Annotated in this window: 50 protein-coding genes (2 of these 50 only partly in view); 8 read left to right on the top strand and 42 right to left on the bottom strand. The window is 43.5% G+C overall.

Annotated elements, in window-relative coordinates:
• From SIO70_RS06555 to SIO70_RS06475, 17 genes are all read right to left on the bottom strand, one after another.
• Nucleotides 1-648, bottom strand: the 5' portion of a protein-coding gene (locus tag SIO70_RS06555; RefSeq protein ID WP_320580145.1) for a hypothetical protein. Its footprint begins 132 nt before the window's first position; 648 of the gene's 780 nt are visible here — the first part of the coding sequence; the start codon lies at nucleotides 646-648; the stop codon falls past the left edge of the window.
• Between the two features lie 11 nt (nucleotides 649-659).
• Complete coding sequence (locus SIO70_RS06550; protein ID WP_320580144.1) at nucleotides 660-1,652, bottom strand: glycosyltransferase family 2 protein; 993 nt, start codon at nucleotides 1,650-1,652, stop codon at nucleotides 660-662.
• Nucleotides 1,636-3,153 carry an oligosaccharide flippase family protein gene (locus SIO70_RS06545; RefSeq protein WP_320580143.1) on the bottom strand — a complete coding sequence of 506 codons (1,518 nt, stop codon included), beginning with the start codon at nucleotides 3,151-3,153 and terminating at the stop codon, nucleotides 1,636-1,638. The genes SIO70_RS06550 and SIO70_RS06545 overlap by 17 nt, the downstream gene beginning before the upstream one ends.
• 1 nt (nucleotide 3,154) lies before the next feature.
• Nucleotides 3,155-3,826, bottom strand: coding sequence for a hypothetical protein (locus SIO70_RS06540; RefSeq protein ID WP_320580142.1), 672 nt, complete (start codon nucleotides 3,824-3,826; stop codon nucleotides 3,155-3,157).
• The gene (locus SIO70_RS06535) at nucleotides 3,823-4,677 is read right to left on the bottom strand and encodes an NAD(P)-dependent oxidoreductase (RefSeq protein ID WP_320580141.1); all 855 of its coding nucleotides are present in this window, start codon (nucleotides 4,675-4,677) and stop codon (nucleotides 3,823-3,825) included. The genes SIO70_RS06540 and SIO70_RS06535 overlap by 4 nt, the downstream gene beginning before the upstream one ends.
• Nucleotide 4,678: 1 nt before the next feature.
• Nucleotides 4,679-5,905: a class I SAM-dependent methyltransferase gene (locus SIO70_RS06530; protein ID WP_320580140.1), complete on the bottom strand. Its 1,227-nt coding sequence runs from the start codon at nucleotides 5,903-5,905 to the stop codon at nucleotides 4,679-4,681.
• 48 nt (nucleotides 5,906-5,953) lie between these two features.
• The gene (gene rfbC, locus SIO70_RS06525) at nucleotides 5,954-6,481 is read right to left on the bottom strand and encodes a dTDP-4-dehydrorhamnose 3,5-epimerase (RefSeq protein WP_320580139.1); all 528 of its coding nucleotides are present in this window, start codon (nucleotides 6,479-6,481) and stop codon (nucleotides 5,954-5,956) included.
• On the bottom strand, nucleotides 6,478-7,566 hold the full coding sequence (rfbG, locus tag SIO70_RS06520) for a CDP-glucose 4,6-dehydratase (RefSeq protein ID WP_320580138.1): 1,089 nt from the start codon (nucleotides 7,564-7,566) through the stop codon (nucleotides 6,478-6,480). The genes rfbC and rfbG overlap by 4 nt, the downstream gene beginning before the upstream one ends.
• Nucleotides 7,551-8,324: a glucose-1-phosphate cytidylyltransferase gene (gene rfbF, locus SIO70_RS06515; protein WP_320580137.1), complete on the bottom strand. Its 774-nt coding sequence runs from the start codon at nucleotides 8,322-8,324 to the stop codon at nucleotides 7,551-7,553. Before rfbF ends, rfbG begins: the two co-directional genes overlap by 16 nt.
• Nucleotides 8,325-8,338: 14 nt before the next feature.
• Nucleotides 8,339-9,421, bottom strand: a complete 1,083-nt coding sequence (locus SIO70_RS06510; protein ID WP_320580136.1) for a lipopolysaccharide biosynthesis protein — start codon at nucleotides 9,419-9,421, stop codon at nucleotides 8,339-8,341.
• Nucleotides 9,422-9,454: 33 nt separating this feature from the next.
• The gene (locus SIO70_RS06505; protein WP_320580135.1) at nucleotides 9,455-11,959 is read right to left on the bottom strand and encodes an SLBB domain-containing protein; all 2,505 of its coding nucleotides are present in this window, start codon (nucleotides 11,957-11,959) and stop codon (nucleotides 9,455-9,457) included.
• A gap of 532 nt (nucleotides 11,960-12,491) precedes the next feature.
• The gene (locus SIO70_RS06500; protein WP_320580134.1) at nucleotides 12,492-13,685 is read right to left on the bottom strand and encodes a sterol desaturase family protein; all 1,194 of its coding nucleotides are present in this window, start codon (nucleotides 13,683-13,685) and stop codon (nucleotides 12,492-12,494) included.
• Nucleotides 13,686-13,914: 229 nt separating this feature from the next.
• Entirely contained in the window at nucleotides 13,915-14,982 is a 1,068-nt protein-coding gene (locus SIO70_RS06495; protein WP_320580133.1) for an AAA family ATPase, read from the bottom strand.
• 233 nt (nucleotides 14,983-15,215) lie between these two features.
• Nucleotides 15,216-15,845, bottom strand: coding sequence for a DinB family protein (locus SIO70_RS06490; RefSeq protein WP_320580132.1), 630 nt, complete (start codon nucleotides 15,843-15,845; stop codon nucleotides 15,216-15,218).
• Nucleotides 15,846-16,451: 606 nt separating this feature from the next.
• Nucleotides 16,452-17,534 (bottom strand): PA0069 family radical SAM protein, encoded by a 1,083-nt coding sequence (locus SIO70_RS06485; protein ID WP_320580131.1) that lies wholly within the window; start codon nucleotides 17,532-17,534, stop codon nucleotides 16,452-16,454.
• A gap of 46 nt (nucleotides 17,535-17,580) precedes the next feature.
• Nucleotides 17,581-19,362, bottom strand: a complete 1,782-nt coding sequence (locus SIO70_RS06480; RefSeq protein ID WP_320580130.1) for a MutS-related protein — start codon at nucleotides 19,360-19,362, stop codon at nucleotides 17,581-17,583.
• 91 nt (nucleotides 19,363-19,453) lie between these two features.
• On the bottom strand, nucleotides 19,454-20,884 hold the full coding sequence (locus SIO70_RS06475; protein ID WP_320580129.1) for a glycoside hydrolase family 125 protein: 1,431 nt from the start codon (nucleotides 20,882-20,884) through the stop codon (nucleotides 19,454-19,456).
• A 170-nt stretch (nucleotides 20,885-21,054) separates the two neighbouring features.
• Here SIO70_RS06475 and SIO70_RS06470 point away from each other — a divergent pair, with 170 nt between their 5' ends.
• From SIO70_RS06470 to SIO70_RS06455, 4 genes are all read left to right on the top strand, one after another.
• Entirely contained in the window at nucleotides 21,055-24,324 is a 3,270-nt protein-coding gene (locus SIO70_RS06470) for a methylmalonyl-CoA mutase family protein (RefSeq protein WP_320580128.1), read from the top strand.
• Entirely contained in the window at nucleotides 24,290-24,571 is a 282-nt protein-coding gene (locus tag SIO70_RS06465) for a hypothetical protein (RefSeq protein WP_320582087.1), read from the top strand. Before SIO70_RS06470 ends, SIO70_RS06465 begins: the two co-directional genes overlap by 35 nt.
• 341 nt (nucleotides 24,572-24,912) lie before the next feature.
• Nucleotides 24,913-27,030, top strand: coding sequence for an NAD-dependent DNA ligase LigA (gene ligA / locus SIO70_RS06460; protein WP_320580127.1), 2,118 nt, complete (start codon nucleotides 24,913-24,915; stop codon nucleotides 27,028-27,030).
• Nucleotides 27,027-27,464, top strand: a complete 438-nt coding sequence (locus SIO70_RS06455) for a nucleoside deaminase (RefSeq protein WP_320580126.1) — start codon at nucleotides 27,027-27,029, stop codon at nucleotides 27,462-27,464. Before ligA ends, SIO70_RS06455 begins: the two co-directional genes overlap by 4 nt.
• A gap of 103 nt (nucleotides 27,465-27,567) precedes the next feature.
• On the opposite strand, the gene SIO70_RS06450 is transcribed toward SIO70_RS06455, so the two are convergent.
• The 3 genes from SIO70_RS06450 to SIO70_RS06440 form a co-directional block, all read right to left on the bottom strand.
• Nucleotides 27,568-28,488 (bottom strand): SPFH domain-containing protein, encoded by a 921-nt coding sequence (locus SIO70_RS06450; RefSeq protein WP_320580125.1) that lies wholly within the window; start codon nucleotides 28,486-28,488, stop codon nucleotides 27,568-27,570.
• Between the two features lie 250 nt (nucleotides 28,489-28,738).
• Nucleotides 28,739-28,948, bottom strand: a complete 210-nt coding sequence (locus SIO70_RS06445; protein WP_146968204.1) for a hypothetical protein — start codon at nucleotides 28,946-28,948, stop codon at nucleotides 28,739-28,741.
• Nucleotides 28,949-29,127: 179 nt separating this feature from the next.
• A complete protein-coding gene (locus SIO70_RS06440; protein ID WP_320580124.1) occupies nucleotides 29,128-29,832 on the bottom strand; it encodes a LuxR C-terminal-related transcriptional regulator in 705 nt (234 codons plus the stop codon).
• A 302-nt stretch (nucleotides 29,833-30,134) separates the two neighbouring features.
• Between SIO70_RS06440 and SIO70_RS06435 the strand changes: the two genes are divergently transcribed.
• Nucleotides 30,135-30,740 carry a superoxide dismutase gene (locus SIO70_RS06435; protein WP_320580123.1) on the top strand — a complete coding sequence of 202 codons (606 nt, stop codon included), beginning with the start codon at nucleotides 30,135-30,137 and terminating at the stop codon, nucleotides 30,738-30,740.
• 150 nt (nucleotides 30,741-30,890) lie between these two features.
• On the opposite strand, the gene SIO70_RS06430 is transcribed toward SIO70_RS06435, so the two are convergent.
• The 21 genes from SIO70_RS06430 to SIO70_RS06330 all read right to left on the bottom strand — a co-directional run bounded on the left by SIO70_RS06430 (nucleotide 30,891) and on the right by SIO70_RS06330 (nucleotide 49,773).
• Nucleotides 30,891-31,664, bottom strand: coding sequence for a DUF1080 domain-containing protein (locus SIO70_RS06430; protein WP_320580122.1), 774 nt, complete (start codon nucleotides 31,662-31,664; stop codon nucleotides 30,891-30,893).
• A 66-nt stretch (nucleotides 31,665-31,730) separates the two neighbouring features.
• Complete coding sequence (locus SIO70_RS06425; RefSeq protein ID WP_320580121.1) at nucleotides 31,731-33,398, bottom strand: S41 family peptidase; 1,668 nt, start codon at nucleotides 33,396-33,398, stop codon at nucleotides 31,731-31,733.
• 192 nt (nucleotides 33,399-33,590) lie between these two features.
• Nucleotides 33,591-33,818 (bottom strand): membrane protein insertion efficiency factor YidD, encoded by a 228-nt coding sequence (gene yidD, locus SIO70_RS06420; protein ID WP_320580120.1) that lies wholly within the window; start codon nucleotides 33,816-33,818, stop codon nucleotides 33,591-33,593.
• On the bottom strand, nucleotides 33,815-34,165 hold the full coding sequence (locus SIO70_RS06415; RefSeq protein ID WP_320582058.1) for a ribonuclease P protein component: 351 nt from the start codon (nucleotides 34,163-34,165) through the stop codon (nucleotides 33,815-33,817). The genes yidD and SIO70_RS06415 overlap by 4 nt, the downstream gene beginning before the upstream one ends.
• A 155-nt stretch (nucleotides 34,166-34,320) precedes the next feature.
• Nucleotides 34,321-34,476 carry a 50S ribosomal protein L34 gene (rpmH, locus tag SIO70_RS06410; RefSeq protein WP_012788729.1) on the bottom strand — a complete coding sequence of 52 codons (156 nt, stop codon included), beginning with the start codon at nucleotides 34,474-34,476 and terminating at the stop codon, nucleotides 34,321-34,323.
• Between the two features lie 171 nt (nucleotides 34,477-34,647).
• Complete coding sequence (locus tag SIO70_RS06405; protein WP_320580119.1) at nucleotides 34,648-35,157, bottom strand: OmpH family outer membrane protein; 510 nt, start codon at nucleotides 35,155-35,157, stop codon at nucleotides 34,648-34,650.
• Nucleotides 35,158-35,258: 101 nt separating this feature from the next.
• Nucleotides 35,259-35,777 carry an OmpH family outer membrane protein gene (locus SIO70_RS06400; protein WP_320580118.1) on the bottom strand — a complete coding sequence of 173 codons (519 nt, stop codon included), beginning with the start codon at nucleotides 35,775-35,777 and terminating at the stop codon, nucleotides 35,259-35,261.
• Between the two features lie 141 nt (nucleotides 35,778-35,918).
• Complete coding sequence (locus SIO70_RS06395) at nucleotides 35,919-38,651, bottom strand: outer membrane protein assembly factor (RefSeq protein WP_320580117.1); 2,733 nt, start codon at nucleotides 38,649-38,651, stop codon at nucleotides 35,919-35,921.
• Nucleotides 38,632-39,393, bottom strand: coding sequence for an isoprenyl transferase (locus SIO70_RS06390; RefSeq protein ID WP_320580116.1), 762 nt, complete (start codon nucleotides 39,391-39,393; stop codon nucleotides 38,632-38,634). The genes SIO70_RS06395 and SIO70_RS06390 overlap by 20 nt, the downstream gene beginning before the upstream one ends.
• Nucleotides 39,394-39,624: 231 nt before the next feature.
• Nucleotides 39,625-40,488, bottom strand: coding sequence for a DUF6089 family protein (locus SIO70_RS06385; RefSeq protein WP_320580115.1), 864 nt, complete (start codon nucleotides 40,486-40,488; stop codon nucleotides 39,625-39,627).
• A 237-nt stretch (nucleotides 40,489-40,725) separates the two neighbouring features.
• Nucleotides 40,726-41,616: an NAD kinase gene (locus tag SIO70_RS06380; RefSeq protein WP_320580114.1), complete on the bottom strand. Its 891-nt coding sequence runs from the start codon at nucleotides 41,614-41,616 to the stop codon at nucleotides 40,726-40,728.
• Between the two features lie 18 nt (nucleotides 41,617-41,634).
• The gene (locus tag SIO70_RS06375) at nucleotides 41,635-42,297 is read right to left on the bottom strand and encodes a CBS domain-containing protein (RefSeq protein ID WP_143708893.1); all 663 of its coding nucleotides are present in this window, start codon (nucleotides 42,295-42,297) and stop codon (nucleotides 41,635-41,637) included.
• 227 nt (nucleotides 42,298-42,524) lie between these two features.
• On the bottom strand, nucleotides 42,525-43,292 hold the full coding sequence (locus SIO70_RS06370; RefSeq protein ID WP_320580113.1) for an alpha/beta hydrolase: 768 nt from the start codon (nucleotides 43,290-43,292) through the stop codon (nucleotides 42,525-42,527).
• A 106-nt stretch (nucleotides 43,293-43,398) separates the two neighbouring features.
• Complete coding sequence (locus SIO70_RS06365; RefSeq protein WP_320580112.1) at nucleotides 43,399-43,944, bottom strand: CvpA family protein; 546 nt, start codon at nucleotides 43,942-43,944, stop codon at nucleotides 43,399-43,401.
• A 52-nt stretch (nucleotides 43,945-43,996) separates the two neighbouring features.
• Nucleotides 43,997-44,449 (bottom strand): GatB/YqeY domain-containing protein, encoded by a 453-nt coding sequence (locus SIO70_RS06360; RefSeq protein WP_320580111.1) that lies wholly within the window; start codon nucleotides 44,447-44,449, stop codon nucleotides 43,997-43,999.
• Nucleotides 44,450-44,476: 27 nt separating this feature from the next.
• Nucleotides 44,477-44,824: a gliding motility protein GldC gene (gldC, locus tag SIO70_RS06355; protein WP_083724426.1), complete on the bottom strand. Its 348-nt coding sequence runs from the start codon at nucleotides 44,822-44,824 to the stop codon at nucleotides 44,477-44,479.
• Nucleotides 44,825-44,908: 84 nt separating this feature from the next.
• Complete coding sequence (locus SIO70_RS06350) at nucleotides 44,909-46,012, bottom strand: glycosyltransferase (RefSeq protein ID WP_320580110.1); 1,104 nt, start codon at nucleotides 46,010-46,012, stop codon at nucleotides 44,909-44,911.
• Between the two features lie 244 nt (nucleotides 46,013-46,256).
• Nucleotides 46,257-46,679 carry a hypothetical protein gene (locus tag SIO70_RS06345; RefSeq protein ID WP_320580109.1) on the bottom strand — a complete coding sequence of 141 codons (423 nt, stop codon included), beginning with the start codon at nucleotides 46,677-46,679 and terminating at the stop codon, nucleotides 46,257-46,259.
• 59 nt (nucleotides 46,680-46,738) lie between these two features.
• A complete protein-coding gene (locus tag SIO70_RS06340; protein WP_320580108.1) occupies nucleotides 46,739-47,818 on the bottom strand; it encodes an ABC transporter permease in 1,080 nt (359 codons plus the stop codon).
• A gap of 3 nt (nucleotides 47,819-47,821) precedes the next feature.
• A complete protein-coding gene (locus tag SIO70_RS06335; protein ID WP_320580107.1) occupies nucleotides 47,822-48,964 on the bottom strand; it encodes a glycosyltransferase in 1,143 nt (380 codons plus the stop codon).
• A gap of 8 nt (nucleotides 48,965-48,972) precedes the next feature.
• Nucleotides 48,973-49,773 (bottom strand): alpha/beta hydrolase, encoded by an 801-nt coding sequence (locus tag SIO70_RS06330; RefSeq protein WP_320580106.1) that lies wholly within the window; start codon nucleotides 49,771-49,773, stop codon nucleotides 48,973-48,975.
• Nucleotides 49,774-49,923: 150 nt separating this feature from the next.
• On the opposite strand from SIO70_RS06330, the gene SIO70_RS06325 reads away from it, so the two are divergent.
• From SIO70_RS06325 to SIO70_RS06315, 3 genes are all read left to right on the top strand, one after another.
• Nucleotides 49,924-51,714, top strand: coding sequence for an acyl-CoA dehydrogenase family protein (locus SIO70_RS06325; protein ID WP_320580105.1), 1,791 nt, complete (start codon nucleotides 49,924-49,926; stop codon nucleotides 51,712-51,714).
• 117 nt (nucleotides 51,715-51,831) lie between these two features.
• A complete protein-coding gene (locus SIO70_RS06320) occupies nucleotides 51,832-53,640 on the top strand; it encodes an N-acetylmuramoyl-L-alanine amidase (RefSeq protein WP_320580104.1) in 1,809 nt (602 codons plus the stop codon).
• A 188-nt stretch (nucleotides 53,641-53,828) separates the two neighbouring features.
• Nucleotides 53,829-56,252 carry a TonB-dependent receptor gene (locus SIO70_RS06315; RefSeq protein WP_320580103.1) on the top strand — a complete coding sequence of 808 codons (2,424 nt, stop codon included), beginning with the start codon at nucleotides 53,829-53,831 and terminating at the stop codon, nucleotides 56,250-56,252.
• Nucleotides 56,253-56,328: 76 nt separating this feature from the next.
• Here SIO70_RS06315 and SIO70_RS06310 read toward each other — a convergent pair whose 3' ends face one another.
• On the bottom strand, nucleotides 56,329-57,671 hold the end of the coding sequence (locus tag SIO70_RS06310; protein WP_320580102.1) for a TonB-dependent receptor. 1,471 nt of this gene lie beyond the right edge of the window; 1,343 of the gene's 2,814 nt are visible here — the last part of the coding sequence; its start codon lies off the right edge, out of view — the gene reads right to left on this strand; it ends in the stop codon at nucleotides 56,329-56,331.

Below are 57,671 nucleotides of genomic sequence, written 5' to 3'. Positions count from 1 at the left end.
TTCCAGCAGCCCTCCCTGAATACGAAACTGGTGTGCTGTATCGAATATATTTAGCTTACCGCTTTCAATCACCGCAGCAATATACTTCATCATCTTAAAAAAAACGTCCTTCTTCAGTATAAAAGAAGAACAGAGATTTATTGTTTTACCACTCAGCTCACTCAGTGTATGATTCGTTCCATAGAATTTATTATAATCTGATATGATCGAATCATAACAATTAAGCCCATCACCATTCCTTTTCTCCGGCTGATTTTCATCCATCAATATCCGCTGGGCATAATCCGTTTCAAATAAATATGGTTGAAAATTTATGTGATCATATTTTTCTGTCAGTTCACTGACGACATTCTCATTCAACCCAGATGAATCGATATCATGCTGGAGAAAACCAAGATAATCAGCACCCTCACATAAGTAAGGGTTCTTGAAAATATTATACATCACTTCTGATTCCGTATACCATTTACCTAATGAGTGGAAATTTCTGAATTCATACTGATTGATAATTTTATAATCCGAATACTGAACAGCCGCCTCATTCTTAGGATTCACATTTATAAATGCGTACTGTCCAAGCAAAGATTCATCATAATAATTCTTCTTGAGTTCATGATGAAATACAACAAATAATGTAGCATTTGCCATTAATAATCTTTTTACTTCCCGAAAATGAGTTTTATAAATGTCTTACCTATCAAGGGCTGTGCGTATAAAAGCAGAAATACCTTCCATTTAATTCTGTTTGTCAGCTCTATGTATTCATTCGGATAATTTTCAATGATATAATTACGCAATTGGCGATATGCATCTCTCTTCCCTATATAGAGCTGGGTCAGATTGTCCTTTATAAGATTCATCAGGAAACAATGCTTCCATTTATCAAGCTGCCCCTTATCTATGTTACCTTGTGCCAGGGCCATTTCGTAGGGTTTAGTGATCATTAGGAAATTGTTGATACAGTGTTGTGCACTGGTCTGAATATGTGCATTCGACCCATGTACACGAAATGTATAACAGGCTCCATTAATGAGTCCAACATCTCCCAGCAGCATCAGCATCAAGTTACTCCCCACATCAATTGCTGTATAATTGTTATCAAATACATGCAATGAATTAAAGACAACCCTATTGATAAGAATACCCGCCCAGCTTAAATCTTCTTTACCAGAATAGCTCAGGAATACATCCATTCCTCTGCGAAATTCCTGATCAAATAAGTTACCTGCTGCCGCATCCTCCTCTTTTCCCGTTGCCTCATAGAGGTTTTTACACCGGCCTTTTACAAAATTAGCAGAAGGATACCGCTGCACCAGCGCAACCGCTTTTGAAATAAAGCCCGCATCCGGCAACAAATCATCACTGTTCAGTATTACAAAATAATCTCCAATTGCCCTTGTTTCTATTGCAAGCTTGAAATTGGGAAGCATCCCCACATTGATATCATTCCTAAAATATTTCACCCGCGAATCACTTAACAAGGGTTTAATCACATCTGCCGTATTATCATCCGAACAGTTATCGGAAACAATTACCTCAAAGTTCTCATAATCCTGCTGAAGCGCTGACTGAATAGCATCTCCTATCCACCGAGCCCTGTTATAAGAAGTAATAATGATACTTACTAATGGCTTTTTACCTATGTCCGTCATATACATATCCTTTTAACAACGTACCTGCATACTGTCTTGCTTCTTTCATACATAAACAGGAGCTAAGAAACACCACTACACCTATACCAGCAAGTGTGATGAAATTTAATGCTATGCCGGGCAGCGTATAAATAATGACCAGTTTTATCAGGATTACAGCAGCCATTGGAGGCAACATCGGCAAAAATGTATCCTTCCAGTACCACCTGAATAATTCTGTTTTCAATAGTTTTCTGTGCATAAGCGGTTGACTGATCAAAATATATCCGGTATTCACAATCACCCAAACTGAAGTAGCTCCAATAGCTCCATATTTTTTCGTTAATACCAAAAGCAAAGGGATCAGTAGTATTGCCGCAATTAAATTCTGGATTATAGTAAATTTAGTCCAGCCATTGGCCACAATGAGATTGTATGGCATAACCATCAATGCATTAAAAATACTGCCGATTAATACTATGCGGGTAAGCACATATACATGTGAAGTAGTAGCAGCATTTTTGAACAAAACCTGCGCCACATCCTCTGTAAAAAATAAAAGTACAAGACAAAAAGGAAAGATAAGTACCGCCATCAGCCGACAAGCCTGATGATAAGCCGTCTTCAGCTGTGCTTCATTATTTGAAGCCACCAGGTTAGCAAGTCGGGGGAAAAAGGTTTCACTCACGGGTATTACTATTAGGTTCACAGTGGTAGCCAGTGTATATGCCAGGGTGTAGTAACCAAACTGGGAGAGGGGCAACATTTTGCTCAATACAATTTTATCAATTTGTGACAGCAGAAAAGATACAATACTGATGCTGGTCATTCCTGCTGCAAATCGCCAGATAATCTTTATCTGTAGTATTGAAAATTTCGGCTTTCTATGTGCACCAGGCATTTGCCTCCATAACCCCCAACGCATTGTTAAAACATATAACAGACTTAATGCTGCCTGCCATAAAAAAAAGGCATCAATGGTAGCTGAAATAAACTTTAGAACAATTATTACTCCTGCAGCTCTTAGCGTGGTCATTACCACGGTTATCACATTATTGACAATCTGCTTCTCCAGCCCTGTTAATCCACCATTGTATAGACTTACCGGCCATTGAAAAGAAACAACCATGCCCATCAACATTACCGCATGTTTTACCATTGATGTAGGTAATGTTTCTACTTTTACCCACCGTGTAGCTATTAAACCTGAAAATAAAACGATAACAGCTCCAATCACCAGGCCAATTAACCAATATATACATTCCAGTGAAAAAGTGAGGTCCCTCACCTCTTCCACAGATTTATTTTCTACTTTATATTTAGCCAGCTCCCGATTGAGTGTTGTACTTAAGCCCATATCCAGAATCGCCATGGTTCCGATTAGCGTCGCATAAAATCCAACCAGACCATAAGATTCTATACCCAGGTATTTAATATAAAGAGGCAGCATCAGGATACTAATGGCAGCACCCCATACTTTTCCCAGTAAATTCGATACTATGTTTACCTTAATAGAAGCCAAATTATATTATTTGCACATTAAAGAATGTTTGAGCATATGACTTTTCAGCTGCTCTGATGACTGTTGCTCCCTGGTCATTTCTAAATACAATACTGTGATCCGGAATGTTAGTACCAAATATGGACGTATATGCACTGATAGACACATTGTGCCCAATTCTGCAATTGCCAATGAGTGCACTGTGTGCTGTCAGGGAAACACCTTTACCCATTACCGGATAAATTCCTTTATGAGAACCGACAGTGCATCCCTGCAATGCTACAAAGAAGTCTGAGTAGGTTGCTTTTCCTAACATAGTAGCACTACAATGAAAGAGCAGGAAAATATCCGGCAATGCTGTATTATACATACAATCCAGTCCGTGCAAGGTTTTATTCAGGTAATATAGCTTATTACATACATCTGTTGCCTGCTTTTGCTTCCAGATTGAATTGCCAAGGTACCAGAGGTACATCACATAGTGATCACTATAAAGGTGATTGAACTTTACATCGGTGCCATCAAAATAATGCTTTAGACTACAATGTTTAAAACAATATTCCAGTCGCTGCAAAGCCAGATCCACCTCTGCCGAAAAATCAGACAACTGTACAGGATGGTCATCCGGAAAGAAAAAATTCAGCTGTTTTGATGTATATTTCTCTAATTCCTCTCTGGACAAAGATGTTATCATAACAACCCAATTGTACTTAATTTATTTGTATCCCCCCAAAAGACCATTGGTTCATAATCTGCATACTGATAATAACCAAGATTCAATGAAATGGCAGCTTGCTTTTTCTCCAGGTAATCGAGCACCAGTTGTTTTACTGTTATCGGTTTACCACTGCAACAATTAATCACACCAGTCACCTGATTTTGCAATGCGGTACTGACAATGTATGTTGCTACCTTATCCACTGGCAGGTAATCCCGTACCTGCTCTCCCCCACTCATGTTGAATACCGTATCGCCATTAGTAATCGCTGTATCGAGTTGAGATAAAAGCGATTTAGGGTGCTGCCCTTTCCCGTACATATAAAACAACCGCAGCCATTTTAGATCGAAGGGAATTTCTAACTGCAGTACCTGTAAATGTTTCCGCAGTGTATCTTTTGCTATCGCATATGGATTCTGAGGGTCCGTTTCCATATCTTCCCTTAGAAGACCCTCCTTCATTCCATATTCAAAACATGTACCCGTAACTGTAAGATCACGCAATCCATGTCTGATCATATTCTGCAAAAATGCATAATGCCGGGGGAGATTCACCTTGTAATGGAAGTCTGATTTATAATTTGGTAATCCTTCCCAGGTAAGATGAATAACAGCATCAGGTGCTCCAAAAAAATCAAAGTAGTTGATGCTGTCGTCGAATAATTCGATATTAAATACGATATGATGTACTGCCGGGTACCAGCTAGTTTGCTGCACTTTCTCTAAACCGGAAGAAGAGGTAATCACGGTACAATTACTTTGCAGTAATTTATTCACCACATAATTCCCAATGAACCCAGTTGCCCCTGTTACCAACACCTTCTTCATATTACAGAATTTGTATTTCAGGAATTGCAATCACAAACTGTCCTCCCCAGCTACGTATATAAGATAGCTGATTCATGATCTCTTCTTTGAGATTCCAGGGTAGTATGAATACAAAAGCAGGTTTTACTGCCTTCAGATAATCTTCATTAGTTACTGGAATATGACTAGCAGGAAGGAATTTATCTTGCTTATGAGGATTAGCATCTACAACAAAATCAATCAGATCATTCTTAATACCACAGTAGTTCAATAGCGTATTACCTTTAGCAGCAGCACCATATGCAGCGACTTGCTTACCGTCTCTCTTCTGTTGAATAAGAAACCCGATAAGGTCTAATTTAATTCCCAATGCTTTCTGCTGAAAATTGTCATAATAATCAAGTGATACCATTCCTTTATCAGCCTCTTTTTTCAGCATAGTTGCTACACGATCCGAAATCTCTTTTGAATCATCCTCAACATGACACGCGTAAATGCGCAAGGATCCGCCATGGGTTGGCACTTCTTCTACATCAAACATCTTCAGGCCCTGTGCTTCAAATATTTCTTTCACGGTGTAGAAAGACAAATAAGAAAAGTGCTCGTGGTAAATGGTATCAAACTGATTGTTTTCCACCAGCTGCATGAGGTGAGGGAATTCCATGGTAATGACACCATTCTTTTTTAGAATGATCTTCATGCCTTTAACAAAGTCAACAATATCCGGAACATGTGCCAGTACATTGTTGCCAAGTAAAAGATCAGCCTGTATATTTTTAGCTGCCAGCTCAGTTGCAAGTCTTACACCAAAGAAGTCCACAATGGAGTCAATCCCCTTGCTAATAGCTACCTTTGCTGTATTTGCAGTAGGCTCTATTCCTAATACCGGCACCTGATTTTCCTTAAAGTACTGCAACAGATAGCCATCATTGGATGCGATTTCAATCACCTGTGATTGTTGATTAAATCCAAATCGCGCTATCATTGCTTCAGTATATTTTTTTACGTGTGCCAGCCAACTAGTTGAATAGGAAGAAAAATATACATACTCACTATTAAAAATTGCATCCGATTTTTTATACTCATCTACCTGTACCAGAAAACATTTGCTGCAGGTATATACCTTCAGCGGATAAAAGGTTTCTGGTTCGTTCAACTGTTCACCAGTCAGAAAGGAATTAGATGCTGGTGAGTTAGCAAGGTCTATGAATGTATTTGTCAATTCGGTCTTACAAAATCTGCAGTGCATAAATGAACCTTATTTTGCGCCCCAAATGAGGCGGTATATTGAAATTAATTAGTTAATTAAGGGATGTTGTCTATCCCTTTCTGATATATCTTTAACGGCTATAGGCCATTTGATACCGAGTTTTGGATCATCATATCGCAAACCACCTTCTACCTGAGGCATATAAAATGCACTGTGGTGATAGATGAGCGCACAATTATCTTCCAATGTCTGAAATCCATGGGCAAATCCTTTAGGGATATAGAGCATTTTACCATTATCGGCGGATAACTCAATGCCAAACCATTGCAGATAAGTAGGTGAATCCTGCCGGATATCTACGATCACATCATAAATAGCTCCCGAAATACACCTGATCAATTTGATCTCCTCATACGGAGAATGCTGGAAGTGCATACCACGGATAGAACCTTTTTGCTTAGTAAACGAGTGATTCATCTGCACCCATTCTTCCCGGTGTCCAATTGACTCAAACTCCCGTTTGCAATAGGTTCTTGCAAACCAGCCCCTGTCATCGCTGAAGGGTTGCAGTGTTATCACATAACTGGCAGCTAAAGGAGTTTCATTAAATATCATAAATTCAGGTAGCTATTAATTTGTTCAAAAGTAAAAGTCACCTTTTCCGGCAAGCTTTTTTTATACCAATCTATCGTCCATGCTATTGCCTGTTTTGAATCCAGTTTAGGCAGCCATTGTAGTTCTTGAGCGGCCAACGCAATATCAAGCTGTAACAGATGCCCTTCATGCGGTTGGTTGGTATCAGAATTATCCTTCCATTCACCCTTACCCCAGGCTGAAATCGCTAGTTCAACCAGTTCCTTTACCGTTAAATGGTCCTGAGGTTGTGGACCAAAATTGTAGGCTTTACCATACTTTACAGGGTTCTCATTTAAGAGGGCACCTAGCAACAGATATCCGCTTATTGGCTCCAGCACATGTTGCCAAGGCCTTACCGAAGATGGATTTCTCACAGCTATCACTTCCTGTGCAGTCAGGGCGCGGACAATATCAGGAATGATTCTGTTCTCGCTGAAGTCGCCACCACCAATTACATTACCGGCTCTGGCGCTGGCCACTGCCTTATGATGGACGTTATACTCGGCTACATTGAAGAATGAATTTCGAAAAGAGTTCACTAACAACTCTGTGCAGGCTTTGCTGGCACTATATGGATCATACCCTCCAAGCACATCAGCTTCATTGTACAACAGGTTTTTCTCCTTATTTTCATATACCTTATCGGTAGTGATAACTACTACTGCACATGGCTTGTTCAAATGAATTAACGCTTCCAGTATATTCGCAGTTCCAATTACATTTATTTCAAAGGTCTCTGCAGGAATAGCATAAGAACGACGCACCAATGGCTGTGCTGCCAGATGGAAAATATAATCAGGCTGAAAGAAAAGTATTTCATTGATTAGGCGTTGCTTGTCTCTAATATCCGCAATGACACTGTCAACATCCAACTCCTTTTCGAGCAACGAATAAATACAACCTTCATATTCCGGTGCCAGCGCAAATCCTTTTACCTCTGCACCCATAGCATTCAACAAAGCCGTCATCCAGGCCCCCTTAAATCCGGTATGTCCCGTCAGGAAGACCCGCTTACCCTGATAAGTACTTTTCAATTTTTCAAACATCGTTACCATATTTTCCATAATGCTGCATTAGTTACCCAGGCTTCCTCCAGCTCCATTTTATCTCTTAGCGTATCCATGGGCTTCCAGAATCCTTCATGCTTAAAAGCAGTCATTTGATTGTCTGCAACCAGCCGCTCCATTGGGGTACGTTCAAAAATAGTAGCATCACCATCGATATAGTCAAATACCTGTGGCTCACATACGAAGAACCCCCCGTTGATCCAGGCACCGTCACCTTTAGGTTTCTCCATGAATGAATGTACCTGGTTACTTTCCTTGTCAATGTTTAATGCACCAAAGCGGCCAGATGGCTGTACGGATGTAACGGTACAATAACGATTATTGTTACGGTGGAATTTCACTAATTCATTAATGTTGACATTACTCACCCCGTCTCCGTATGTTAACAGGAATGGCTCATTGCCGATATGTGGCTGTATACGTTTGATGCGCCCTCCTGTCATCGAATCCATCCCTGTATCTACGAGGGTTATACTCCATGGTTCCACCTGGGAATCATGCACCTTCATAGAATTATCTTTCAGGTTTATAGTTACATCTGATTTATGTAAGAAATAATTTGCAAAATATTCCTTTATCACATATCCCTTATATCCAAGGCAAATTACAAAATCATTATATCCATATGCAGAATACAGTTTCATAATATGCCAAAGAATGGGAATGCCCCCAATCTCAACCATAGGTTTGGGCTTAATGACTGTTTCCTCCGACAATCTTGTACCTAACCCTCCTGCAAGAATAACTACCTTCATAATTAATATTCAATTTATTCCATGATCTTTTTATAAATCCGTCTCACCAAAAGAACACTTATAGTCAGAAATCCCCCTAAAATACCTCCGATCAATCCCCCTTTTGTTTTCCCTAATTTCTCCTTTTTCAGTGGTAATATAGGAGTATCCACAATTTGTATAATAGGTGTCTCCTGTGACATTGTTAGCTTACTCAACTCCAGATTTTTCACCACGTCCTGAAACATTGTTTGCAATACCACCTTGTCTCTCAATACAAGCTCTGTTCCTACAGATGCCTGACTTTTCACTGGATTCATGTTCAGATCCTGGGCAATTGCGGCACTATATGTCTTACGGTTCAGCAAAATTTCAATTGAGTCAGCCTTTCTTTGAAGTATATCTACATTTGCTTTGGATCGCCTGGTTTTCATCATGGCATAAAACGTAGTGGCTTCATCTACCAGGCGCTCAGTAAAGATTTTGGAAAATAATTCATTCCTGGAGGTAGTCTGCACGTCAATAAAGCTAAGTTTCTTATCAGGCTTCGCTATCTGTAGGTTCCCCCTAATGAGCATTTCATACATGCTGTTCAGGATACTATCTTGTAATAGGGTAAACTTTTTTCTGTCCGGATTAACAGGAAAATGTATATCAGAAAGTCGGGGGCCCCAACCATTTCTCATCTCATTGAATTCAATATAAAATTCTGCCAGGCTTAATTCCTTTCCGTCTACATTTATCGGAGTCAATAATGTCTTCTCAATCATCAGCCTCGACTTCAAAAATTCTATTACATTATCACCGGAAAACAGGCCACTGGTTCCCCCACCCATCGAGCTCAGATCTATCCCGAGCTGATTTGCTACTCCTGCATAACTGCTTAATCCACCGGGCTTGCTGCTTTCTTCCAACACAAAAGTCAAATCTCCAACATATTTAGGCTTACTAAAAAGAGCGAAGGTTAATCCAATCCCACTGCCTACTAATCCAAATATTCCAACTACTATCCATTTACTTAATAAATATCGCCACCATTCCTGTATTTTAAGAATCAATTCCTTTAATGAAATCTCTTCATTTTCCACCTTGCCAGCCACCTCATTTGATTGTTCCATATTGCTTTCTTTAAACTTTAATAAGTTGGATAGTTATTTGGTTGAGTTTATAATTGTAACAATCACAAGTGCAACAGAGGCAAGCGCACTAGCTAAGCTAACAGCTTCACCTGTTGACATACCCTGATGCTGCTTCTTTGGAGGGACATAGATTTCTGACCCTGGTTCTACTTTAGGATATCGGTTAAAAAACAATACTTTGCGCGTGCTTTTTACCTTTCCGTTTGCATATACAATATAACTTCTTCTTCTTAAGGCTGTGGCTGTAAAACCTCCTGACCCATTTACATAATCCCGGAAGGTAAAGCTCTTATCAAATCTTACTTTTTTGGGGAAATACACTTCACCAAACATCTGCACAGTTTGCAACTTTTTGGGTACCCTGATTACATCTCCTTCTTCAAGATACAGATCGTATTTGGACCCTGGATTAGCAAGTGCCTTTTTCAGTTCAATACCAAGCAATTGCATTTTCTTTGTCATTTCATCCTTCACCCTTTCTACATTCGAAGTATCTCTCAATTTATTATAAAACACTTGTAGTTTGCTAGAAAGAAAGGTACTGTCAGCTGAGTTCGCAAAAGTTTTGCGTAGCAATAATGCTCCTTCTGCAGATGCATCAGGACGAAGACCACCAGCTCTGCGAATCACATCGGAAATACGTTCTTTCTTATTGTTGATGGTATAAATTCCAGGATATGCAATTTCTCCATTTATTATCACATTGGCCTGTTCAGAATAAGAAGGCTCCCTGCGAATCATGATTTCATCAAAAGGCTGAAGAGCAAAGGCATTTGCTTCTCCATTTGCCGATAAATCAGCATTCAGATCAAACTGTCGTGTAATCGCCATTCTAAAGTCTGCTGAGTCATATACACCTTTATTATGAATACGACGGGAGATTTCTACATGTGTCAAACTTGCCGCACTCTTTAGTCCTCCCGCCAACAGAATCAGATCTTCCAGATGCATGCTATCGCCATATATATAGTACCCTGGCTGATTAACTTCACCATCTATTTTTACAAGAAATTCTTCACGTACTTTAAGTTTAGAAAAGATAATCACGCTATCTTCCCGTTTCAACGGCATATTTTCTTTTCCGTCCAGCACGTCCTGTACATTAAAATTCACAATAGAAGGAGTATAGTCATCCTGTAAACGACGGATCACACCCCGTGACATCACTGCTTCTTCCTGAACACCATCTGCCTTCTTAATAAGGTCCGCCACAGTCATATTAGGCTCCAGGGCAAAATCTCCGGCATGGAATACAGCCCCCGCAATGGTTACCCTGTTTGTATAGCGCGATACTACCGAGTCTACATAGAATTTATCACCTGTTTTTAGGCGAAAGAAAGCTACAGAATCAGCCGGAATGGTTACTACTTCCCTTGCTCGCTTGTTCACCCTGTAATCTCTGATGTTGTCACGGAAAGCATTGTCCGTATATCCTCCTGCAAACTCAATGATGTCCTGTAAAGTTTCTCTTTCTTTGGCCTCAAATATAGCGGGACGTTTTACCTCTCCCGTCACTTCCACCCTCAACTTATAAGGATTCACCTTCACGATATCCTGATCCTGTAATACCACATTATTAGAAAGATCACCATGCACCAAAAAATCGTAAAGGTCAAAAGTGCTGACTACATTTCCGTTCCGGATCACATCTATATTACGGAAGGAACCATTTTCGTTCGGACCGCCTGATACATACAGTGCATTGGCTACTGTAGCAAGAGAAGGCAACGTATACGTACCGGGTTGGGTCGCCTCACCAATTAACAGAATTCTGATGCTGCGGATATTGCCCAGCGTCACCTGCACAGAAGTATTGCCTGTTTTGATGCCGCTATAGATAGTAGAAAGTTGCTTGGTAATACGCTGAGTAGCTTCAGCCATTGTCAGACCATTCACATACACAGGTCCCAGATATGGAATACGGATATAACCATCAGGGCTTACTTTCAGCTTGTGCTGCACTTCGGAATAACCATATACATCGATGATTACCTCATCATCTGCCGCCAGTTTGTAATTGGGCGGGGTTGCCATACGAAGATTGGGTTCAAAAGTGAGATTCTTATTACTGAATAATTCTGTACCGAATATTTTTCTGCGTTTCAGTTCCTTTTCCAAGTCCTGCCTATCCAGTATTTTCTTATACTTCTGCTGCCAGTAAAAAGTCGTATCTGCCGCTGCATCCTCGTATTGCCGGCCCGTAGAATCCATGCCATTCCTAGTTGAACTATTAGAAGATAATTCTGTATCCAGATTCAGCTGCTTAATCCTTGTTTTAAGTGCTTCTACCTCAGAATCTGCAATCCCCTTTTGCTTGGCATATGAACCTATTTGATCATAAGACACATTATTTTTCTTCATTTCAGCAACTATTTGCCTAATTTGATCATCACTTAGATTGCTCACCTTTATCTGACTCAACTGACTGGATGTCATGCTATTGGTCGAAATTTGTGCCTTTACCCCCAGACCGATAAACAGCATTAACAGTTGCAGTAGAAGTGTTTTTTTGGACATGAACTATCAGATAAAATTTCTTCTTAGGATTATAATAAACAGATTAACATACTGTATTCCAACCACTTTAATTGATAAGAATACATTTGCAAATCTATTAAAAATATCATACAAATGTCAGTTGGGCAGAAATTACGATTTTACCCCCCTGATAAAACGAAAAACCGGCGACGATCGTTACGATTAGCCACCAGTTTTTTTTTAAATATAAAAATGACATGATTTACAACGTAGTAAGGAATTTCAAATCGTTAGAACAGATAATAGCATGTTATTTCATCGCCAGATAGGTTCTTGTATGGAAAACTATGTTATTAATTGTAAGCTGCTTACACACTTCATTAAATATACCTTGCTTATCTGGACAACCAAAATCGCCCGGATGACATAAAAAAATTCTGCCAGGTTTTAGGATATTTGCATAACACTTTCAGTATTAGCAAGTTAACATCCAACTTAACTGAGTAAACACCCAAATTTACATACTATATTTCGAATATAATATATTTATTATGTCTTTAAGAATGGAAAATCACCGGCCATAGAGTAGAAGAAAATATTCCCGCTTGATTTCTCCCTGTAAAAGAAAAAAAGGGAACTGTATTATCAGCAATGATAGAAACAAAAATGGATGAGGCCAATAATAGGATATGATTACAAATCCAATCAATAACCGAACATACTCTAAATAAAAGACCCAGCGCTTTTGCTCCAAAATAGCCCCGGTATTGATCAATGTGAGAAAAATAATAAGGGTGATGCAAATTTGAATAAATACGGGAATATAGTATTCCAGTAGTAAAAATGAAAACAGGATTATAAGCATTATAGCTACCTGCCATACAACATAGGCACTCAATCGCGAGGTCACCTGTATACTCCTGTTAGGTGTCAGGAACTTCTTTTCCAGCTGGGGCCGTAGATCCGGATCTATCTTATCTGGCCGGCCAAAAATGATCTTACACTTCTCGCCGAAGCCTTTGGTCTTTTTGACCGTATAAATGATTTCCAATATAAAATGGAAGTGCTGCCATAGAAAACTATTGCTGTCCAATGGTTTAGTGAGTCCATAAACAGGCTCTTCTTCTTCTACCACAAATGTTCCAAACAGTTTATCCCAGAATACGAATACGTCGCCGTAGTTCTTGTCCAGATACTGGTCATTCGAAGCATGGTGCACACGGTGATGGGAAGGCGTGACAAAAATATATTCCAAAAACCCCAGTTTAGGGATGGTACGGGTATGAATAAAGAATGGATAGATACCATGTACCAGTTGCACACTGATGATCATGGCCGGTGGAAAACCGATCACAGGCAGGATAGCCCAGAAACACATACGGGCAAAAGCCTGAAATACAGTAATTCTGGCAGAAACGGTGTAGTTGAAGTCATCACTTTGGTGATGCACCACGTGGGCAGCCCAGAGAAAGTTGACTTCATGTGCCAGCCGGTGATACCAGTACCAGATAAAATCTGTGAGCAACAGCAACGAAACCCACAGCAATATGCCCGATTGTATATTAAAAATACCGAAGTGACGGTGCAGGGTATCGTAAACAAAATAGAAGATCCCTACAGTGAAGGTATCCAGCAATCGCTCCGCGATACCGACATTAAGATTGCTGACGGAGCTGGCAAAACCAAAATAGTTCTTTCCGGTTCTACGGGCAACAAGGTATTCCAGGCCCATTAGCCCCAGGAACAGTGGAACGGCCCAGGCCATGTGATTTAAATGCACGCCAAGAATGATTTCGAATTACGGGTAAAAGCCCTACTGTTGGTGGCCAATGGAGCAAGATCAAGGCAATATTACAATAATTATTTTAAATAGTCTACAGTTTCAATAGACTACACACTCAGTTTATCTCCGGCAAAACTGAGTAAAAGGCAAAAAAGAAGCCCATGCCTGTGGCATGGGCTTCTTTTTGAAGTATTTAATAAATTTAACTGAGTTACATCTTAAACCCGGCCCTGAAACCAATAGTCACCTCCTGCTTTTCAAAGCTGGGCTCATGCTGGTTCATCACCTCGGCTATCGTCATCGGCTTATCAATCAACGTCTGGAAACCCTGTTTCCCTGACAGCTGACGCGCCTTATCTACTGACAACTTACCAAATTCATACTTAGCGATCAAACGCCCTTTCCTCAGCAATGCGCTGTCAATCTGTGAAATATCACTATTGAAAGTACAGATCACCTGCACATTCAGACAGTCCGCCAGCAGACCATCGGACAGGTTCAGGAGGTTTGACACGGAAGAATTCCCAGTAGTCTTTCTATCCATGATGATATTCTCCGCATCTTCAATCACCAGAATGGTGTTCGGGTTATCAATCAGCAGATCGATAAACTCAGGCTGCATAATATTGCGGGCCACTGCAGGAGAGAGGAATAACACTCTCTTCTTCAATCGGCCGATCAGATACCGCAGGTACGTGGTCTTACCGGTACCAGGCAATCCATGCAGTAATACAATCCCCTTGTCTTCGTCTGTATTCAGGCGTTTGTAGATCAGCTGATCGATGGACAGAAAGTCATCCTCATAATAGAGGTGCAGGTCCAGTTTAGTCCGCTTGAACTCCATAGGTTTTAGCGTCAGGGTGCCATTTTCTACGGTGATCAGGTTCAGTTCAAATTTCTTTTTCTTTTCGCGGGTACGATATCTTCTTACCAGGGTAGTTATTTCTTTGACAATGGGATCTGACTGGCCATTGTGCAGTATTTCGCAGTAACCATCGCCAAACTCCACCATTACCTCATTGTTGAGCACAACAATGGAGAGATCATGCTGATAAGTTTTATCTTTCTTATCGATTTCTTCCCTTCTGTATACTTCTGATATTTTATCCTTGTAGGCATTCTTAAAAGCGGCAAGCGACCGCTCACCGTTAATGCCGTAAACCATACTTATATTAGGTATTCTATTGAAATAATACAGGTAAAAGGGTCTGCTCTCCAGCAGGCCATTGCCAAAAATAGTATCCCCACTGATCACCCGCTGCTGTAAAATATTTTCCATGCGATTTTTAAAAATGATTGCAAAGGTACACTCTTCTATAAGAAAACTGGCAGGGCAGGATTACCCCGCGGTATACGTACGATGTTTCTTACAATTTGATTTGGGCATATTAACAAATTTTAGGGTTGCTGTTCGTTTCACAAAAAATACCGGCAACAAGATTGTTACCGGTACATTGAATGGTATTAGAACAGCGGGATTAAAAAACAAAGGATGAGCAATATAGTTGACCATTATAGCACTGCCATATCTGCTGCTGCTTCGTCTGGCGCATCTACGATGGATGTCACAATACGTGTAGCCGGTTCTTTTTCTCCATTATATTCTCTTTTTAACCTTTCCATTTGGCGAATGTGACGCTCAATGTGTTTAGTTAAAAAGTAGATGTACTGGTAAATATCCAGTTTGCCCAGGTGATTCACAGACATGTTGGTAAGTACCAACCTGCCTTCTCCATTTTTCAGCAGACTAAGATTATACATACATTGCGCAAACTGTTGTTTGAGCAGGGTTCTGATTTCGTGTATGTCCTGCAGGCCGCTAGGCTCCAGGTGTTCAGGTCTGATCCATCCAAAAGAACGGCTACCTATTACATCGATCTGGTCAAACTTTTCATGGTAATCTGCAGGCAATGTAATCGCTCCGGCCGCATGTCTGCGATCCAGGGCACGACGTGTACTCTTGTTAATAATCAGTAACAGGAAATAATTTGTAAGGCTGATATGTTCCAGCACTTCTCTGGCATTCCAGTGCCCCGCGTCAGGTTTATAGTGTAACAGGTCAGCTTCTTTATCAAACCACTTGTCTAACTCCCTGAAATTGGTGAGCAATGCCTCTCTTACTACTTGAATTACGTTTCTCATCTTCTAGCTGTTTGGGGTTATGCACCCTATCCCGATCCACTTTCTGTACACGGTTAGTACATAACAGTATTAAAAAATATTAATGTCCATAGTTTGTTTTTTCGTTTCACCGGATTTTTATAAAATAAAAAACCCGGCTCCTTGCATCCGGGCCGGGTGTATATACATAAGTCTACTTATGTCAGTACATACCTAGCCCATTCGGCCCCGTAGTGGCCAATGCGATCCATCGCGCAGATACTGCCAGCCTTCCTGGATAGTATATACACATAACAGTTGTCTGTATCGATTCCTTATCTAACTCAGTCTTCTTCATTTCAGTGCTTAAAAAGCAAAAAGTCCCGCATCATCTGCGGGACTTCTGTTTTATCATTTGATAAGTTATTTCTTTGTTATCAATTGGTGCAACAATCCCGCAACCCACAGCTGGCCTGCTTTTGCTTACAGGACATCGCTGAATTAATATGTTTTGGACTGCGTTTCATTTATATTTTTTTATTGCTCCACAAAGATATTTTTTATTTTTTTATTTCTGCAATATTCTTTAATAAATTTTTTCTAATTTTTTATAGCGCAATCTAATATAATCAGTAGCAATGATATGTGCTAAAACAAACGTAGCTGCACTTGCGGACGCTGAAATAATTCTGTATTGAATTCAAACTTCTCCTGGTTCAACCCATGTTTCTTCGTATGTACTTTGAATTGCTGGCGAATCAGATCAGCCATATTCCCCTCTCCTCTCATCCTTCTTCCAAAGTTGCTGTCATTTACCTGGCCACCATGCAAACCTTCGATGTGATGCCACACTTTGTCGGCCCTGTCCGGGAAATTCTTGTACAACCAATCATTAAAAATCACCTTCACTGCATCGTTCAATCGAACAACTGTATATCCTGCAAATTTAGCGCCATTCGCTGCGGCCATTTCTAACAGCTGCGGCATTTCATGATCATTTAACCCAGGAATCATTGGTGCTGTCATCACTCCCACTGGTATACCCAGTTCACTCAGCTCTTTTACTATCTTGAATCGCTGCGCTGCCGTGGTAGTACGGGGCTCCATTTTCTGACGCAGATCCTCATCTGCCGTTGTGATGGATACATACACACAAACCAGGTTATGCTGCGCCATCTGTTGCAATATATACTTGTCTCGTAGTACAAGGGAGTTCTTTGTAATGATGCCAATGGGCTGTTTGTATTCCCATGCAATCTGTAGTAAGGAACGGGTCAGGAACATTTTCCGTTCCAGCGGCTGGTAGCAATCTGTATTGCCTGACATGGAAATTGGCTTGGGTACCCAACTTTTATTGTCGAGGAACTTTCGCAGTAGTTCGGGTGCGTTCTTTTTAACTACGATCTTTCTTTCAAAATCAAGACCGGCGCTCATGCCCCAGAATTGGTGCGCATTGCGGGCATAGCAGTAGATACATCCATGTTCGCAGCCCTGGTAGGGATTCATGCTGTACCACATGCCTACATCAGGACTATCTACTTTATTCACCAGTGTTTTAGCGTGTTCTTCCAGGATCTGGGTAGGCACGTCCGCCTGCCACCATTCGTCAATGCCCTCAGCATGCTCCTGTGCGTATTCGTTCTTTAGATATTTGTTCTTAGGATTTAATTGGGCACCACGTCCTTTATAATAGAGATTCTCCGGTACACTCTCTTGAAAAGGCAAGGTCATAGCTAATATTTTTAGCTAAAATACTAATTATATTAGCATGCGCAAATTAAATTATCTCCATCTTCTTCATCAGGAATGTTGCATTTTTATTCCTGGCGACCCCTTCCCTGATCCGGTAATCAAAGAACAACTGCTCGTCCCTGATCGTACTCTCAAAACAATAGTTCCTGACTCTACCCGGATACTCCTCTTCCATATGCCCCAGCTCCAGGTCGTGCGTGGCAATCATGCCCAGGCAATTGTATTGCAGGAAATGAGCGATCAGGCTCCGGGACCCTGACAACTTATCTTCTGAGTTAGTTCCTTTCAGGATCTCATCCAGCAGGATAAACACCTTCTCCCCTGATTTTAACACCTTCACTATCTCCTGCAACCGCAACAACTCCGCCTGGAAATAAGAGGTATGCTTCGCAATTGAATCTTTGATCCGCATACTCGTCATGATCTTCATAGGGCTGCAGGAAAACTCCTCTGCACACACCGGCAACCCACACATAGCCAGCAACAGGTTACTACCCACACTCCGCAGGAATGTACTCTTACCACTCATATTCGAACCTGTAATAATCAAAAACTGCTGCGGCGTACCAATCATAATATCGTTCTTCACGCTTTCTTCCGCAGGAATTAACGGATGCCCAATCCCTTTCCCTGTCAGCTGCGACTGCGTATCACTCACCTCCGGATATATAAATTCCGGATGATTATACGCAAACGTAGCCATACTGTTATAGATCTCAAATCCATAAATCACATCCATCCAACCAGCTACCTTGTCCTTGTATTCCAACTTCCATTTTTCCAGTATTACCGCGCAATGCAGGTCATACAATGCCAATCCGTTCAGCAGTAAACCCACCAGCATATTCAGACGCTGGTCCCATGTATTCACAATTCTCGCCAGTCGTTTTAAAGCAACACCTGCCTCCTGCGTTTTCTGCTGATCCCTATTCAACATGGCCGCCTGCCCAAAATTTTCTGCGTTGATCATCTGCACCAGCAGCCCAAACTTGGCAAATACGCGCTCCTTGCTGGCAATCAGGGTATGCTGATGGTTTATGTGCACCAGATACTGTCTTAATATCAGCCCATTAATCGCCAATACACCCAGCAATGGGTAGATATTGAAAGTAATGCCACAATACACGATGGCCGCCAGGCTGAGGACAGGGCTTACCCATCTCATGATCTGTACAAACTGGTTGTTAATAAACCGGATCGGCATATCCAGCCACAATCTCAGCTCATGCTGGTCATCACTCTTCTCCCCTGCCAGCTGCCCCTGCGCTGTGAGCAACTGCCTGAATTGTAGCCTGGGCACCAGCTCCTTCACAACCTCCTGTCTTTCTTTCGTCTTCTCTACACCCAGCCATGGCTCTTTTAAAAATTGCGCCAGCACGGCAGCTCCTGTCAAAGTACCCGCACGATTCATATGACTATATAATGAAGAATGTCCGAACACATCGAGATCTCCTGTATAAGGATGCGTTTCATCCACAAAAAAGGCCCCGTCATAAAAAGTTGAATTCCCTGTAGTGGCCAGGTGATATTCCTTCTCATTCAAATGCAGCAAGGTCTTTGCCAGCGTTTGCCTGTCCTGTATCCGCGTATAGAATACCAGCGCACCAGCAAATACAACCAGCATGAGCACAATAGGCAATAACCAGATTGGTGCAAAAGCATCCCGGAAAAACAGGTAGCCAAAGAACAACATGATCAGAAAACTGAATAAACGCAAATATCCCAGAAGACTCAACTGACGCCTGAACTTCGCCAGTTCCGCCTTGTAATGATCCATCTGTTCTTCATAAATAGCAATAGGGGCCATGTTTTATCATTTAACGGCTGTAATAAAAGCAAAAAATCGCTTCCGCCAATGGCAAAAGCGATTTTTTGCAAATACTTAAGAAAACAGGCTATCACGCATAATTGCGCTTCAGCAGTTCAGGATACTCACTGTGAATTTTCACAATCAGCTCACCGAACAGTGTATTCACCCATGCAAACCATGGACGGGTATAGTCTGAAGGATTGTCTTTATGATAAGATTCATGTATAAACCCGGTTTCACCATCAGTATTACGCAGGGTTTTCAGACAGCCGGCAATTTCTTCCTTATCGCTGCTGGTCAACGCCTTCATTATTATACTCATTGGCCAGATCTTGTCTACTCCGGTGTGCGGGCTACCTACACCCTCGCCGTATTTACCCTTGTAGAACCAGCAATGGAAAGGGCTCCATACAAAGTGGCGCGCTGTCTGATACAACGGATCATCAGCAGTAGTATAACCCAGGTAAGGGATGGACAACAGGCTTGGTACATTTGTATCGTCCAGGAACAAACGGTTACCAAAACCATCTACTTCAAAACCATACATCTTACCCAGAGATGGATGCTCTACAATCGCATACGCCTTGATTGCACGATCTACCTCTTCTGCCAGATCTTTACATTCTTTAGCAAAGGCTGCATCTTTGTACACCACTTCACTGATTTCGGACAACTGGTGCAGAGATACTACTGCAAACATGTTGGAAGGGATCAGGAAAGGGAACACAGTCGCATCATCAGATGGACGGAACATAGATGCAATCAAACCTACTGGCAGGATCGGACTTCCATAACCACTGTTGGCTACAGTATCAGACTGCTTCGGTGTATTACGCTGAAAATGGTAAGGACCAGGACCATCTTTACGCTGCTGCTCCTTGAAAGTTTTCACGATCAGTTTAGCCGCTTTTTTGTGGGTATCGTCCAGTACGCTGGCGTCATTGGTTTTCTTCCAATAGTTGTATGCCAGTCTTACAGTATAACACAGAGAGTCAATTTCCCATTTTCTTTCATGCAGTTCAGGCTTCATTTCAGTCAGGTCACTATCCCACTCCGAACCGGTAGGCCCCTCGTTGAACGCATTTGCATAAGGATCGATGATCACGCATTTTGTTTGCCTGTTCACCACACCCGCGATCAGCTGTTTCAGCTTTTCATCTTCATTTACCAGCTCCAGGTAAGGCCATACCTGGGCAGTCGAGTCACGTAACCACATCGCGTGGATATCTCCTGTCAATACAAAGGTATCGGGACGACCGTTTTCTACCTTGTGAACTACAGTGGTGTCCAGGGTATTTGGAAAACAGTTCTCGAACAGCCAGCCCAGCTTCGGATCTGCAACTTCTTTCTTGATGGTTGCGATCATTTTTTCTACTGCCTGACTAGTGAACTTACGTTCTGCCAGCGGAGGACGTTTGGAAACGTATCCTGCATGGGCGAATACAGCCTTAGGAAATCCCAGCGCTATAGCGCCTGCCAGCAAACTGCTGTTCCTGATAAAGTCTCTTCTTGCCACCATTTCTGTTATAAGTTTTCAATTACGATTTGCGCTTTTTGTGGAAATGCAAGTCAATAAACGTGAATAATGAGTGTAAAATAAAAAAATACGGGAATATTAAGTAATCTGTAATTTGCAAATTACATAGCAGTATTCCACGATACCACACTATTGTTAAACACCAAAGCAAAATGACTGATACTCCAGTACATAAAATTCGAATAGTTACAGCAGCAGCTCTCTTTGACGGCCATGATGCTGCGATCAATATCATGCGCAGGATCATGCAATCACAGGGGGCCGAAGTGATTCACCTGGGCCACAACCGCTCCGCTGCCGAAATTGTGGACTGTGCCATACAGGAAGATGCCCAGGGCATAGCCATCACTTCTTACCAGGGCGGACATGTCGAATTCTTTAAATATATCTATGACCTGCTGCACGAAAGAGGCTGCGGACATATCAAAATATTCGGAGGCGGCGGTGGTACTATTCTGCCTTCCGAAATCGAAGAATTACATGCCTATGGCATCACACGCCTCTACTCACCAGACGATGGCCGGCAAATGGGTCTGGAAGGCATGATCGCCGATGTGATCCGGCAATGTAACTTCACGACTTTACAACAACTAAATGGTGAACTAGCCCAACTACCGGAACAAAACAATCACCTCATTGCAGCAGCGATCACTGCTGCCGAAAGTGATCAGCTGTCACTGCCTAAACCTATAAAAGGTAGTATGGTACTGGGTATCACAGGTACTGGTGGTGCAGGCAAAAGTAGTGTAACTGACGAATTGGTACGTCGTTTTCTACACGCATTTACAGACAAAACCATTGCTGTTATATCTGTAGATCCGTCTAAAAAGAAGACGGGTGGCGCCTTGCTGGGAGATCGTATCCGCATGAATGCCATCCATCACCCCAGGGCCTATATGCGATCCCTGGCCACCCGCGATAGCGACAAGGCCATCAGCGCACATATTCAGGAAGCAATCGACATCTGCCGGCTGGCCCGTTTTGACCTCATCATTCTTGAAACTTCAGGTATCGGGCAGAATGATACAGCTATCATCGATCACTGCGATGTATCGCTCTATGTAATGACACCTGAATACGGTGCTGCCAGCCAGCTTGAAAAGATTAACATGCTGGATTATGCGGATGTGATTGCGATCAATAAATTCGATAAAGCCGGTGCACTCGATGCTTTGCAGGATGTAAAGCGGCAATATAAAAGAGCACACCAGCTGTGGAACGCTTTGGATAGTGATTTGCCTATTGTGGGTACGATTGCTTCACAGTTCAATGATACAGGTATCAACCAGTTGTTTCAAAAACTGTTGACAGCATTGAAATTGCCTGCTACAAAAGATGACGGTCATCAACCTGCTACCCGCACACAGATCATCCCTCCTTCGCGGGCACGCTACCTAGCCGAAATTGTGACTTCGCTGGAAGAATATAACAATTGGGTAAAAGAACAATGTACCATTGCCACTAAACTGTATCAGCTGAATGGTAGTATCGGTCTGCTAAAACAACCGCACTTACAACAACAACTGCAAAACATCGCAGATCAGTTGAAAAAAGAACTACATCCTGATTGTAGTCAGTTATTGGAAGAATGGCCTGCTTTACAACAACAATATAAGGGAGATCACTATTCATTCACGGTAAGAGAGAAGACCATCAACCTCCCACTCTTTACAGAAAGTCTTGCCGGTTTACGCATTCCCAGAATCAGTCTGCCTACCTACAAGGATTGGGGCGATCAGTTGCGCTGGTTACTCACAGAAAATATACCGGGGGCATTCCCTTATGCTGCAGGGGTATTTCCGATGAAGAGAGAAGGTGAAGATCCTACCCGCATGTTTGCAGGAGAAGGAGGACCTGAACGTACGAATAAAAGGTTCCATTATGTATCTGCAGGTCAGCCGGCAAGGCGCCTGAGTACAGCATTTGACAGTGTCACATTGTATGGGGAAGATCCGGGTTTCAGACCGGATATTTATGGCAAAGTGGGAAATTCAGGTGTGAGCATAGCAACAGTGGATGATGCGAAGAAACTTTATAGCGGCTTTGACCTGTGCGATCCCATGACGTCTGTATCTATGACCATAAATGGCCCCGCTCCCATCCTGCTGGCGTTTTTTATGAATGCGGCGATTGATCAGGAGTGTGAAAAGTATATGGCGGAACAAGGCATCCAGGTAGATGTGAAGGACGGACCAAAGTATGCCGGCGAATTGCCTGAAGGAAATAATGGATTGGGATTAAAGCTACTGGGTATTTCCGGCGACAAAGTATTGCCTGCCGATGTTTATGCCAATATAAAAGCAAAGGCGCTGAGTGCTGTGAGAGGCACCGTGCAGGCAGATATACTTAAAGAAGACCAGGCACAGAATACCTGTATCTTCTCTACTGAGTTTGCGTTGAAGTTGATGGGTGATGTACAGCAGTATTTCATACAGGAAAAGGTGAGGAATTTTTATGCAGTGAGTATATCTGGCTATCATATCGCGGAGGCTGGTGCAAATCCCATCACACAACTGGCGTTTACACTCGCGAATGGGTTTACATATGTGGAGTATTACCTGAGCAGGGGTATGAAGATCAATGATTTTGCACCGAACCTATCGTTCTTCTTTAGTAATGGAATGGACCCGGAGTATGCGGTGATCGGGCGTGTGGCAAGGCGCATATGGGCCAAGGCCATTAAATATAAGTATAAGGGAAATGATCGTTCACAAAAACTGAAGTATCATATACAAACGTCAGGACGGAGTCTGCATGCGCAGGAAATAGATTTCAATGATATCCGTACTACGCTGCAGGCGTTGTATGCGATTTATGATAATTGTAATTCACTGCATACAAATGCGTACGATGAAGCGATTACTACGCCTACAGAAGAGAGTGTGCGAAGAGCAATGGCGATACAGCTGATCATCAACAGAGAATTAGGGACTGCTAAAAATGAGAATCCCATACAGGGTTCTTTCTTTATTGAAGAACTCACAGACCTGGTGGAAGAGGCAGTGATGGCGGAGTTCAACAGGATTACAGAGAGAGGTGGGGTATTGGGAGCGATGGAACGGATGTATCAGCGGAATAAGATACAGGAAGAGAGTTTGCATTATGAATCGTTGAAGCATAGTGGCGCATATCCAATTATTGGGGTGAATACGTTTTTGAATGCAAAGGGATCCCCTACGATCATTCCTTCGGAAGTGATCAGGAGTACGAAAGAGGAGAAGGATTTTCAGATACATACATTGGAGGCTTTTCATCAGCGGCATGCATCGGACAGTGTTGAAGCATTGAAAAAATTACAAAAGGTGGTTATTGAGAATGGGAATATTTTTTCCGAGTTGATGGAGACGGTGAAGTATTGTTCACTGGGACAGATCACGCATGCATTGTATGAAGTGGGTGGGCAGTATAGAAGAAATATGTAAGCAATTGCTTTCGGCAAAAGATGTGAGGGGTAGTTTTAAAAAAATTCCCCTGCATAAATCCTTTTATGCAGGGGAAGTATCACACAAAATCAGCAATACTCACTTGCCAGATTTCATTGACGTGGAATTACTAAATATTGTACGTGGAATCTACAAAATAGCTTTAATAGCTTTCGTGGAATTCATAAAGGCTGGAATTTATAAAGGCCTTGTGGAATTTACAAAGGCAAACTCTTGGAATTTATAAAGGCTTACGTGAAATTTATAAATGGCTTTAAACTAATTTTGGTCGTTTTTCACTTCGTTGATAGATTTCTTTAAGGAGCACATAGGCCAGTTAAATATTCAACCTTTCACTTGTTCCTTATCAATCTACAATTTTTGTATCCGTCTTTCAGTTGCTTTCGTTTCGTTACACAATCTTAATTAATTTTTTGTTAATAAAAAACTTTTTGCTCATCTTTTTCTTAAAATTAATAAGTGTAAATAGTACCAAAATGCACCGAAACCTAATACAGTAAAGGAAATCAACCATTTTAGAAATAGTTCAGAAAGTATTTTAAATTTACAAGCCGATAGTAAAAATATATGTATACGAAAGAAATAGAAATCACTTTAGCGCAATTAGCGAAGCAACTGTTAGCTCAATTGCAAAAAAAAGAAAGCCCCTCCGCCATTGATGAAACTCTGGAAAACCTCCGTCGTGTCATACTCTACAATGACTGGCGCTATTATGTACAGAGCGAGCCGGTGCTGAGCGATTATGAATATGATCAACTCTTTGCCTGGTTAAAACAGCTGGAAACGGTTCATCCGGACCGTATAAGCCCGGACTCCCCCACACAGCGCGTTGCCCTGGGCCTTAACAAAGCCTTCCCAACTGTACAGCACCTGGTACCCATGCTGAGCCTGGAAAACTCTTACAATGCCGATGACCTGCTGGACTGGGACCGCAAAGCCCGGGAAATCAGCGGCCTCGCCGATATAGAATATTGTATAGAGCCCAAATTCGATGGCGCCAGTATATCATTAATATACGAAAACGACCGCCTGACCCGGGGCGCTACCCGGGGCGACGGTGTGGCAGGCGATGATATTACCACCAATATCCGTCAGATCCGCTCTATCCCCCTCACTGCCAACTTTTCGAAATTTGGTATCCATACTATCGAAATCCGTGGCGAGGTATTAATTAATAAGAGCACTTTCAAAGCCTTTAATGACCAGCGTGCTGCCGAAAACCTGCCGCCACTGGCCAATCCCCGTAATGCAGCCTCTGGTTCCCTTCGCATGGTAGACCCGAAAGAAGTGGCGAAACGGGGCCTGGAAGCCTTCCTTTACCACATGAGTTATCATACCATGGAAGACGGGCAGACTGAACCAAAGGAAATCCAAACCCATAGCAATACCCTGGATATGCTGACCCAACTGGGTTTCCGCTCTCCCGCTAAGGAGAAAAAGGTTGTAAAAGGCATTCAGGCAGTGATCGATTATGTGCTGACTTTCGAAAATGAAAGGGATAATCTTCCATATGAAATAGATGGAATGGTAATAAAAGTAAATGATTACGAACTGCAGGATAAACTGGGTATGACCACCCACCACCCCCGCTGGGCCATGGCGTACAAGTTCAAAGCCCGCCAGGCCACCAGCAAACTGAGGGATGTGGAATTCCAGGTAGGTCGTACCGGTTCTATTACCCCTGTGGCCAAGATCGATCCTGTACCTATTGGTGGTGTTACAGTTGGTTCCATTTCATTATTTAATGAAGATGTAATCCGTGAAAAGGATTTGAAACTTGGTGATACTGTCCTGGTAGAAAGAGCCGGCGATGTGATCCCTTATATCGTAAAGTCAGTGGCTGACCTGCGGGATGGTTCTGAAAGGGAAATTGTATTCCCTAAGGAATGCCCGGTATGTAAAGAGCCACTTTTCAAACCGGAAGGTGAAAGTGTATGGCGCTGTATCAATATTAACTGCGAAGCGCAGGTGGTAGAAAGAATGATCCACTTCGTAAGCAAAGATGCAATGGACATCAAGAGTTTTGGCGAAAGCAACGTCCGTAAATTCTACGGCCTGGAATTGATGCGCGATATTCCGGGTATCTATACCATCGACTTTAGCAAACTGGAACAACTGGAAGGATTTGGAAAGAAATCGCTCACTAACCTGCAAACAGCGATCGAAGCCTCCAAAACCCAGCCTTTGCATCGCCTGATCTTTGGTTTGGGCATCCGCTATGTGGGTGAAACCACCGCCAAAACACTGGCAAATGCCATCAGTTACCTGCCGGACTTCAAAGACTGGACAGAAGAACAATTGCTTGCGCTGGAAGATATAGGCCCAAAAGTAGCTGGCAGTATCAAACAGTTCTTCGCTACGCCGGAAAACCTGGATATGCTGAAACACCTGGAAGAATTAGGGCTGAACCTGAAAAGCACCCGTTCTGATCATCCGGTGGGTGGTACTTTCGGCGGACAAACATTCCTCTTTACCGGTACGCTCAATAAGCTGAAACGTAGTGATGCAGAAGCCATGGTAGAGCAGCAGGGTGGTAAAATCCTGAGTGGCGTATCCAGCAAGCTGAATTACCTCGTGGTAGGTGACGATGCGGGTAGTAAACTGGAAAAAGCGAAAAAGATCAATACAATACACATCCTGAGTGAGGATGAATTTTTAAACCTGATTAATCAGCACCAGGGATGACGGATGAATTTTATATGCAGCAGGCTATGCGTGAGGCCCGCAAAGCCTTTGATGAAGGAGAAGTACCTGTGGGGGCTATTGTCGTGCTCAATGATAAGATCATTGGGCGTGGCAGCAACCAGGTGGAGAAACTGAATGACTGTACTGCACATGCTGAAATGCTGGCGCTGACTGCGGCTTTCAATTTTTTAGGTAGCAAATACCTGATGGAAGCTACGCTTTATGTAACGCTGGAACCCTGCCTGATGTGTGCAGGGGCGCTGTATTGGAGTAAGATCGGCCGCATTGTCTATGCAGCAAAAGATGAAAAGAACAGTTACAGAAAATCTACCGGAGAGGCGAATCCTTTTCATCCCAGGACAAAGGTTGAACAAGGACCCGGCGAGGCAGAAAGCCTTCAATTAGTAAAGACATTCTTTGCACAAAGAAGATAAAAATTAAAAAGCGGAAAGCAAAGGGCGACACTGAAGTGTCGCCCTTTGCTTTTCACGCCAGGAATAATGTCTCGCTACGCAAAACTTCATTCCTGGCTATTGGTTATTTTACCTGGAGTTTATTCAACGCCATCAACTGCTTCATTGTCTGTTCCATCCCTTCAGAAGACCCATCCAGGAAGATCACATTCCCCTTCGAATTCTCAGAGAAATGCTTAATCGCCTCCGTCCACATGGAGAACAAAATCACAGACGTATCCAAATTCGCCTGCTGCATTTCCTTCGCCGCCATAGACATACCTTTTGCCACCTCTTCACGGAACAACGCCACACCCATACCACGCAGCTGTGCAGCCTGACGTTCAGCTTCCGCTGCAATCTTGATTGCATTACCCTCTGCTTCCGCAGCTTTCGTTTTGGTGATCAGCAATGCCTGACCCTCATTTTCAGCCGCAGCTTTCAGGTTATTAGATGCCACAACCTGCGCCATAGATTTCATAATCGCATCATCAAAAGTGATATCATTCATCTGCAGATCCTGCAGGTGATATCCCCATCCTTCCAGTGTCAGGTCAATCTGTTCTTTCACATGTTCTGTGATATCACGACGCAATCCCAATACCTCTGATTGCCTTTTAGTAGCCACAAATCCGCGGATAGAACCCTCAATAGTACGTACCAGCGCCTGCATAAAACTACGCTCGTCCAGGAACTTAAAAGCCACATTTTTGATGGTATCTTCCTCCTGATTCCACACGGAATACAGCAGCATAGCTTTGAAGTAAACATTGGCCTGGTCAACAGTAATGGCCTGGAATTCCAGCTCTACAGAGCGATTCTGAATGGAAACACGTTTGAATACTTTTTCAACAAGGGGCACTTTGAAATTAAGTCCGGGGAACAAAATACGGTTATACTTTCCAAAGATCGTGGTCACCCCAATAGTACCTTGCTGTATGGTCACAAAACTTGAGAACACCACCAACAGGGCTAAAACAATTATAACAATAGCGATTGTACCCATATATAGGAGATTTAGCAGTAAATATATAATAAAAGTCGACAATATGCTCATTGCCGACATACAAATACGCGCATACCGATGCCAAAGGCATCAGTGTGCGCGATGCTATTAATTGGGGAAATAATACGAGCTAAATGATTAGAAAGGCAGGCTGTGGGTTATCTTGATTGTGTGTCAAATCAAAAACAGCGACAAACAATGGATGAAAGCCGAGCTAAATTACAACGAATGAAAGGGTAATAGCTTCAGGTTAAATCCTTTGTTTCTTTCTGAAATAAATATAGACGTCGTCTAGTTCTATCTGCTTAAGCTGGTACGCCAGCAATGTCTTTAGATCTTCAGTTTCATTTTTGATCTTTTTATATTGATCTTTCAATGACTCGTAGCGGGCAACTATCTCTTCTGCCGTTGCAGAACCGTCCAGCTGCAAAACTTTTAATGCGCTTTCCTCGGTGATCATAGCAATAGGGGTATTACTAACTATCTTTTTCCTTTTTAAAAAAATGTCTTTCCTAACGTATCAAACTCTCCTTTGGTTAATAGATTACTAAATTAATGGAGTTTGATTGTTATGCAAATACCCAAGGTTGGGTATTTTTGCAAAACAAGCGCAGGCAAATTGCAGGAAATTTACTTAAATTATTGATAACCAACTTTTCTTGCCAGGGCTACTAATTCAGTAGTATTCCTAACTTTAAGTTTTAACCGGATATTTTTCCGGTGGGTTTCAACCGTATGTCGGCTCAAATTGAGGGTATCGGCTATTTCTTTATTGTTCAGGCCCCCGACGGCCAGTTTGAGGATTTCCTTTTCTCTTGTTGTGAGTTTGGCCAGCAGATCGTCGTTATGCCTGCGTAGTACTTCTCTCATCGCTTCGGCCAGCTGATCGTTTGTATCCATTGCCATAGTCAGATCCAGAAAGGCGCAAATCACATCTTTTACCTTGCCATTGTCATCCCTTGTAAATGGCATCGCCAATCCTACCAACCAGCACCAGTGCTCCGTATCCCGTTTACGAAATCGTAACACCCCGCCGAACACACTTTTGTTTTCCTGAAATGATTGCTGGGCTATAACAGCCAGGTCAAAATCCTCCGGGTGCATGACCGCCTTGAAAAAATCTAGCCCCATCCCACTCATCTCTTCCAGTGTATACCCCGTTACATCTTCCATATAGCGGTTACACCAGTTGACAGTCTTAATATCATTCTGATGAGTGTATAACATAGCGGGTACATGGTCCAATAAGGTTTCGAGCCACTTGATCCGTGTCTTCAATAGTTCATTTTCCTTTTGTAAGGCGTTGAGGGAGTAATTTTGGCCCATGTCCGAGTCTGTCAACATACTTTTAGTTTTATACGAACAACAGTAACCTCTACGTGTAAACGTAACCGGAATTCCGTACTAAAGTTGTTATAACACTTAACGTAAATATAAAATAAAAAAGCATATATCCAACCCTTTTGGTACGTGAATTGGGCAGTAATACCTATGTTTTGTTGATAACTACAGCGGGAGGAGTTGATGACCGCATCCATCAGGGCGCCCAATTCGCCTGTGCCTTTTTGATATTTACCTGATTAGGCAGTAAATTTGGTACCAATTGATACACTCATATTTTTTAACGCAATAAAAAAACATAAGTTATGGCATTTACACTTCCGAGCTTACCGTACGCTACCGACGCCCTGGAACCTAATATTGATAAGCAGACAATGGAAATTCACCATGGTAAGCACCATCAGGCATATGTTGATAACCTGAACAAAGCAATTGCCGGTACTGAAAATGAAAATAAATCCCTGGAAGAACTGGTTGCTATTGCTGGCACACTGAGCCCGGCAATCAGAAACAATGGCGGTGGTCACTGGAACCACAGCTTCTTCTGGACTATCCTTGGTCCTAATGCAGGTGGTGAGCCTACTGGCAAACTGGCTGATGCGATCAAGAGCACTTTCGGTTCTTTCGAAGAATTCAAAGAAAAATTCAATACTGCCGGTGCTACCCGCTTTGGTTCCGGTTGGGCCTGGTTGCTGGTAAATGGTGGCAAACTGGAGATTTCTTCTACACCTAACCAGGATAATCCACTGATGGATGTTGCTGAAGTAAAAGGGACACCCATCTTAGGTGTGGATGTATGGGAACATGCTTACTACCTGAAATATCAGAACCGTCGTCCGGAATACCTGAAGGCGTTCTGGAATGTTGTAAACTGGGATGCAGTTAGCAAACGTTACGAAGCTGCGCTTTAATTTTGAAATTTTAATATTTTGAAATAGTCAAAAAGGAATGGTCATTGCTTCGCAATGGCCATTCCTTTTTGAGATGCTATCGATATCGTAAGCTGCTTCGCGCCTACGATATCGATAGCCGGCTATTATAGAAGATAGCAAAGCAGCCTTCTATAATAGCCGTTTTATTTTAATATTCTTAAACCAGATCTCACTACCGTGATCCTGCAAATCGATAAATCCATTTTTCGTAGCACCATACCCTTTAGCGTCCTTCCACTTTCCTTTCTCCTTTTCTGCTTTCCACTCCTTTGACCCGATTACATAATCTGCCGTCTTCTGCCCATTCAGCCAATGCTCCACATGCCCATGATACACCACAATCCGGGCATGATTCCACACACCTGCCGGCCGCGTTGCATTCACCAATGGCGCACTCATCGCATAATTTCCTCCCGTTAGCTGCCAATCTTCCAACTTCTCAGGAAAGTTGTTCGCATCGATCAGCTGATACTCTGGTCCGCTCATGAAAGGAGCCGGATATTCTTCTGATGCTAAATAGATGATACCACTATTACCCTGCGGTGCAATCTTCCATTCCAAAAACAATTCAAAGTTTTCATATGTACTGTCAGAAGTCAGATCTGAACGGTTTGCTTTGAAATCCTTATCTCCCCTGCAATGCAACATGCCGCTATCTGCAGACCATGCACCTCCTGTCTTGTGCTGGTAAAGATGCCAGCCACTCAGATCTTTTCCATTGAACAATAACTGCCATCCCTCCACCCGTTCTGTTTCACTCAGTATATTCATTGCCGTTGTATCAAAATATTCAGTCGTAGTATCTTTTCTGATCACAGTTACTGAATCATGCTGGTTGCTGCTGTTGGTATTATTACATGCCAGCAGAATGATGATAATGAAAGGTAGGATGAGTTTCTTCATAAAATGAAAGCTTATATCGCATAAAGAAAAATCGCCTTTGCCAAAGACAAAAGCGATTAAAAATTATCAATGCAGCAATTGTTGATACCGCTGGGAATCATGCAGCACTTTCACCGCTTCAGTCACTTCATTATCTGTTACCAGTGACTGTGCGATCCTACCCTTCTGCATATAATAGCGGTTTGAGATCTCTTCTTCCAGCAGGTGTTTGATCTCTGTTTTATTCTTGAGCAGATCCTGCTTTTTGTCGTGCTTCATCTTAGCCTGCAGGGCGTCAAATTCCTTAGACACGGCATCGTAATATTTCTCTTTACGGGCAGTAGCCTGGAAGTTTTCCAGTGCTTCTTCCGAACGGGTTTTATAACTATAATTCCTGCCATCCAGGTAATGCATAAAGTCGGTAAAGTCATCTTCACTCAGGGCGAAGGTGCCCACTGCTGCAATCTTAGGATGTGAATAGTAATACTGTGTAGCATAGTCAAAGATGTACTGTCTGCGCAGCAGGGTCACTGTTACCTGGCTGAGCAGTGTTGGATCTACTGCATCATCCGGCTCTATTCCTCCCCCATCACGTACCTTTCGGCCATCAGCGGTATTGAATGATTTACGCAGGCTGTCCGGCACTGATTCTACTTCTCCATCATCATTACGGCGGGAATAATCAATCGCTTGTATACAGCGGCCACTGGGTGTATAGTATTTGGCAGTGGTAACTTTCAGTTTTGCATTGTAGGGCAGCGGGCGGGTAGTTTGTACCAACCCTTTACCAAAAGAGCGCTGACCGATGATCACACCACGATCCAGATCCTGCATTGCACCTGCTACGATTTCTGAAGCGGAAGCAGAGGAGCGGTTTGTCAATACAGCCAGTGGTATCCTGGCATCAATTGCGTTGCTTTCTGTTTTATAATCGCGGTCCCAGTTCTTTACTTTCCCTTTGGTGCTTACGATCACCTTGTTCTTATCTACAAAGATGTTCGCCACGAGTACAGCCTCATCCAGCAGGCCACCGGGGTTACCACGAAGGTCCAGGATCACGCCTTTCAAAGCCGGATGGTCCTTTTTCAGCTGGGTAAATGCGTCGGATACGGCATCACCACTATTTTCAGTAAACTGTGTCATGCGGATATACCCGATATCATTACCTACTATACCGGAATAGCTCACAGGCTTTACATTGATCTCTTCACGGGTGATGGTTTTGGACGTTTCTACGCCTGTAGAAGGGTTTTTAACCACCATTTGCAGGGTAGTGCCGGGTACGCCTTTCAGCATATGGCTGATGTCGTCCTGGTCCATATCCTGGGTAGATTTTCCATCCAGGGACAGGATCAGGTCACCGGTTTTCACACCGGCTTTGTCCATCGGACTACCTTCGTAGATATCAGTCACTACGGTGCGGATGCTATCAGTGATGACTGAGATACCTACACCACCGTATTTACCGGTGGCCATGAATTTAAGTTCATCCAGGTTTTCTTCAGGAATGAAGTCTGTATATGGATCGGTTTCTTCCAGGATAGCGTCTATGCCTTTATGCATCAGTTTTTCCGGGGGCAGGTCGTCTACATAGTACGTATTCAGCTCCCGGTAGAAAGCTGCGAAGATGTCCAGATTCTTAGCGATCTCAAAGTATTTGTCTTTATCACTGTAGGCTTTGATACCGGTAGCACCTATGATAAGCAATACCAATATCACTACAACCCTCCTCTTTCTTTGAAAAAATGCACGCATAGGTAAAAGTTAATGTGAGCTAATTTATAAGCAATTGTAAGCTACAAGTTCTTTACGTATTTGAAAAGTTAAAATACGTGATTGCCAGACGGTTGCCCGGCGGCGTATATGGAATATACGCAGGGAACATTTTCCTATTATGGCCTGCATACAATGCTCAGGTTTATTAAGGGTACTGCCCCCACCTCTCTTTCAGGGTACCGGATCATGGCCGTGTCCACCCCATGGATGGCAGGATAAAATCCTTTTTACAGTGAGGTAACCGCCTTTAATAAGACCATGTTTTTTCAGTGCTTCTACGCCATATTGTGAGCAGGTGGGTGTATACCTGCACTTATTGCCAAGCAGCGGTGAAATGCCCCATTGGTAAATCCTGATTATCCAAATAAACGGATAAGTCAACAAGCTGAAGATCTTCATGATACAGCCAGCGCTTCCTTCGCCAGTTTCTTTAAAATTAGGGAAATTTTGTGTTGGAGGGTAGTAAAGGGAGCTATTTTCTTATCAGTATAGATGAAGAATACGGCCAGCTGGCTGTTGGGCTGTTGGGCCCGTAGCTGTTCATACAGTTCACCTTTTTGCAGGCGATAGGCTTCCCTGGTCAGGCGTTTTACTCTGTTACGGTCCACAGCATGCGGAAAACGTTTTGTAGAGACGGTAAAACCGGCCTGAACGGGATATGGGGCAATGGGGGTATCTACCGGCATATATACTACGCGATATGGAAAAACAGAAAACGCTTTTCCTTCCCGAAAAAGCGTTTCAATGATTTTTCTGCTTTTTAACCTTTCTTCTTTTGTAAAAGAATAAGTTTTTATGGCAAGTCCGATTTATCTATCAAAAGCAATAACATTCTGTTCGATCAGGAACCAGCCCTAAAAGCTGCAGTTATGCCCAAAGGCTTATGCAGTTAAAGCTGACCTTATTTCAGCTTACGCTCGTCAGAAACAGTTAATTTCTTACGTCCTTTAGCTCTGCGGGAAGCTAATACTTTACGGCCGTTAGCAGTTTCCATTCTCTTTCTAAAACCATGAACGCTCTTTCTGCGTCTGTTATGCGGTTGAAAAGTACGTTTCATTTTAATATTTTGTTTTTACCTGTACTATACTAAACACTTTCCCGTTTTGCGGAACCCGTGTTTTTAAAACGGAAGGCAAAGGTAAAGAATTTTATGAGATAATAAAGGATTTTTAAAAAAATACCCCGGGAACTGGTCCCAGGGCTATAATAATTAGTTCTAAGTGTCAGATTATTTGATACCCAGCTTAGCTTTCACAGCTGCAGACAGGTCATCACCAGCTGGTGCTACCAGCAGAATGCTCTGAGAGTTGTCGATTACATAACCGTAACCTTTTTCTTTCGCTGTGTCTTCAATTGCTTTACGAGCCTTGTCATAGATTGGTTTCAGCAGTTCCTGACGTTTAGCTTCGATTTTGTTCTGAGCTGCATCCTGGTAGTCCTGGATGTTTTTCTGAGCAGTCTGGAGTTCTTTACCTTTGATTTCTTTAACGTTGTCGCTCATTTTATCTACACCGTCATTAAATTCTTTCATCTTCTTCTGATACTCATCAATCAGTCCTTTACCATCCTTATCCAGTTCTTCTGCATAAGATTGCAGTGATTTCATTGCCGTCTGGGCTTCCGGCATTGCCTCAATCAGGGCCTGTGCATTAATGTGAGCCACTTTGGACTGTGCCATTGTCTTCACGCTGAACAATCCGGATACTGCCACGAAAGCAATAATTACATACTTCTTCATGATGTTGTCTGTGTTTAAAAAAATTTTGAATACTAAACTAAGGTTAAAAATTGGTACAAAAGGTTAATAATTCCTAAATCACCTTTCTGTTGGATGTCTTGTTACTGCTTCTTTACACCAAGGGTATTTAGAATGTCATCACTTTTATCCAACTTAGGATCAGAGAAGATCACTGTTACACCTCCGGCCTTATCCAGCACAAAGTCGTACATACGCTGGGCGGCTAACTTTTGTACGGCATTATAAACTCTGTCCTGTATAGGTTTTACCAGCTCCTCTCTCTTTTTGAATAGGTCCCCTTCATAACCAAAACGTTTCTTCTGCAAATCCTTTGCCTCTTTTTCTCTCGCTACAATTTCTTCCTCACGCTTGTGCTTCAGTTCGTCTGTAAGCATCACCTGCTCTGCCTGATAAGACTTGTACATCTTATCTACTTCCAGGAATTTAGCGTCGATCTCCTTTTGCCATTGCTCAGCCACAGCATCCAGCTTACTCTGAGCTTCCTTATATTCAGGGATATTGTCCAGAATATATTTGGTATCGATCACGCAGTAGCGCTGTGCACTTGCCATCAGGGCAGTTCCCAGCACCAGGGCGATCATGAGGCTTAGTTTCTTCATAATGTTTATTGATTTAAACTATAGGCACCCCCGGGATTTCGGATTTGCAATATATAATTTAAAATTTATTCAAACGCCACACCTATCCCTGATAGTATGAAAGCCCTCCGTCAGGAGAGCTCCATCCTGCCAGTTCCTCCATTATTCTGGTTCGAAGCCCAGCATGAAGGTGAACTTGGTCGCATCTTTCAGGCCATTGCCAGATGTGATGCGGTCAAAGCCCACACCGTAGTCAAATCCAAGCAGACCAAACATAGGCAGGTAGAAACGCATACCAAGACCTGCTGAACGGCGAAGTTTGAATGGATTGTATTCCTGTACATCCCTGTAACCGTTGGCTGCTTCCAGGAATGCCAGACCGAAGATAGTAGAACTTGGATTCAGGCTGAAAGGATAACGCAACTCCATGATATACTTGTTGAAGATCGTGAAACCTTCGTAGCCAGAAGGCTGGCTGCTTTCGGAATTGCTTCTTGGATCTGATGAATAGTATACAGGATAACCTCTCTGGGATACGATATCACGGTCATAGATCGCAAAGTTACTCAGACCATCACCACCCAACTCGAAGCGACCGAATGGAGACAGGGTCGTTCTGTTGTTATAACGGCTGATATAACCAAATTTAGCAGCAATCTTCATTACGAACATCTTGTTGTCGCTACCCATTGGCTTGCTCAATGGAACGTACCACTCAGCATTGAAGCGGTATTTCTGATATTCGATAAAGCTGAACTGATCTTTGATGGACTGCAGTTTAAAATCCTTATCCGGGCTGAACATGGAGTAAGGAGGTGTAAACTGACCGCTCAGCATAAAGTTGGAACCGGATCTTGGGAAGATCTGCTGGTCAACTGATGAACGGGCCAAAGTCAGTTTCAGGTTGATGTTGTTAGAGATACCGTTGGAGTAACCTGCAATATTAAAGTAGTTATAGTTCTTCAGGCTATAGCGCTGATAGTTCACCGCGTAGATCAAGGTGAAATAGTCATCAGGCCATTTCAGCTGCTTACCCAGGGAGATAGAAGCACCCATTACCTTGAAGTAAGCATTGTTTGACAGGGTAGAACCATATATATAAGAAGAATATGCGTTCGGGTTCTGGTAGCTGTTATAGAAGCTTACTGAGAACTGGTTTCTCTTCTTACCACCCAGCCATGGCTCAGTGAAAGAGAAGTTGTAAGAACGATATGCTTTACCGTTGGAGGAGATACGAACAGATAATTTCTGACCGTCGCCGCTTGGTAATGGATCCCATGTTTGTTTGTTGAAGATATTGCGCAGGGAGAAGTTATTGAAGGTCACACCCAGTGTACCGGTCAGACCAATATAACCACCCCAACCGGCTGACAGTTCCAGCTGGTCGTTTGCTTTTTCTTCTACTGTATAATCGATGTCCACAGTTCCGTCCTGAATGTTTGGCACCGGGTTCATACCGATCTTTTCAGGGTTGAAGAAACCAAGGTTTGCAATTTCACGGTTAGAACGAATCAGGTCAGTACGGCTGAATTTCTCACCAGGCAGTGTACGCAGCTCACGACGGATCACATGTTCGTTGGTTTTTTCATTACCTGCGATACGTACTTCCTTGATGGTAGCCTGAGGACCTTCGGAGATCCTGATTTCGTAGTCGATGGTGTCACCATGAATACCTACTTCTACCGGATCAGCGTGGAAGAACAGGTAACCGTAGTCCATGTACAGACCACCTACGTCACCACCTTCGGAAGACAGCAGGCGTTTCTGCAGCATTTCCTGGTTGTACGTGTCACCTTCTTTGATACCCAATACTTTTGCCAGCAGAGAGTCATTATAGCGGGTATTCCCTTTCCAGGTGATTTTACCGAAGTAGTACTTCTTACCTTCCATCACTTCCATACTCACATTCACACCACCGTTCAGTGACTTGTAGGTTGTATCCCTCAGGAGTACCGCATCGCGGTAACCCTGGGTGTTATAGAAAGAGATCACTTTCTCTTTATCTTCAGTGTACTTGTTTTCGTTGAACTTAGCAGAGGAGAACAGCTTGAAGCGGAAATAAGGATCCAGTTCTTCCAGTGTACGGGAAGGCTGGAGGTATCCGAAGGTAGACCAGTAGTCGCCACGGTTATCAGCCGAATCTGGCCATACAGGCTCATAATCCGGATAGATGGTGAGGCGGCTCCTTTCTTTGGTGCCCTTCATTTTCTTTTTCAGTTTCGAATCAGAAATGTTCTGGTTCCCAACGATGTATATGTTGTCGACCTTGGCTTTATTACCTTTTGCTACGATAAACTGTACGTTGGTAGCATTGGATTGTGAGCTATCGGTTTGTTCACTGACAGAAACTTCGGCGCTGCGGAAACCTTTTTCACTATAGTATTTCCGGATGATGCCTACAGCATTTTGTTCCATGCTTTCGGTTACCACCTGGCCTTTACGCATACCGGTTTTCTTGATAATTTCTTCCTGTTCGGATTTTTTAACTCCTTTGAAGAGGAATTTGTTCAGACGTGGGCGTTCCTGCAGTTCAATTTCCAGCCAGATCTGACCATCTTCAATTTTGTTTACATAGATAGCAACGTTGGCAAACAGTCTTTGTCCCCACAGGGCCTGGATTGCTTTTGCAAACTGGTCGCCGCCGGGGTAAACGACTTTGTCACCTACGTTCAATCCGGAGAGGGAGATCAGCAGGGACTTATCAAGATATTGGGTTCCTGACACGACGATGTCAGCTATCTCGTATTGCTGAGGTTGTGAATTTCCCAATGGTAAGTTCAATCCCACTGGTTGTTCTGCTGCAGGGATGGTATCTCTCTCCTGGGCGGATACACGAATGCCGGCACTGCAACATAATACTATGGCCAGTAGGCTCTTAGGAAATAATTTCTTCATTCTGCTGTATTTGATCGCTTGTTTTGCCAAAGCGTCGTTCTCTGTTCTGAAAGTTTAAGATAGCTTCGTAAAGATGTTCTTTGCGGAAGTCAGGCCAACGGGTGTCTGTAAAATACAGCTCCGCGTAGGCCAGTTGATAAAGCAGGAAGTTACTGATTCTGCATTCTCCACTGGTCCGGATCATTAGTTCCGGATCGGGCAGGTCGGCAGTACAGAGGTACTGCTGCCACTTGTCAGGAGTGATGGCCTCGGGTTCGAGTTTTCCATCTTTTACATCCTGCGCAATTTTTTTGGCAGCGTTTAGGATTTCCCAACGGGCACTATAACTGAGGGCCATTATCAGGTTGAGTCCTGTACATTGACTGGTAAGGCTTATGGCCTCCTCCATCTCCATTTTACAGTTTCCGGGCAACATGTTCATGTCTCCGATTACATGTAGCCGGATGTTATTTTTGATGAGCGTGCTCACTTCACTACGGATCGTATTGACCAATAGCTCCATGATCCCGTTTACTTCATAAACGGGTCGGTCCCAATTCTCGGTAGAAAAGGCATAAAGGGTAAGGTAACCAATTCCCAGTTCGGCGCAGGCTTCGGCGATATTACGCACACTTTCCACTCCCTCATAATGGCCAAACAACCTGTCCTGACCGCGCTCCTTAGCCCAACGGCCATTACCGTCCATTATGACAGCAATATGTCGTGGCAACCGTTGTAAGTCTAATTTGTCCTTCAAACTCATGAGTATCTCCGGCGTATTATATATATCGATACAGATTTTATTAAGGTGTGCAAAGATACAAAAATAGATATATGCCTTTCCCGGCAAAGGGGGGGTAGGGGTTTTAACGGATTTTTAACAGCGAAATCCTTTGCTGTTGGCCGTTTGACTCGAAAAAACGCTTATTGAAAGTAGAAGTAATAGGCCAAATGGCCCGAAAGGACTACAGATAGACAAATTTTGCCTGCGAAATTAGAATTTACATCTATAAGACGTAAACAGGATGCTAATAGTCAGTTCAGCAGTAACGAACTGATCTTTGTCACGGCTGTTACCACGCTGCCTCCCAGCTATCCCAATTCTGTCTCCGGTGGCGTAACTACGGTCCTGAAGGAGGTACGCCGGGGTGGAATTGCCGTTGGCATCTGCAGGGAATAAAGCGGTACCAGCGTAGGTGGTGCTCACATCATCCAGGTAGTCAGTGTTGGTAAACCGGTATAATACTTCCAGCCCAAGGTTCACCTTTTTCGACAGGTTGTATTTAAAACCACCTCCCAGCAACCAGGCACTCGACACGAGGCTATATGGTTTCCTGTCAGGGTACATGGCGCTCCCCTGGCCTTCCGTACGAAGTGGCTGGAGGTAGTACTTCTTGTTGTTCAGGTAAGCGTATGGATTGAAGTAGAATAAAGATGCTCCTCCCGTGAAGTATGGCGTAAAGCGGTAATAGCTGGAACCAGGTTCAAAACGGAAGAAGTTAAAATCGCCCTGCACACCCAGTTCGAATACATTGGTATTGAAACTGAGGTTACGACGTTTTTGAAAATCGTTGCTGTTATAAGTATCAGAATAGCCCAGCATCATATAACGACCGTGGAAGCGTACGCCTACGTAGTCATTCATGTACTTGCGGTAAAAGATACCTATAGCAGGTTTGGGGGCGTTGAGACGTCCATTGGTATTGAGATCCCCAAAATAATGGGCAGCTCCTATGGAAAAGCCCAGTTCACCGGTATAAGACAGCTCGTTCTGCGCAAAAGCAGGCGTCAGGAATAGGGATCCTACTGCTATAAGGGTGGACGTGATGATACGTTTGTAAAAAAAAGGTTTGCCCATAAATCGGTTTGCTTAAACGCGATAATTCCTTTAAACGCGATTATCCTGCTTTTGGTATTATAACAAGTGAACAAATGTAATAAAAAATCCTAATGTGGTAGTTTGCAAATATGTAGCCGGATTACTACAGTAAGCAGTTGTTTCTCCCGATTTTTTTGATTTTGCCTCCGGTAAAAAAAAATCGGCTTCCCAAGAGAATTGGGAGGTTGCTGAAGGAAATCGCCCCATTCCCTTCAACTATTTTAAGGTATTCCTGGCATCAATGCCCCAAAGTAACTTATGTCTTAATGTATGTAAGAAATTACTATCATCCAGCCTTAGCAGGCTCAATTTAAACGATTCTTTCTTTATAGCCAGCTGTACTGTATTATCAATCGTCTCCATTCTCGAATCAAGGGTACAAAGGAACTGATCACTCCTCCCCTCCACTTCAAAACTGATCACATTATCATCCGGTACTATAATTGGCCGCACATTCAGGTTATGCGGCGCCACCGGCGTAATCACAAAACTCCCCGCCTCCGGAAACACTACCGGGCCACCACAACTGAGTGAATACCCTGTGGATCCTGTAGGCGTAGCTACTATCAACCCATCTGCCCAATAAGTGTTCAAAAACTCGCCGTTCAGGTAAGTATGGATTTTCACCATTGCAGACGTATCTTTCTTATGTATAGTAAAGTCATTCAGGCCATAAGGCACCTCTCCAAACAGAGAAGGTACATTACTATCCAGATGTATCAGCGTTCTCTTATCCACCACATACGTACGTTGTTTTAACGCCTGAACTGCTGCATAAATCGCATCTTTCCCGATACTTGCCAAAAAACCTAACCTTCCAAAATTGATCCCCAGCACCGGAATATTCTTATCCCTTACATAGCAAACCGTATCCAGCAGGGTACCATCCCCACCGAGGCTCACAAGAATATCCGCCCTGCCATGCAGATCCGTTGCACAGGCAAAAGTCGCTGGCTCTTTTGTATAAGTGATATGTGGCTGTAAGCCCTTAAAGAAAGCTTCGTAAATGATCACATCAATCTCCTCTCTTGCCAGCTCATTCAGCAACAGCTGGATGATAGGCAGGTCTTCTCTTACAAATCCACGGCTATATATTGCAATCTGCATAACTAATCTGGAGGACGATTACATGCTGATATAATTCATCAGCAAATCGTAATTTTTCCGGAGCATATCTTCCTCCTGCTCTTCGGTGATTGTGTATTTAATAGTGTAGTTGAACCGCTCAAACGTAGCCACCAGCCCCTGTAGCTCCTGACGGTTGGTCTTTAGCAGAACTTCCAGTCTGCCGGTAGCCGGACTGGTAATGGTATTCACACTGAGCAATGTGATATCATTCGATTCTGCTATTCTCGCGATCTCACTCAGGCTGTAATCGCGGGGGTCAATATCCAGTGCAATGATACCTCCCGGTTCCTTCACACCGTTGTACTGTGCCAGTACCGCCAGTAGATTATCTTTCGTAAGTACGCCAAGGTACTCATTTTCCCGGCTGATGACAGGTAGTACAGATAATTTCAGGTCATAAAAGACCTTTAGGGCCTCATAAAAGTGGGCACTCTCCAATACGCCGGGCTTCGGACCATTGTATTCCATATTCTCCAGTGATACTTCAGTATCTTCCAGATCAAGGATATCATCTTCTTCCACCAGCGCCAGGTACTTATTTTCCAATACCAGGGGCAGTTGGGAAAGATGGTATTCATTCATCAGACGCAGGGCTCTGGACCCTGGGTCAAGAGGATGGAGGATTGGTATAACTGTCGATATGAGATCACGTGCCAGCATTATTAAATTGCGCTATTGTGATACAATAATAGGAAAAGAATCGCTAACGTCCTCGTACCGGACGAGGGGATTTATGAATAAAGCATGCTGCTATGCTTATATACGTAACGCTAAATGCGCGTGGTTTGTTACATACAGCGCGATAGGATGGTAGTGGATGAGTGGTAAAAAAAAATGAAGCTGATCCTGTTGAATCAGCTTCAATATAATGATGTGAGTAGTAGGTTTTATTTACTTCCCAGTTTTTGCAGAAAAGGATGCAGGATCTGATTGAATTCATCCGGCTGCTCCATCATAGGGGCATGACCGCATTTATCAACGAAGTGCAGTTCTGAGTTAGGAATCAGTTTGTGGAACTCCTCACCTACCATTGGCGGAGTCACGGTATCGTTCAATCCCCATACCAGCAAGGTTGGGATCTTGATTTCACGAAGTTCTTCACCCAGGTTATGGCGTATAGCCGACTTAGCCAGCGTGATGATCTTGATCACCTTAAGACGGTTGGTCGTAATGTCAAATACTTCGTCCACCAGCTCCTTGGTAGCCATTGCAGGATCGTAGAAGGTAAGTTCTGTTTTCTTGCGGATATATTCGTAGTCTCCTCTTTTAGGATAAGTTTCGCCCATCCCGTTTTCAAACAGACCGGAACTACCAGTCAGTGTGAGGGATTTGATCGGAGCTTCAGGATGTTTCAGCAGGTATACCAATCCAACGTGTCCACCCAGGGAATTACCCAACAGGTGTACATTGGAATACTCCATGGTTTCAATAAACTTATGAACGTACTTGGCCAGGCCAGCTACAGATGTATCCAGAATATTCAGATCAAACAAAGGCAAAAGCGGTACCACTACTTTGTTGTAGTGGCGGAAATATTCGATCAGGCCACCAAAGTTACTCAGTGCACCAAATAGCCCGTGCAATAATACCAGCGGTTCACCTTCCCCTTCTTCAACAAACTTAAACTTTCCCTGTGTTTTGATTTCGTAATCCATTGCCAAAGCTTGAAAGTCAATTTTGCGCTAAAATAATTCTTTTTATTAATTCAAATAATCTTTGAAGCGAGGGATATAGATCATTTAATGCTATGTCCATGCCCCTCTATTGTTTGCTCTGTATCTCCCTGGCTGCATTGTCAAAAAACGATTGCAAACTGGCAAACATATCCTTAAAGATGGGTATTAGTTTGCCAACGCCATTCATGACCGCCGGCCCGAGATGTTCAATGTACGGATATACAACAGATTGTATTTTGATTTCCGGGCTTAACCAATATAACTGATTGGCTATCCATAAAAGGACACTGTATACCATGATAAAGATAGCACTATATAGTAAAATCCCGCCTAATTTGTTTAGCCATCCCATCATAGCCACTTCTACCAGCTTTTGCAGCAGGGTGGCCCCAAGACGGACTAATAATATTACTCCCAGGAACAATGCGATGAAGCAAATAACTGGTAACCAACGTGTATGCATATCCCAATGTGATTGGGCATACAATACGGCCACGGTGGTCAACTTCAATGCTGCTGCAAGCCCCAGTGTGACTGCTATAAATGAGAATACGGCTATGATCAGACCACGGCTATATCCCTTATAAATAGCAATTACAAGGATGATGGCGAATACAATGTCTATACCCATATATTTCTATAGGAAGATAGGAGATCGGGGAAAAAGAATTAAAAGTCCCCGGTTATTTTGCCAATAACTCTTTTACTAATGCAGAAATGGCCTTGCCATCAGCTTTACCAGCTAACTGCTTGGTAGCCACGCCCATTACCTTACCCATATCGGCAGGAGAACTAGCCCCTGTCCCGGTGATAATAGCCTGAATAGTTGCTTTCAGTTCAGCTTCGTCCATCTGCTTTGGCAGGTACTTCTCGATCACAACCAGTTCTTCCTCTTCCTTTGCGGCGAGGTCTTCCCTGTTTTGCTGACGGAATATATCCAGCGAATCTTTTCTTTGTTTAGCTAACTTCTGTAACAGCTTTGTTTCGTCTGTTTCGCTCAGCTCTCCGCTAAAGCCCTCTGCAGTCTTGGCATGCAGGATAGCGGCCTTAATAGCACGCAGCGCACGCAAATCTGCTTCTGCTTTCGCAAGCATAGCTGTCTTGATCGCTGCGTTAATGTTTAGTTCCAGGGACATATATGGTTGTTTTGAAAACTTGGATTATTACTGTTCTGCCTTTTGCTTTTCTTCGAACTTCTTGTAGAATTCACGGGCAAAAGTTCTCAGTTCGTCTGCCTGATCCTTGTAGGGAGTAGCACGTTGATAAGTATCTGCCATGGTCATCATCGTCTGAAAGAAGAAATCAGCCATTTCATCCACCATCATCTGCTTTGTCCACAAGTCTATACGCAGCGCGGTCTTGTCAGCCCCATCCCAGAAAGCAATCATCATCGCCTTCGCCTGCTGGAAACGGTCTGCCTGAGTGCTATCCGTCGCCCTCCATTCAATCTTCTCAGGTATCCTGTCATTGTCCAGTTCAACCTGGATCTGTATGGTAGATGTCTTTGCCATAAAAAATAGTCCGATATTTTAGAAACGCAAATTTACTAATAACCTGCGAATGTGCTGATGTCCAGATTTATGATACTTATGTTATTATTTTAATATCAGGGAGGCCGCTTCTGTCCAGCTTCCGGGCAGGGCCACCTGCCTGCCGCGTTCCAGCATCCTGCTGCGCAACACCTCGTCCTTGTATAATACGGACATTTTTTCTGCAAGATCGTCCAGGCTGTCAGGGTCTGAATACAACACCCCTTCGGCTCCAGCCACCCTGGCCGCAGCTCCTTCTATAGCCACCACAGGTACTTCGCTCCTGAGGGCTGCATAAATAGGTAATGCCAGGCCCTCGAACCGACTGGTATATACCAGGGTATAAGCGCCGGCTACTATGCGGGACAAGGTCTCCTGATCGGCATCTTTGAGCCAGATGACGTCGTTTCTGAACTTGTAGGTGGCCATATTTTCGATGATTTCTGCACCGGCATTGGTGGGAGCGCCGGCGAGGATCAGTTTCATATTGGAACGTAAACGGCGTTTCAGCGCGGAAAATGCCTTCAGCAAAGGAAGGATATTATTCCGGGGATGCATACTGCCAACTGCTACAAAGTACTCCGCCCCATCTGAAAATGCCTTTTTAATCTGCTCTCTTTCCTCCCATTCCACAGGACGATAGCTGCTATCCATACCCGGAGGCAGTAAAACCAGCTTTTCTGCAACAGCAGGGGCATAAGTTAATAAATCTTCCTGTACTACGGGAGAAACTACCAGTACTTTCTGTGCCGCCTGTATATATTTCACAGTATTCCTGCGCAGATATCGCTGCAGATCCTTAGACATGCCTGTTACGCCATGCAGAAAACCTGTATCTGTAACCAATAAGCGGGCAGGTACCTTGCTGCGCAGGGGCAATTGACCATCTATACCCAGGTAAAGGTCCAGCTGCTGCTTTTTGATAGCTGCCGGAAGCTGCCATTCTCTCCACCAGTACAGTTGAAGTGCCTTGCGGCCTTTGAGGGGCACTTCCACAAGTTGCACATTATCAGTGAATTCACTCAGAGATACGCCTGGACCGTCTACGAAGAAGATAAACTGGTGCTCCGGGTGTAAACGGCATAATTCCTTTAAAAGTGCTGTGCTGATATTTCCTGTATCTGCCGGTCTGTCTCCAGCCAGGCCGGCGGCATTCACTCCTATACGCATAGTTAAGCTGCTTGTTCTGATGGGTGCAAAGCTACAGCTTTTGTAATAAGCAGGGTATAGGTAGGGTAGAGATCCGTCATAACGCCGTTACAATTACGTCACTATAAGGGCACTAAAAGGGCACTTCAATATCCGGGGGATAATGAGGTGCCCTATTGGTGATCTTTTAGTGATCTTTTGGAAACGAAGTTATCCCGTAGCTATGGTATAGCTACTCTATGACTATCGTTATGCTTTAGCCAAATTATTCAGACTTATTAGTAATCCAGAAGGTCTTGGTAATTGAATTGTCGGGATTATCGACTGAAGTGATGACCACCGTCACCAGTACGGTGCGTAATGGCTCTAATCCGATCAGAGTGATCTCAATGGCGCCGCTGGCACTCGGTGCTACTGCATTCTGCGGAATGTTGATACCACCCGGGTCAGTAACGGCTGTGACTGTAATGGTCACTCCACTGGCTGGCAATTTGGAAGTAACCTGTGCCTGAAAAGTATAGGTTGTACCGGCTGCAGCGGTATAAGAAGCCTCTGTTACATTTGTGAGGGTCACCTTCAGTCCTTCTTCAGAAGGCTTCACCGTAGTGGTGCCGTCTTTCTTTTTACAGGAAGAAAAGGTCAATGCAAACAGGGCCAGGATAGGTAAAAGATATGATTTCAAAGGCATAAAAGTACGGATAATGGATAAAGTAAAATTAATAGTTTTTATAATACGAAACAAGGGAATTACTGCCGTACATCCATCGCATCCCTCAAACCGTTTCCTAACAGGTTAAATGCCAGTACCATCAGCATAATTGCCACTCCCGGCGCCAGTGCCAGCAAGGGGTTGTGGGTAATGATGAAATTGTAGTTTTCTTTGATCATCAGGCCCCAGGAGGGTTGTGGCGGCTGTACACCTACTCCCAGGAAACTCAGGCCCGCCTCTACCACGATTGCCGTGGCAAAATTACCGGCAGCAACCACCATCACAGGTCCTAATATATTAGGTAAAATATGCTTTACAATTGTACGGGTATGCCCAAAACCCAGTGCACGGGTAGCCTCGATAAAGGTCAGTTCTCTCAGCGACATCACCTGCCCCCTGATAATGCGGGCTACATTTACCCACATAGTGAGGCCCACCGCAATAAATACCTGCCAGAAACCTTTGCCGAGGGCCAGGGTAATAGCAAATACGAGTAATAATGTAGGTACTGACCAGATCACATTCACCAGCCACATCACAACCTCATCCGTTACTCCCCGGAAATATCCGGCTACTGCCCCCAGGAGAATACCAATAGTTAGAGAAATTATCACCGCTATAAACCCTACACTCAGGCTTACCCTCGTACCTACCAACAGGCGGCTCAGGATATCCCTTCCAAATTTGTCCGTGCCCAGCCAGGCTTTGTAGTGCCTGATGTAAGTACCTTTCGCCGGGTAGCTTTCTCTCATGGACGTTTCTTCATCTATATAGCGCTGTACAACGACGCTATCTCCTGCAGAACGGTAGCTGGTCACAGGTACCCAGGTCACATCTTCTGCCTGTCCGTCCATCAATCTTTCCAGGAAGCCTACTTTTTCTACTGGTTGCTGTTTGGGCAATGCCAGTAAGTCAATCCTGAAACCGGGATGCTGCCCTCCTATCTCTACAATCATCCTGTTTGCCATCGGTGTACCATCCGGCGCCACCCAATAAGCAATGACGCTGACTACGACAGCGATGGCGATCAGCAACATGCCTGCTACTGCCCCCTTATTGCGTTGCAGCCTGGCCCAGGCCTGCTGCCGGAAAGATGATCGTATATTGAGTTCCGCCATAAATTATTTTACTTTTCGGCCTTTCCACTGGTAAGAACCAAACTTACCAAGCCACCCCGCCACTACAATATATGGAATATGAAATAACTGTCCGGGTATAAACCAGCCAAGCAGGCCTTTTTTCCGGAAGAATTGAGATACAGGAATCAGAAAGAAGAATTCCAGCACCACCTTGTACACCATCGCTATCAGGAAATATGGCAAAGCTCCGGGGGCAAAAATGCAGAACAGCCCACCAAACAACAATACCACATTCCAGAAGTAGACCAGCGCCAGCACCCAGGTGAGCCGCTTATCGTCATACTTATCTGCTTTAGATGACCAGCGGATCCGCTGATTCATAAAAGCCCGGAAGGTATCGACAGGCAACGTCTCCACGATTGCATCCTGGCTTTTCAGGTATTTCACGCCATCCGGATAAGCCTTAAATACCTTGAACATCAGCAACATATCATCTCCGGAGGCAATATTATCGATCCCTTTGAAAGCATCAACTTCGTAGAACACCTTTCTTTCATAAGCAAGGTTGGCCCCATTACACATGGTACCATCTTTCAACCAGGCTAATGCACCCGTGATCCCCTGCATGGTCATGAAGTCCAGCGACTGCAGGATCTTGAAGAAGTTAGTTTCTTTATAGAAGCTCACCGGGGCGGCTATAAATTTAGGCTGGTATTGTTCATAGAATCTGACCATGGTACTGATCCATAGTGGCCCCATCACGCAATCAGCGTCTGTGGTCATGATCAGGTCACCGGTAGCTTGTTCTATCGCCAGTTCGATGGCTTTCTTTTTATAGGAATTCAGTCTTTCCGTAGCGCTGAGGTATTGACTTAGTTGCAGTAGTTTGATATTGGCTGCGGGAAATTCTTTTACGACATTGGGAGTACGGTCTGTAGAAAAGTCGTCGATGACAATGACTTCAAACAGGTGGGCCGGGTAATCCTGGGCGTGAAGCGCTGCCAATAAGGGTGGCAGGTTATCCTCTTCATCGCGGGCAGGAATAATAACGGTCACTTTGGTACCACCGCTGATGGGTGCAGTGGGTGTATAGGGTGGTAATGCCTTCCAGCCAAGTCCATATCGTATCATCAATATGCCATACAATCCTCCCAGCAGGAATAAGACAGTTAGAAAAAAATACATACGCGAATTTAAATCTTATCCAATATTATTTCACCCAGGTCTTCTGTAAGTAGCTGATGACCTTTGTCAAGGACCAGTGTTTCGCAGGGAAAAGTACCGTCCATAAACCGTATACCCAATACCGATGGAATCACCCTGTCGTATTTGCCAAATATGAGCAGGGTGTGGATGCGATATTGGGCCAGCTGTTGTTTGATGAGTTTCCGGTTGGGCATCATGTGGGCCATGATGGTCCATACATTGAAAACCTGTTCCCGTTTTCCGAGGGTATTCATACTGTTGTTTGCAAAGCGGTGCAGGCTGTTGTTAATGAGTCTCAGCCTGTTGCCGGTATTGAGTAGCCAGAAATAAAATCCCGGGTGATAGGTGATGTGTTTGAAAAGCCGGTGACCGATGCGGGTTTGCGTTACAAAGTGATGCCAGGGATTATCCCTGAGGCCATCGGCTGCCAGCAGGATCAATTCCCTGATCTGCGGGGCCATCTTTTCTGTGATACAAAGGGCGAGACGGCCCCCCATGCTGTACCCCAACAGGGAGAAGACGGTTTTCTTTCGCATTTCCAGGAGCAGGTCGATGATGGCATGAAGGTCTTCTTTTTCAAAAGGGCGGTTTTCCTGCCACACGGTTTTGCCATGAAGGGGCAGGTCGAGTGCCACTATTGTGAAAACACCCCCAAGAGCGGGAACCAACCGGGAAAAAGGCAGTGTACTTTCCCCGAAACCGTGCAGGCATACGAGGAGATCGTCGCCTTTGCCGGCGATGGCTCCATGGATGCGGCTGTTTTGATATGGAAGGAAAAATGACTGCATATCGCAAATGTACCAGTTTCAATTTTAACGTTTTCTATTAAGGCCGGCTACAGGCCTTTGCCCTTCAATTTTCACGATTTAAAATTGCTATGTGAGGTAAAAAAAGTAAATTGAATAGTAACTCAAATTAACTGACAAAACTTTATCACAATGGAAGCAACTGTTGATAAGTCCACGTTGAAGGGCGCTGAGTTCCTGATCAAAGAAAGCCCTGTACATGAAGTGTTTACTCCCGAAGATTTCAATGAAGAACAAAAAATGATTAAAGAGATGGCCGAACAGTTTGTGGCAAAGGAAGTCACACCTGTGCTGGACCGGATCGATAAACTGGAAGAAGGGCTTATGCCTTCCTTACTGGAAAAGGCCGGCGGGCAGGGATTGCTGGGTGCTGCCTTCCCTGAGGAATACGGAGGGTTAGGCAAAGACTTCGTCACAGCAACGCTCATCAACGAAGCCCTGGGCGCGGGTCACTCCTTTTCTGTAGCCATGGCGGCCCATACGGGTATCGGCTCACTCCCTATTCTGTACTTCGGTACAGAAGCCCAGAAACAGAAATACATTCCCTCTCTTGGCTCCGGCGAGATGAAAGGTGCATATGCGCTGACAGAACCCAACTCCGGTTCTGATGCGCTCAGTGCGAAAACTACCGCCAAACTATCTGCCGATGGTAAATTCTATTTACTAAATGGCCAGAAGTGCTGGATCACCAACTCCGGTTTTGCAGATGTATTCACTGTATTTGCGAAAATAGACGGCGATAAATTCACCGCCTTTATTGTGGATAAAGATACCCCCGGATTCACGCTGGGAGCTGAAGAGCACAAGATGGGTATCAAAGGTTCTTCTACCCGACAGATCTACTTCCAGGATGCACAGGTTCCTGTGGAAAATGTACTGGGCGAGATCGGCAAAGGACATCTCATTGCCTTCAATATCCTGAATATCGGTCGTCTCAAACTGTGTGCGGCAGCATTGGGAGCCGCCAAGAAAACAGCCTCCATCACCATTGAATACGCGAACACACGCGAGCAGTTCAAACAATCCATTGGTAACTTCGGAGCCATCAAACATAAGTTAGCAGAAATGGCAATCCGTATATGGGTGAATGAATCAGCACTCTATCGCACTGCACAGCTCATCGACGAGAAAGAAAAAGAACTGATAGCAGCCGGTAAACCATTCAATGAAGCTCTGCTGGGTGCTGCGGAAGAATATGCGGTGGAATGCGCCATCCTGAAAGTAGGTGGTTCAGAAGCACTCGACTATGTAGTTGACGAAGGGGTACAGATCCATGGAGGAAATGGTTTCAGTGATGAATATGTGATATCCAAAGCATATCGCGATAGTCGCATCAACCGGATCTTTGAAGGCACGAACGAAATCAATCGTCTGCTTACACTGGATATGACGCTGAAGCGTGCTATGAAAGGAAGGCTGGACCTGATGAACCCTGCGATGAATGTGATGAAGGAGCTGATGAGTATTCCTGATTTTGGCAGTGATGATGAAACACCTTACAGTGCTGAGAAAAAGCAGATCGTGAACCTGAAAAAAGCGATCCTGCTGGTAGCTGGTGCGGCTGCACAAAAGCTGATGGCAAAGTTGGAAAGCGAACAGGAAATACTCATGAATATTGCAGATATGGCGATAGAGACGTTCCTTGCGGAAAGTGCGTTGCTGCGCCTGCTCAAGCGAATTGAAATAGAGGGAGAATCTGCAAATGCGTTGCAGGCTGATATCGTGAAAACCTACCTGTATGATACTGCTGATCGTATTAATAAGTATGCGAAAGATGCGATTAATTCTTTTGCTGAAGGCGATGAACAGCGTATGATGTTGTTAGGCATTAAGCGGTTCACAAAAGCTGCGCCGGTGAATACGAAGGATTCGAGGAGGAGAATTGCAGATAAATTGCTGGCGGAGAATAAATATAGCTTGTAAAAATATCTTACCCAAAAGGAGCAGTCTGTAGGCAGCTCCTTTTGGAATTTAATTAAGTAATGCCATCCCGCGAAGAGGCGGATGGCATTTTTTTTGTTTATTTGCGACCGGACAATCATGAGAGTAATAGCATTCATCATACTGATACAGATAGCCTTTACCGGAGTAAAAGCGCAGGAGCAAGCCTTCCTTAAAATGGTGCAGCCTGTAAAGACTGAAATCAATACCAGTAGTTCTAAGCAATATATGTCAGGTCGCACCTGTATAGGTTGTAAAGTAACACTGAATGATGATACCATACACGTATACCCCACCGGTGTATTTGCTTTAAAACGGATCATCAAGCCCGGCAGGACTTCATTTACACTAACCACTAAAGATACTACCGGCAAAAAGGTGTCCCGAACCTACAACTACTATTATACAACATTGCCGCCGGTCAGAGCGACCAGCGTATTCAGAATAGATGATATCAAAGTATTTCCAAAAGGGAATAGCACCCTTTCCCCCGGTGATACCATCCGTGTAAGGATTAAAGGTTATCCGGGCTGTAAAGCTTACTGGATGCATGAAACACCCTTGCATGAATTACCTTCTTCCAAATACGGTGCTGAAGGCTTCTACGAAGGTTCTTATGTGATACAGGAAGCAGACTCTCTGTTAGATAACAGGATTGCTGTATTCCTGAAGAATAAAGATGGCAATACCACTGTCTTACAAAGCAGTAATAAACTCACTTACCAACGCGATCAACTGCTGGCTGGCAGAACGATTGACAGAAATACCTACCTCACAATTGCACCGGAAGGAGATCGCCTTGGGCCCCTCAAAATTGGGTACCTGGATTCGGATGTATTGCTCCGCATCACCGGTAAGCAAGGCAACTATTATAAAGTAAAACTCAGCAATCAGCAGACCGCGTTCATTCCTGAGTTATTACTGGAAACTGTTAGTTTGAGTGAGCCAACACCCCTTAATATCGTGGAAGCAACCCGTACATGGAGTGATGCAAAATACGATTACATCGCTGTAGCATTATCTGAACGACTCCCCTACCTCAGTACCCAGCAGGTAGATCCGGGAAAAATAACGCTGGATATTCATGGGGCGAACCTGGAACCAGACTTTACCCCTGGTGCTGATTCCATGCAGGAAGTAAAAGGTATCAAATGGGAACAGATCGGCTCGGATGTACTCAGAGTGAATATATCGCTGAAACATAAGCAACCATGGGGTTATAAGGTCTATTATGACAGTACCCTCCTCGTAATCGCTGTCAAGCATCCTCCAGCCAGTTTCCAGCTGAAAAACCTGACATTGGGTTTAGACCCGGGTCATGGTGGTACAAATGTAGGGGCGCTGGGTGCCGCCGGGTACTATGAAAAACAGCTGACGCTGATGATTTCCATGTTGCTGAAAACAGCCCTGGAAAAGGAGGGAGCAAAAGTACTTATGACCCGTACTACAGACCAGTTCGTTCCTAATGAAGACAGACTGTCTTATTACAGACAAATGAACCCCGATCTACTCATTAGTATTCACCTGAACTCATCTGTGAACCCGGTGGATGTACATGGTACGGCTAATTATTATAAATACCCCTTCTGCGAACCTTTTAACAGGTCAATCCACGCCCAGTTGCTAGGTTTAGGCTTGTCGGACTTTGGCAATAATGGTGACTTCAATTTTATTCTTAATAACCCTACTGAGTTTCCGGATGCCCTGATCGAGACCTTGTTCTTAAGTAACCCTGAAGATGAAATGAACGTGCTGGACGAGGGTTTCAGACAGAAGATGGTGGATAGGATCATGGCAGGGATCAAAGATTTCCTGCGGGAAGCGGAGCAGGATCAGGTGACCAGAAAGGTGATTGAGCAGGCAGCAGCGCCTGGTACGAGTGAAGAAAGTCCGGGCGCTGATCAGTAAAACAGGGTTCTGATCAGCCAAAAAATGCACAAAAGAAGGAGTTCCTCCGTACGATTGCGATACTTTTTCGGTAAAAAATGATTGATTCCGTCATAAATTTTCCCTTTTGCGTAAACGATTTTCCCGAATCGGCATGATAACCAGGTTATCAAAATGCAATTTTGCTGCGCAAAAAATAACAAAAGTTTATGGTAAGGATGACTATTAAGTCCTTCATGCTTGTTCTGAGCATGATTGTTTCCTTCTTCTATGCCGCTACTGCTACTACTTTAGAAGATAATAATGGAGGAATTAAAGGTAAGATTGTAACATCTGATGGTAAGCCAGCTGCGGACGTGTCTGTAATCTTACAGGGTACCGGTTTTATGACGGTTTCTGATGGTGCTGGTACGTTTGTGTTTAAGAATTTGCCTGCTGGTAACTACCAGGTAGCGATTTCTTTTACAGGTTTTGCGAATAAGACAGAAGATGTGACTGTAGAAGCTGGTAAGACAGTATCCGTAAAATTCCAGCTGGAAGTATCCAGTAAACAACTTTCTGAGATAGTTATTACAGGGAACCAGACTAAGTTGGTTAGACGTTCAAGTAATTATGTGTCTAAATTACCATTAGCGAATGTTGAGAACCCTACAGTATATTCAGTGATCACCAAGGATCTGCTGGCACAGCAACAGGTTTACACTGTGGATGATGCGATGAGAAATGCACCTGGTATTACTAAGATGTGGGAAGCAACCAACCGTAGTGGTGATGGTGGTGCGTACTACAACTCACGTGGTTTTACTGTTCAAAGCCAATTGCGCAATGGGGTGGCAGGTAACGTTTCTTCTGTAATCGACGCGAGCAATATTGAAAGCATCGAGGTAATCAAAGGCCCTAACGCCACACTGTTCGGTGCTCAGCTGACTTCTTACGGTGGTTTGATCAACCGTGTTACTAAAAGACCTTATGACCATTTTGGTGGTGAGGTAGCAGTGGCAGGTGGTAGCTATAATTACAACCGCATCATGGCGGATGTAAATACGCCACTGGATTCTGCGAAGAATATACTGCTGCGTATCAATACAGCTTATACTACACAGGACAGCTGGATGGATGTGGGTCATAGCAAGACATTTGCATTTGCACCAAGCCTTTCTTACAAAATCAACGACAGGTTAAATATATCACTCGAAGCAGAATTCATGAGTGGGGAAGGTAACGGTAATACATTCTTCTTTATGCCATGGTGGTTAACTACCGCTGATCTGACGGCACAGAGAGCTGATAAACTGAAAATAGATTACAACCGGGCATTCATTAACGAAGATCTGACTGCTACCAGCCGCAATGCAAACTTTTTTGGTAGCATGAATTATAAGATCTCTGATCAGTGGAATACACAGACAGTTGTATCTATGACCAACAGTTATTCTGACGGTTTTGGTCCTTACTTCTACCTGCTGCCAGGTGATTCTATCTCCCGTCAGGATCAGTCTACTGAAAACAGTAAACAAAGCATCACTGAAATTCAACACAACTTCATCGGTGATTTCAAAATTGGTAAATTCAGAAACCGCTTTGTAGGTGGGATCGACTTCTTCTACCTGAACTCCAACCAGATGTTCAAGAGTGCTGAATATGATCAGGTACCTACTTATGGAACTGTATCAAACTACCGTGATTTCAATGCTACTAACATGAACGATGTTTACAAGTCATTGGGTAGTTCCGTAGAATATCCATACATCTACAAAAAATACGTTTACAGTGCATATGCATCTGATGTGTTCAACATTACAGATCAACTGATGGTACAAGCAGGTTTACGTATCGATTACTATGATTTCAAAGGAAATTATAGCCCTGCTACCGGTACTACATCCGGTGGATATAATCAGACTGCATTGTCTCCTAAATTTGGTATCGTTTACCAGGTTGTTAAGGATCGTCTGTCCTTATTTGGTAACTACCAGAATGGCTTCACCAACACGAATTCACTGATCTACGTAAGTGAAACTGAGACCACTATTTCCAAGCCAGAACAGGCTAACCAATGGGAAGGTGGTGTGAAGATGGATATGTTTGATGGTAAGCTGACCGGTACTATCAGCTACTATGATATCAAAGTAAAAGACGTGTTACGTTCTGATGCTGCACATCCTAATTTCTATGTTCAGGATGGTAGCCAGAAGAGCAAAGGTGTGGAAGTAAGCATTATTGCTAATCCATTTCAGGGCTTCAGCGTAGTAGCGGGTTATAGCTATAATGAATCTTATTACATCAATACAAGCGATGATGTAAATGGTCTTCGTCCAGGTACAGCGTCTTCTCCAACCTCTGCTAACCTGTGGTTGAACTACCGTATTGCAAATGGTAAACTGAAAGGCCTGAGCTTTGGTGCAGGTGGTAACTACGCCAGCGATGTAAAGATTGTAAACAGCAGAACTACAGGTGTTTTTGTACTTCCAGCATATACAGTACTGAATGCTGCACTTTCTTACGATACACCTAAATTCAGGTTCGGCGCGAAAGTAGATAACCTGACTGACAAACACTACTGGATTGGTTATTCATCCATGAATCCTCAAAAGTCCAGAAGCTTTACTGGTACAGTTGCATTCAAGTTTTAACATAACACTTGCATAATTGTAAAAGGGGTTATCGTAATACGATAACCCCTTTTTATTTAAACGAGAGTTTGTTCTTTTATAAGTCAAACTTCACACCGAAGTTATATCTTGGCCTATAATACTCCGCCTGCATTGTTCTTGAAGAAATCCCCTGATAATACCTTAATGGCTGATTAGTCAGGTTATTCGCCTCTGCAAAGAAGCGCCAGTTCTTAGCAAATTTGTAAGACGCATTTGCATCTAAAAAGAACTGCTTGTCATAATAGCTATCATCAAAATCACTACCACCCAATGCATCCAGATAAGCCGCAGTATAGTTACCAGAAACTCTTGCAGTAAAGCGCTTATTTTCGAATGAAATGGAAGCATTAAACATATGCGGCGCTGTACCCGGTAAGGTAACACCAGTACGCTTTTCGCCATCAGAATTATACACCCCACTCGCTGTAGATTTTGTGTAAGTATAGTTCACATACACACCAAAACCTTTTGCAAATCCGGGCAGAAAATCCAACTGGCGCTGTAACGCTACTTCAAATCCATACACCTTTACATTATCACCATTACGCGCTTGTTTGTACGTCCAGTTCTCACCATCAGGAATCGGGTTTGTAGCAGTGCTACCATAATCAGCCGTGAAATCTGCAGCAGAATAAGACGCATCTTTGAATGTATAAATGAAGTCATTGATACTCTTATAGAACACGCCACCAGACAGGATACCTACTGATTTAAAATACTGCTCTGCCATGATATCAAAGTTCCATGCATATGCAGCTTTCAGATCGGGATTGCCCGCACTGATCGCAGCATCATCTGCCACACTGCTTACATAAGGTGCGATATCATAGTAGTTAGGACGCGCGATTGAAGTAGTCGCAGCTGCACGAATTACTAAATCATTATTTACATTATACCGGAAAGTTACCTCCGGCAGTACATTCAGGTAACTGTTCTTTACATTACGCTGACCAGTCAGATCTTCTTCATCTTCGACTACGTTACCTTCATAGTCGATAGCGGTATTTTCCAGACGTACACCCGCAATCATTGAGAGTTTGGATGTAAAGTCCTGATCCCAGCGAACATAACCCGCAGTGATGGTTTCATTTGCTTTGTAGTTCGCTGACAGATACTCCGCAGGATTATCTTCGCCTGTGAACTTACTTGCATCATTCAGGTTCAGACTACCTAAATATTCTTTAGATACAAATGAACCACGACTATATTTGGAACCAGGCTGATAACCTGCACCAGTATAACTTACCAGCGGCATAGTTGCCAATGAACCATACTCTGTTACAGGCTCATAATCGAAGTAGTTATTCTCACGTTTCTTATCCTTGATACGCATTCTACCACCTACACGCAAACGACCTTTCTGATCAGGCAGAATGCTGAATGGAAAACGCAGGTTCA

Origin of the sequence: Chitinophaga sancti, assembly GCF_034087045.1 — a bacterium.
In the GTDB taxonomy this organism is placed as follows: Bacteria; Bacteroidota; Bacteroidia; order Chitinophagales; family Chitinophagaceae; genus Chitinophaga; species Chitinophaga sancti_B.
Note: the sequence above shows the minus strand (reverse complement) of the source record. Positions and strands in the feature narration are given on the sequence as shown.

Excerpts from the sequence above, each read along its gene's own strand:
- SIO70_RS06550 (WP_320580144.1), bottom strand. The coding sequence starts at position 1,652 with ATGACGGACATAGGTAAAAAGCCATTAGTAAGTATCATTATTACTTCT.
- SIO70_RS06540 (WP_320580142.1), bottom strand. The coding sequence starts at position 3,826 with ATGATAACATCTTTGTCCAGAGAGGAATTAGAGAAATATACATCAAAA.
- SIO70_RS06535 (WP_320580141.1), bottom strand. The coding sequence starts at position 4,677 with ATGAAGAAGGTGTTGGTAACAGGGGCAACTGGGTTCATTGGGAATTAT.
- SIO70_RS06530 (WP_320580140.1), bottom strand. The coding sequence starts at position 5,905 with ATGCACTGCAGATTTTGTAAGACCGAATTGACAAATACATTCATAGAC.
- rfbC (WP_320580139.1), bottom strand. The coding sequence starts at position 6,481 with ATGATATTTAATGAAACTCCTTTAGCTGCCAGTTATGTGATAACACTG.
- rfbG (WP_320580138.1), bottom strand. The coding sequence starts at position 7,566 with ATGGAAAATATGGTAACGATGTTTGAAAAATTGAAAAGTACTTATCAG.
- rfbF (WP_320580137.1), bottom strand. The coding sequence starts at position 8,324 with ATGAAGGTAGTTATTCTTGCAGGAGGGTTAGGTACAAGATTGTCGGAG.
- SIO70_RS06510 (WP_320580136.1), bottom strand. The coding sequence starts at position 9,421 with ATGGAACAATCAAATGAGGTGGCTGGCAAGGTGGAAAATGAAGAGATT.
- SIO70_RS06505 (WP_320580135.1), bottom strand. The coding sequence starts at position 11,959 with ATGTCCAAAAAAACACTTCTACTGCAACTGTTAATGCTGTTTATCGGT.
- SIO70_RS06500 (WP_320580134.1), bottom strand. The coding sequence starts at position 13,685 with ATGGCCTGGGCCGTTCCACTGTTCCTGGGGCTAATGGGCCTGGAATAC.
- SIO70_RS06495 (WP_320580133.1), bottom strand. The coding sequence starts at position 14,982 with ATGGAAAATATTTTACAGCAGCGGGTGATCAGTGGGGATACTATTTTT.
- SIO70_RS06490 (WP_320580132.1), bottom strand. The coding sequence starts at position 15,845 with ATGAGAAACGTAATTCAAGTAGTAAGAGAGGCATTGCTCACCAATTTC.
- SIO70_RS06485 (WP_320580131.1), bottom strand. The coding sequence starts at position 17,534 with ATGACCTTGCCTTTTCAAGAGAGTGTACCGGAGAATCTCTATTATAAA.
- SIO70_RS06480 (WP_320580130.1), bottom strand. The coding sequence starts at position 19,362 with ATGGCCCCTATTGCTATTTATGAAGAACAGATGGATCATTACAAGGCG.
- SIO70_RS06475 (WP_320580129.1), bottom strand. The coding sequence starts at position 20,884 with ATGGTGGCAAGAAGAGACTTTATCAGGAACAGCAGTTTGCTGGCAGGC.
- SIO70_RS06470 (WP_320580128.1), top strand. The coding sequence starts at position 21,055 with ATGACTGATACTCCAGTACATAAAATTCGAATAGTTACAGCAGCAGCT.
- SIO70_RS06465 (WP_320582087.1), top strand. The coding sequence starts at position 24,290 with ATGAAGTGGGTGGGCAGTATAGAAGAAATATGTAAGCAATTGCTTTCG.
- ligA (WP_320580127.1), top strand. The coding sequence starts at position 24,913 with ATGTATACGAAAGAAATAGAAATCACTTTAGCGCAATTAGCGAAGCAA.
- SIO70_RS06455 (WP_320580126.1), top strand. The coding sequence starts at position 27,027 with ATGACGGATGAATTTTATATGCAGCAGGCTATGCGTGAGGCCCGCAAA.
- SIO70_RS06450 (WP_320580125.1), bottom strand. The coding sequence starts at position 28,488 with ATGGGTACAATCGCTATTGTTATAATTGTTTTAGCCCTGTTGGTGGTG.
- SIO70_RS06445 (WP_146968204.1), bottom strand. The coding sequence starts at position 28,948 with ATGATCACCGAGGAAAGCGCATTAAAAGTTTTGCAGCTGGACGGTTCT.
- SIO70_RS06440 (WP_320580124.1), bottom strand. The coding sequence starts at position 29,832 with ATGTTGACAGACTCGGACATGGGCCAAAATTACTCCCTCAACGCCTTA.
- SIO70_RS06435 (WP_320580123.1), top strand. The coding sequence starts at position 30,135 with ATGGCATTTACACTTCCGAGCTTACCGTACGCTACCGACGCCCTGGAA.
- SIO70_RS06430 (WP_320580122.1), bottom strand. The coding sequence starts at position 31,664 with ATGAAGAAACTCATCCTACCTTTCATTATCATCATTCTGCTGGCATGT.
- SIO70_RS06425 (WP_320580121.1), bottom strand. The coding sequence starts at position 33,398 with ATGCGTGCATTTTTTCAAAGAAAGAGGAGGGTTGTAGTGATATTGGTA.
- yidD (WP_320580120.1), bottom strand. The coding sequence starts at position 33,818 with ATGAAGATCTTCAGCTTGTTGACTTATCCGTTTATTTGGATAATCAGG.
- rpmH (WP_012788729.1), bottom strand. The coding sequence starts at position 34,476 with ATGAAACGTACTTTTCAACCGCATAACAGACGCAGAAAGAGCGTTCAT.
- SIO70_RS06405 (WP_320580119.1), bottom strand. The coding sequence starts at position 35,157 with ATGAAGAAGTATGTAATTATTGCTTTCGTGGCAGTATCCGGATTGTTC.
- SIO70_RS06400 (WP_320580118.1), bottom strand. The coding sequence starts at position 35,777 with ATGAAGAAACTAAGCCTCATGATCGCCCTGGTGCTGGGAACTGCCCTG.
- SIO70_RS06395 (WP_320580117.1), bottom strand. The coding sequence starts at position 38,651 with ATGAAGAAATTATTTCCTAAGAGCCTACTGGCCATAGTATTATGTTGC.
- SIO70_RS06390 (WP_320580116.1), bottom strand. The coding sequence starts at position 39,393 with ATGAGTTTGAAGGACAAATTAGACTTACAACGGTTGCCACGACATATT.
- SIO70_RS06385 (WP_320580115.1), bottom strand. The coding sequence starts at position 40,488 with ATGGGCAAACCTTTTTTTTACAAACGTATCATCACGTCCACCCTTATA.
- SIO70_RS06380 (WP_320580114.1), bottom strand. The coding sequence starts at position 41,616 with ATGCAGATTGCAATATATAGCCGTGGATTTGTAAGAGAAGACCTGCCT.
- SIO70_RS06375 (WP_143708893.1), bottom strand. The coding sequence starts at position 42,297 with ATGCTGGCACGTGATCTCATATCGACAGTTATACCAATCCTCCATCCT.
- SIO70_RS06370 (WP_320580113.1), bottom strand. The coding sequence starts at position 43,292 with ATGGATTACGAAATCAAAACACAGGGAAAGTTTAAGTTTGTTGAAGAA.
- SIO70_RS06365 (WP_320580112.1), bottom strand. The coding sequence starts at position 43,944 with ATGGGTATAGACATTGTATTCGCCATCATCCTTGTAATTGCTATTTAT.
- SIO70_RS06360 (WP_320580111.1), bottom strand. The coding sequence starts at position 44,449 with ATGTCCCTGGAACTAAACATTAACGCAGCGATCAAGACAGCTATGCTT.
- gldC (WP_083724426.1), bottom strand. The coding sequence starts at position 44,824 with ATGGCAAAGACATCTACCATACAGATCCAGGTTGAACTGGACAATGAC.
- SIO70_RS06350 (WP_320580110.1), bottom strand. The coding sequence starts at position 46,012 with ATGCGTATAGGAGTGAATGCCGCCGGCCTGGCTGGAGACAGACCGGCA.
- SIO70_RS06345 (WP_320580109.1), bottom strand. The coding sequence starts at position 46,679 with ATGCCTTTGAAATCATATCTTTTACCTATCCTGGCCCTGTTTGCATTG.
- SIO70_RS06340 (WP_320580108.1), bottom strand. The coding sequence starts at position 47,818 with ATGGCGGAACTCAATATACGATCATCTTTCCGGCAGCAGGCCTGGGCC.
- SIO70_RS06335 (WP_320580107.1), bottom strand. The coding sequence starts at position 48,964 with ATGTATTTTTTTCTAACTGTCTTATTCCTGCTGGGAGGATTGTATGGC.
- SIO70_RS06330 (WP_320580106.1), bottom strand. The coding sequence starts at position 49,773 with ATGCAGTCATTTTTCCTTCCATATCAAAACAGCCGCATCCATGGAGCC.
- SIO70_RS06325 (WP_320580105.1), top strand. The coding sequence starts at position 49,924 with ATGGAAGCAACTGTTGATAAGTCCACGTTGAAGGGCGCTGAGTTCCTG.
- SIO70_RS06320 (WP_320580104.1), top strand. The coding sequence starts at position 51,832 with ATGAGAGTAATAGCATTCATCATACTGATACAGATAGCCTTTACCGGA.
- SIO70_RS06315 (WP_320580103.1), top strand. The coding sequence starts at position 53,829 with ATGGTAAGGATGACTATTAAGTCCTTCATGCTTGTTCTGAGCATGATT.